Genomic DNA, 57,671 nt, shown 5'->3' on the forward strand with positions numbered 1-57,671 from the left:
GGAGGAAACGAGCGGAAACAAACGCAAATTAACGTAATTCTAAGGTTACTGTTTCTTACACTGGTAACTCTCCGGAATTAGGGGGTCAAACCGTTGTTGGCAAAATAGCGCCCTGTAGTTCCCCTACCTCCCCGCAGGCTGGCGCAATAGCATGACATATGAGGTAAGTTTCGTCTCACTCCAAGCCCCAAAATAAAATTCATCACTAAAATAATGAACCGGCAACAGCCTCTACCGCCTGCAGCCACTCGCCGTCCAGCAAGGCGGAAGCTACTTCCTCAATCTCGCGCGATGTTGAGCGATCCTGGATCACGGGTGGAACGGCAGCCCGCAATTTGTCATACAGTGCCCGGGTCGCCGGAGCAAGACCTTCCGCCCCGATAAATTCGGCAGCTTCAGCTGCACAGATGAGCTCGATGGCCAGCACTTTCGACACGTTCTCAATCACTTGAGCCGCATGGCGCGCTGCTGTCGTCCCCATCGACACATGGTCCTCTTGATTCGCCGAGGAAGGGATCGAGTCTACGCTCGACGGATGGGCAAGCACTTTATTTTCCGAAACCAGCGATGCGCTGACATACTGCGTAATCATCATGCCGGAGCCAACTCCAGGATTATGGCTCAGGAAAGCGGGCAATCCGCCGGACAACGCCGGATTCACCAGCCTCTCCGTCCTGCGCTCCGAGATGTTCGCAAGCTCGCTCATGCCGATTTTCAGAAAATCCATCGCAAACGCCATCGGCTGACCATGGAAATTACCACCGGAAATCACAAGCCCCTCATCTACGAATAACAGGGGATTATCTGTCGCTGAATTAATCTCTATGGCGATCTTATCCGCCGCATAACCAAGAACTTGGCGTGTCGCTCCATGAACCTGCGGCAAGCAGCGCAAGGAATAAGCGTCCTGCACACGAAGTTCACCCTGGCGCGTCGTCAGCTTGCTGCCCTGCAGAAGTGTGCGCAGGTTGCTCGCCACCCCAATCTGCTCCGGATAAGGGCGCACGCGCTGCACCTCATCGGCAAAAGCATCCGGGATGCCTCGCAAGCATTCCACGGTCATTGCCGCAATAACATCGGCGATCCGTGCAAGGCGTTCCGCTTGGACGAACGTCAGCGTACCAATGGAGGTCATGATCTGCGTGCCGTTGATTAAGGCAAGCCCTTCTTTGGCTTGAAGCGTAATCGGCTTCAGCCCTGCTTTGGCAAGTGCTAAGGCGCCCGGCAGGTGCTGCCCTTGATACATCGCCTCGCCCTCGCCCATCAGCACGAGTGCCAAATGAGACAGTGGCGCCAAGTCTCCGCTTGCGCCAAGCGAGCCCTGCTCCGGCACAATCGGATGTACGCCGCTATTGATGCAGTCAATCAGCAATTGCAGCGTTTCCAGCCGAATGCCGGAGTGCCCTTTGGCCAGCGCATTCGCTCGCAGCAGCATCAGCGCCCGCACCGTTCTCTCCGGCAGCGGTTTGCCCACCGCGCAGGCATGGCTGCGAATCAGATTGAGCTGCAGCTGTACAGCGTCCTGCGGGGAAATGCGCACATCGCTGAACTTCCCGAAGCCTGTCGTGACGCCATAAACCACTTGCCCTGTTGCGACCAGTTCCTCCACCATAGCGCGGCACTTCACTACTCGCTTCATGGCTTCATCCTCCAGCACCACCTGCATTCCCTCGCAAGCAACCGCCGCTACCAGAGCCGGCGTTAATTGCTCGCCATCTAATTTCACCGGCTTCATATCTCCACCGTCATCTTGTTGTTGCTTTTCTTTATATACCATTGCCATGTCTATTCAGACTCCTTTCTCGCTTTAACAAAAGAAAGGGACCGTACGGAAGATGTTCTCTTCCATACGGTCCCTTTTTAAAAAAGAGGGTTCTATGCGATTGTCCGGTATCATGCTCCAGCCGATGCCTCATCGCGATCACTCACTTTTTAGATTGTTTTGTTATACCTTCTCTCATTGTCACATGCGGGTTCGCAAACTGTCAATATGGCTTATTGCCCAATTGCGTTCATGCGCAAAAAAGCCCCACCCGCCGAAGCGAGTGAGGCTGCAATCTATTAACTTAAGCCAACCATTCTTTTACTTTGGAAGCAAAATTGTTCAACATTTCCTGCGAGCCGTATTGGCCGCTGAAATCCTCGATACCAAGGTAACCGTCGTAACCGACAGCTTTCAAATCTGCAAGCAGATGCTTCCAGTTCACGATACCCGCGTCAATCGGTGCCCACTCGCTTTTCCAAAGCTTAATGCCGTCTTGCGTTTCACCAGATGGTACCCATTGCGCATTTTTCACATGTACGTGAGCAAGATAAGGTCCTAACAATTCAAGACCCATGCGGTAGTTCTCGAAGCCTTCATGAACCATGTTGCCTGCATCATGCAGAACGCCGATGTGGTCTGGATTGAACTGGGAAACCAGGCGATGAGACAGCCCCGCGCTCGGTGTAATCGTATTATGGTGGATTTCAGCCAAAGCTTTGATACCATACTGTTGGGAAAACTCTTGCACATGGTGCAAATAATCAGTAGCTTTTGCAAACAAATCGTTATAGTTTACGCTTTTATCATAATTAGGAACGCCGCAACGGATGAAAGAGGCTCCTACTTTTTTCGCTGCTTTAAAAACATGCTCTGTCTCTTCCACATCGCAGTTATTTAAATAAGGAGTAACACTTAAATTCACTAGATTATTGTTAACAGCGATAAGTCGGAAACGTTCCAATTCTTCATCGGAAGCACTCGGATCCATCGTGCAAAGGTTGTTTCTCCAGAAAGACGGCTTCTCGTTTGCCACTTCCGCAGGAGTATCTTTAAAACGCCATTCAATCCCTTCAATACCGGCTGCTGAAGCTGCTTTAGCCAGTTCCTCAGGGGTTAAGTCAGGTGTTGCTACCGTAAAAATAGACAATTTCATATTGAATCCTCCTTAGAGTATCGATCATCATTGTGAAGTCAAAGAGCTTGTTTATTTATCTCTTCTTTATTTTGCAGTATAATAAAAACGTATTCATTGCATTAATTGGGCAAAAGTTTGCTAATATTGACTCCAGTTTAATAGAGGAGAACCTCGCATGCAGGATCTATACCAAAATCTTCATCACATGATCAATTTCCGGCATACTTTGACGAATGAGCCGCGTCCGATGGATTTTCATCAGCATCAGGATCAATATGAAATCTATTTTTTCCTAACCGGAGACGTTCACTATTTCATCGAAAAGCAGGTATATCACTTACAGTACGGCGACCTGTTGATCATGCACAGCAACGAGCTTCATCGGCCTAATTTTCAATCCAAAAAACAACGTTATGAAAACTGCGTGATCCATTTTAATCCTGCGCTGCTAGAGAACTTAAACTCTTCGCAGTTTGACTTGCTGCACTGCTTCAATAACCGCAAGTTCGGCGAACAAAACCGGATGCGTCTGAATCCGCAGCAAATTGACGACATCATGAAAATATACGAGCGCATGGAACTGTACACGCGACCTCAGGCATTGCCGGGATCTGATATTTTGTTTGTGGCTGCTTTTACCGAGCTGCTTGTGTTTATTAACCGGATATTCCTAAATCAGGGCAAACAGGAAGAGCAGGTCATGATCCCTGATAAACTGTCCTCCCTCTTTACGTATATTGACGAAAATCTGGATCAGGATCTATCGCTTGAAGTGTTGGAGCATGTTGTTTTTATGAATCGCTCCTATCTTTGCCGATTATTCAAAAAACATACGGGCAGCACCATTCACGAGCATATTTTATTTAAGCGCATTAACAAAGCGAAGCAGCTGCTCCGAGAGGGCTCTACCGTCACAGATACGTGCCAGTTGGCCGGCTTCAACGATTATTCCAACTTCATCCGCACCTTCAAAAAAGCGGTCGGCCTTCCCCCTCGCCAATACCAGGCGCAGCAGCGGCGGGTTTGATTGTTAGCCCCAGTTAATCACTGGGGCTGTTAGTTTGTGCTGTTTGAGCCCGCGCACGATCAATTCACCCACCCCCGCCACCACTTTTCGCATCAATTGGTTCCCCAAACAAGCAAACAAAAAAGCCCCCCAACCCTGCAATCATGCAGGATCTAGAGGACCTCTACTCACCTATTACTTCAAATTCTCCGGGTTCAGCTGCAAAAGCTCAGGCAGAACGAAAAGACCGTCCTTCCGAATCAGCACATCGTCAAACCAAATTTCGCCGCCGCCGTATTCCGGACGTTGGATGTTCACGATATCCCAGTGCAGCGACGACTTGTTGCCATTGTAAGCATCGTCGTAGCAGTTGCCTGGCGTGAAATGGAAGCTGCCGTCGATTTTCTCATCGAACAGCGTATCTTTCATCGGATGTTGGATGTACGGATTCACGCCGATAGCGAATTCTCCCACATAGCGGGCGCCTTCATCCATATCGAAAATCTCATTGATTCGATCCGTATCGTTAGCCGTCGCTTTAATGATTTTACCATTTTCAAACTCAAGCACGATGTTTTCGAAAATAAAGCCGTCATGCGGCGTCGGTGTATTGAAGGAAATGATCCCGTTCACCGAATCACGCACCGGCGCGGAGTAAACCTCGCCATCCGGAATGTTCAGCTCGCCGTCGCATTTTACGCCGCCAATGCCTTTGATCGAGAACGTCAGATCCGTTCCAGGACCGACCAAACGCACTTTATCCGTGCGATCCATCAGTTCTTTCAATGCATCCATCGCTTTCGACATTTTGCCGTAATCCATCGTACATACATTGAAGTAGAACTCTTCGAATGCATCCGTGCTCATGCTCGCAAGCTGCGCCATTGAAGATGTCGGGTAACGCAGAACGACCCATCTCGTATCTTTCACACGAACATCAAAATGAACTTGTTGATAATAAATAGAGTTATACAGCTTCATCCGGTCCGCCGGAATATCTGACAGCTCGTAAATATTAGCTCCGCCGCGCACACCTATGTAACCTTGCATTTGTTTCATTTGGAAAGCGTCCGCAGCCGCCCATGTCTGCATTTGAGCTTCTGTCCCGTTCATCACAAGCTGGCGGATCACCGCATGATCTCGCAAATTGACGTAAGGATTAGCGCCTGCTGCGTGAACTTTTTTCACTATTTCTTTAACAAGAGCGTTATCAATGCCGTAAGCTTCGATCAAAATATTTTCTCCAGGCTGTGCTTTAACGGAATAATTCACAAGCACATCTGCCAGTTTAGTCAGTCTTGGATCTAGCATCTTTATCTCTCCTCTTCTTCATCCACCGCAAAAGATGGTTCGTTGATTTGAAACCCGACCGTCGTTAAATAGAACCATTCACCGTACTCCTCTTGCTGAGCATCCAGCTCAAAGATCAACGCGCGGAACTTTGTCAGCCACTCCGCAAATTTCTCTTTGCTCATCTTCACTTCCAACTGAGTGGACATCCGATGCCATAGCGCTCGGTCCGAAGAAGGAATTTGGAACGCTTCCTCCGGTGCGGCAATCGCCCGAAGCCTCGCACGTGCGAGAACATTAAGCGTCGTTTCACGGTAGTAGTTCTCTACTTCGGAAACATAGGGGAGCAGCGCTTCGCTAGGCACAAAGCCACGCGCGACGGCGCGGTAAAATTTTTGTACGATACCGTTTTTGAGTTCTGTTCGCACAACTGAAATCAAACTATGCTTTTCCAGCTCATTCAAATGATAATGTACCTTTGCACGCGCCATTCCTAACAGTTTAGCCAATTGTTGGCCGGTGTACGCTTTTTCGATAAGATAAAGCAGCACCTTGGCGCGCAGTGGATCACTTATCGTTTTTAATTGTTCTAACTCTTCAATAATATAAACCGGTTGCAGCTTCATCTGGATTCGACCTCCCTCTAATGTACCAATTTTGCCGTGTAAACAAGCGTTTCTTGGTCAACTCTTAATCTCTCACGAGATTAATTAAACGACGGTCAAATCTTTTTAACCGTATCATAATGCGAAAAGGAAATCATGTCAATTGCCGTTTCTGCAATGTTCATGGATCATCCTCCTCACTTACATAATTCAACGCGTTAACGAGTTCCCGTAGTTAAGCTTTATTCTCTATGGTAGCAAAAAGGGACGTTTCTGTCACCAAGAAAGGTGGAAACGTCCCATAAATATTTAACTGTAGATCCGGCTTCCCGCTTCACGGAATTCTTTGGACTTTTCCTGCATCCCGCTGCTCACAGCGGCCTCATCATCTAGCCCCTGAGCATGTGCATATTGACGGATATCCTGCGTAATTCGCATGGAGCAGAACTTCGGTCCGCACATGGAGCAAAAGTGTGCTGTTTTCGCGCCTTCTGCCGGCAGCGTCTCATCGTGATACTCGATCGCGCGTTCCGGATCAAGCGATAGATTGAATTGGTCGCGCCAGCGGAACTCAAAGCGCGCCTTCGACAGCGCATTGTCGCGAATTTGCGCGCCCGGATGCCCTTTAGCGAGATCGGCGGCATGCGCAGCGATCTTGTACGTGACGACTCCGACACGGACGTCCTCCTTGTTCGGGAGGCCGAGATGCTCCTTCGGCGTCACATAGCACAGCATCGCCGTGCCGAACCAGCCGATCATCGCCGCGCCAATGGCGGAGGTGATGTGGTCGTAGCCCGGCGCAATGTCCGTCGTCAGCGGCCCCAGCGTGTAGAACGGCGCTTCATCGCATACTTCCAGCTGACGGTCCATGTTTTCCTTGATCATGTGCATCGGCACGTGACCCGGCCCTTCAATCATCACTTGGACGTCATGGCGCCAAGCGATTTTGGTCAATTCGCCGAGCGTCTCCAATTCGGCGAATTGCGCCTCGTCGTTCGCATCGGCGATCGACCCAGGGCGCAGCCCGTCGCCGAGGGAGAAGGCGACATCGTAGGTTTTCATGATTTCGCAAATTTCTTCAAAATGCGTATAAAGGAAGTTCTCCTTGTGATGCGCCAAGCACCAAGCGGCCATAATCGATCCACCGCGGGAAACGATGCCCGTGACGCGTTTAGCGGTCATTGGAATATAGCGGAGCAGCACGCCGGCATGAATCGTGAAATAGCTAACCCCTTGTTCTGCTTGCTCAATCAGTGTATCCCGATATACTTCCCAAGAGAGGTCCTCGGCTTTACCGTTCACCTTTTCAAGCGCTTGATACAGAGGCACCGTACCAACCGGAACCGGCGAATTGCGAATGATCCATTCTCGCGTTGTATGTATGTTTTTGCCCGTCGATAAGTCCATGATCGTATCTGCGCCCCAACGGGTAGCCCACGTCATTTTTTCAACCTCTTCCTCAATGGAAGAAGCGACAGCGGAATTTCCGATGTTGGCATTGATTTTCACCAGGAAGTTACGACCGATGATCATGGGCTCGCTTTCCGGATGATTAATATTAGAAGGAATAATAGCTCTGCCTAGGGCGACTTCTTTCCGCACAAACTCGCTATCTAGATTCTCGCGAATCGCAATGTACTCCATTTCGGGTGTTACGATGCCTTTACGGGCATAGTGCATCTGCGTTACGTTACAGCCCGGTTTAGCGCGAAGCGGTCTTCGATTTAATGCTGGGAATACTTCCGCTGCCCCTCTTGCATCCGGTGAGGAAAGTCCGTTATCCTCCGGCTTTACTTCGCGTCCTTCATACGCTTCAACGTCCCCGCGCTCCTCAATCCATGACAGCCGATTGGCTGGCAGTCCTTGCCGGATATCCGTTTGCTTCTCAGTATCTGTATAAATGCCGCTGGTGTCATACACATGTATGGGCTCGTTCGCTACTTCTTCCCCCTGAATATTCGTGGAAGTTCCGAGGGAGATTTCCCTCACCGGCACCTGAATATCCGCTCTGGAGCCTTGCACGTACACCTTTTTGCTACCTGGAAAAGTAGATACTTGAACGTCTTTCACTGGACTTACGTTATTGCTTGTTGTCATGTTATTTCCCTCCTTTTTTTAGTTGAAGTACATTAATTTCGGCATGCTTAAAAAGCGGGCTAGCGCAGCATTGATCCAATGCGGTCTAGCCCAGCCAAAATAAACTAGCTCCGCATCGATAACATACGGACTAACTCAGCCGCTGCTTCGCGCGGTGAGCGCGCCCCGGCGATCGCGCTCACAACCGCAACGCCATCCGCACCAGCGCGGATGACGGGCGCGGCATTCCCGGCATCGATACCGCCGATGCCGACCAAAGGCAGCCGGATGCCGCCTTCGCGCATCCGGGCAATCATGGCGGGCCCCCCGACCTCACGCGCATCAAGCTTCGTGCGCGTGGCGTATTGGGGGCCTACGCCCAGGTAGTCGGCGCCTTCGGCCAGCGCCGACTGCGCCTCTGCCAGATCGTGGGCCGACACGCCCACGATCATATGCTTCAGCCGCTGCCGCACGGCGGCGGCTGGGGCGTCCTCTTGGCCGATGTGAATGCCATCGGCCTCCAGCTCTAGAGCGAGCCTTTCATCGTCGTTGACGATGAAAGGGATCGCATGCTGCGCGCACAAGCGGCGCAGCCGTGCGCCCAGCTCGAGCAGCGCCTGCCCCTGCAGGGCGCCGGCGCCTTTCTCGCGGAGCTGAAACATCGTGATGCCGCCGGCAATCGCCGCCTCCAGCACCGCATAAGGGTCAACCCCGCCGCAGTTCGGGGTGCCCATCACCAAATACAAGCGCAGCGCTTTGCGCAATTGCTCGCTATTCATCGCGTCCCTCCGGCATAGGCATCATTGTTCACGATGATTACGTCGGATGACGCCGCGCCCGCCCTGACTCCCCGTTGGTACGCCCAATGGTTCGTGGGACCATGGCCGCTTCCAATGTACAGCGGTTCAGCGATGGCAGCATGAATGAAATTTTTGGCCAGGCGTAAAGCTTCATTAGCAGACAATCCCTGAGCAAGTCCCGACGCAATAGCCGCAGCAAACGTGCATCCGGTACCATGCGTGTGCGGTGTATGTAAACGGCGGGAAGAGAACTCCGTGAACGTCTTCCCGTCATAAAGCAGGTCCGTTGCGTAAACCGTATCCGCTTCATGGCCTCCTTTGATCATCACATGCTGGCAGCCGTACTCGTGGATTCGTTTCGCAGCTTGCTGACGCGACGCGCTATCCGTGATGACGATCCCGCTAAGCGCTTCCGCTTCGGGGATGTTCGGCGTGACTACATCAGCCAGCGGCAGTAGATGGTGGAGCATGGCATCAATCGCTTCTTGCTGAAGCAAGGATGCGCCGCCCTTAGCGATCATCACGGGATCGACGACGATCCGTTCCCAGTTGTAGCTCCGAATAGCTGCGGCTACGATTTGGATAATTTCGGAGGAGAACAACATTCCCGTTTTGAGCGCATCCGGACGCAAATCCGCCCCGATGGAGGCGAGCTGCTGTTCCACGGCCTGAGCGCTCATCGGAAATACACCTTGAACGCCAAGCGTGTTCTGAGCAGTTACGGCTGTAATTACCGACATCCCGTAAACGCCCAACTCTTGGAACGTCTTCAGATCGGCCTGAATCCCCGCTCCCCCTCCGCTATCCGAACCCGCAATCGTCAGCGCTTTATTAATTGACATCTCGCTCTCTCCCCCTTTCGATAGTAAGAACATGTATGGACCCAGACTAACGGACTCAGGCACATCTTAAACCCGACTAAAGCCCTCCATCGGGCTGCTCGCCGAAGCATAACGCTTCTTCGGAATTCGGCCTGCCTCGAAGCCGGCACGTCCCGCCTCGATGGCGAGCTTCATGGCGTGAGCCATTTTGACCGGATCCTTGGCGCCCGAAACCGCTGTGTTCAGCAATACACCGTCCGCCCCCATCTCCATCGCCAGCGCAGCGTCCGAAGGAGCGCCAATGCCGGCATCGACGATGACTGGCACCGTTGCCTGCTCAATGATGAAGCTCAGATTGAGCGGATTGATAATGCCCTGCCCTGTGCCAATCGGTGATGCTCCCGGCATAATGGCATGCACCCCGAGCGCTTGCAGACGTTTAGCCAAAAGCACATCATCCGACGTATACGGCAGTACAATGAAGCCCTCTTCCAACAGCATTTCTGATGCTTTTAATGTTTCAACCGGGTCAGGCAGCAGGGTCATCTCATCTCCGATGACTTCCACTTTAATCATGTCGCAAAGCCCGGATGCCTTTGCTAATTTGGCAATGCGCACCGCTTCTTCCGCTGTTTTGGCACCTGCCGTGTTCGGCAGCAGCGTGAAATTCGACACGTCCAGCATAGATAAGAAATTCGGCTGGCTTGCCTCAAAAATGTTCATCCGCCGCACCGCAAACGTTAAAATCTGCGATTCGCTCACATCAACAGCCTGCTTCTGAATTTCAAAATTCGGGAATTTACCTGTGCCTAGCAATAATCTTGAGCGAAACTCGTATGGACCGATTTTTAACATGGTTAATTATCCCCCTCCAACAAAATGAACAATCTCGATTTTATGTCCTTCAGACAGCTCCGTTTTCACGTGGTCATCTTTTTGTAAAATGTTTTGATTATGCTCGACGACGAGCATCTTCTCCTGCAGCTCAAAATGCGCGAGCAGATCTTCAATCGTCCGGATCGTATCCGGAACATCGACGCTTTGGCCGTTAATGTGCAGCTTCAATGCTGTGCAGCTCCTCTCCTTTTAGTCGCCCGCTTTCCGCCCGCTTAGACGCTCCCGACAGATCGGGGCTAAAAGAATCCAAATCCGGCTGCAAGCTGCCCGCGTCCTCGCCCGACACTAGCTGAGCGATCACCTTACCCGTGATCGGGCTGAGCAAAATCCCATTGCGATAATGACCACAGGCCGCAAATAATCCCTCAAACAACGGCACTTTACCGATGTATGGCATTCCGTCGGGCGTCTGCGGTCGCAGCCCAGACCAAGTTTTCTCCCATTCCGCTTCGCCGATGGCAGGCATCAATTGCTTCGCCCTGGCCATCAGATCTGTGAGTCCGGCCAGCGACACCTTGCGGTCGTAGCTGTTCGGCACGACCGTCGCGCCGACGAGCAGCCGGCCTCCCGCTTTGGGGACGATATAGCACCCCGGCGTGAACAGGGTCTTCTGCAGTTCCCGCTTCTCTGTGAGAACCGAGAAGCATTCTCCCTTCACGGGATAAACCGGCAGGTCGATCCCGCTGCCAGCCATGAGTTGGCCGCTCCATGTTCCCGCCGCTACAACCACGCGGTCGCTGTACAGCGGTCCCTCGCTCGTCATCACGCCGATGATGCGGTTGCGCTCCGTCAGCAGCCCCTGCACTTGGGCGAATTCCTGCAGCTTCGCCCCCAGCACCCGCGCTGCCTGCGCAAACGCCGCCGCCAGCATCGGCGCCTCGACCTGCCCATCCTCGGGCAGGTACAAAGCTCCGCGCGTTGCTTCGCTCAGCGCGGGTTCGAGCTCTGCGGCTGCAGCTGCGCTCAGCCATTCCGCTCTTTCGCCCGCTGCGCGTTGGAGCTTCTCTCTCGCGCGCAGCTCCTGTTCTTGAGCGTCGCTGAGCGCGACGTTCAGCAGCCCCTCACGGACGAGACCGATGTCGATGCCCGTGAGGCTTTTCAGTTCCTCGCTCAGCTCGGGGAACATCGCCCTGCTTTGCCGCGCCCATTGGAACAGCGGCCCTGTGTCCTCCATCTCGGACTGCGCTCCGAGCATGCCGGCTGCGGCAGCCGAGGCCTCCGTCCCAAGCCTGCTGCGCTCCAGCAGCGTGACGGACTGGCCTCGCTTTGCCAAGTGATAGGCGATAGAGGCGCCTATCACGCCTCCGCCAATGATGATAACGTCACTCGTATGCTTCATATCTCACACCTCTGGTTTCTTCTAGCTGCAATTCACGGATATAAGCTTTTACCGTTTCCACAGGGTCTGCCGCCTCCCAAATGCCGCTCATGACCGCTATGCCGGAAGCTCCCGCTTCCAGAACGGACCTTACTTTCTCAGGTGTCATGCCGCCGATTGCGATCACAGGAATCGTGACCTGATCTGCCACTCTCCGTAGTTGTGCAAGACCCCTCGGCGGTGCGCCAGCCTTCGAATTCGTTGCAAAAATATGGCCAAACAGCACGTAATCCGCCCCCTCCCGCTCACGCTTTACGGCTTCCTCTACGCTATGTACGGATACTCCCGTACGATGCACGCCTTGGTAGCTCTCCCTTATTATTGAGAGCACCGGAGAGCTTTCCGGGAGGTGCAAACCACCTAACCCGGAAGCAGCAGCCATCCAAGGAAAGCCGTTAATGCAAAGGCTTTGCGCAGGTACCCCTTGTTCCAGCAAATACTGTACGCCTAAAAAAATTTCATCCATTGGCTTCGTTTTTTCCCGAATATGTATGGCCGTGACGTAGGGGTAAATCCGGTTCGCAATTTCCGCCAGATCTTTCCATGCCAGCTTGCCATTCGATATGACATGCAGTTCCTTCCCGGACATTTGAAGTCCGCCTCCTTACCTTGATCCGTTGTATCGTTACGCATGGCAACACTCAGCGCCAAGACGCAAAAAAACCACTTTTCCAAAGAAAAGTGGTTGTAGGTTCCCCGCATCATAAACATGCATAAATGAGGCGCCAAAGTCCGGTTTCCACTTTCCTCCGCTGGTATGACCCAGTTCAGGTTCAAAGGGTTCAGATTGCTCTGTCTCAGCCTTTCGGCGCCCCTAGGGATACATTCGTATTCATTTGTTAATTATCATAGCACGGTATCCAGCGGTTGGAAACAGAAAATTTTCCACCCCATCTTATCCTAGTCACCCGGCCATATTGCTCTTATAATAGGGAGAATGCAAACCTCGGCCCATATTATCTAATCTCAGGAAGGATGAACACCTCCAGATGCTGCCTCAATTGAACCGTCAATTAGAAAAAATTTTACCGCTCATCACACCTATCAGCGTACTCATCGGTGTTTTGCTCGGCAGTCATTTATCCGGCTTTTCCTTTTTATCGCCTTGGCTGTTTGCCTTTATGACCTTTTCAGGCAGCATTAGCTCCAGCTTCAAAGAATTTGTCAAAGTTGTCGTTCAGCCACTCCCGTTCATCGCTACGCTGCTGATTTTACATGTTGGCATGCCGCTGGTTGCACTTGGGCTCGGGCACGCTGTTTATCGTCATGAACCGTTAACGATCACGGGCCTCATTCTTGCTGCAGCCATTCCAACCGGGATAACCAGTTTCGTGTGGGTCGCCATTTATCGCGGAAATATCGTGCTCACGCTCTCGATTATTCTCATGGACACTGTTCTTTCGCCCTTTGTTGTCCCATACACCCTATCTGCGTTGGTCGGAACGAAAGTGCAAATGGATTCCCTTGCCATGATGAAAGGTCTGTTCTTCATGATTGTCGTGCCCTCATTACTCGGCATGCTGCTCAATCAATGGACACAAGGCAAAATTAAGGAGCAATGGAGCGGCCGTCTAGGTCCTTTTTCGAAAATATGTATGGGCATCGTTGTCGCTATCAACAGCTCTGTGATCGCCCCATACTTACGTGATATTAATGCCAAGCTGCTTGGTTTGGCTGGTTTTGTATTAGCCCTTGCTTCGCTAGGCTACATCCTGGGGTGGGTCGTCGCGAAGCTGATGAAGTGGGAACAAGATGTGGTTGTAGCCCTTACTTTTAACAGCGGCATGCGGAATATTAGCGCCGGCGCCGTGCTCGCTGTGGCGTACTTCCCGCCTCCGGTGGCGATTCCTGTTGTGCTGGGGATGCTGTTCCAACAGTCACTAGCGTCCTTATTTGGATTTCTTTTGAACAGAAAATACGCACTGAAAAGCGATACGCCTAATCTAACTGTGAATCGTGCCAAACACGTTTAATCTGGGAGCTGCCTGAGCAGCTTCTTTTTTTCAAATATGGGAGTTAAAGGAACTTTTCGCTTGTACTCCAGTCTAATATTATGGAGGTGAGCGCATGCCATTGCTTAAAGACAGTAATAATTTCCGGGAAATACAGGATATACACCGTCAAATTTGGGATAGCCTTCAAGATCACGATGAAACTTATGCGAAATCCGTTCTACATCAATGTTTACAATCACTTGATAACAAACCTGCTTCCTTTCTAACAATACTAAGCGGTTATCTCAAAAGTCCTCTGATCTGGTTTTCTGTTTTAACAGGAATATTGATTGTCCCCCTTCTCGGCTACTTATTACTTTGGATATTAGTGCTTGCAGAGTAGTCCTATTCACTAAGGAAGCAATAGTTTACCTAAATTAAGCTGCTGTATTTGATCTTCAGTCAAATCTCTCGTCTTATTCTTAGCGGTTACACCATTCAGTGTAATTCCATACTTATTCTTTAAATATGCATGGATATCTTGCATCTCATTTTGTGTTAATTTACTTAAATCCCGCTCTCTTTTTAAGTTCCCGAGTAGTATCCCTATGACTTCAGCAGCTAGAGAGGTGTTGGCTTGAATGCGCGCACTGCCATAGGCGACAGCAGAGGCGCCTACGTTTTTACCTGCTAGAATGACATTTGAAAACCCTTTGGGAATAAAGGACCGTAATGGCATGCCATATTTGTCCGGGTCTCCGCTATGTTGACCCCAAGTGTGACTTGCTGTTCCCTGAAGATCAATGGGGTATCCTCCGATACTTACGTTATCCCAGAACATTTTCCCTCCCATAAGGTCCGATGCCTGCAAAACATACTCCGTTTGAAACCGATTATAGTCACGAATGTATAAGTAATCCGGATAGCCATTAATTTCAGCGTTTTCCCAGCCAACCAATTGTTCACGAAGATGTGGCAAGATACGAATCGTTTCCGCCTTTCCTCTCTCTAATGCCGCACGTATGCTTTCCTTGTCGGGGGGGAATGCCGCACCGACATTTCCAAAGCCCCACGTAAATTTATCTGTAACCGTAGTCGTTGAACCATATTTATCTTCTATTTCTTTTTTGGTTAACCGATTCGTTTCCCTCTGGAACTTCTCCCAATCAACACGGCGAAATTTCATCATGATCGAAGATGCCATGTACTCTTGTGCTCCGCCAAATACAGTTTCAATACCTGGCATACGTTCCAGTTCAAGGCCATCTACTAAAGCATTGAAATCCGTATTTTCTACCCAATAGTTAGCACTGATGGTCTTTTCATATCCATCTTTTGTCCGGTAGGTTATCGACTTAATTTGCTGAGTGGCTGTAACTGCATCCTTTACCCTATTCATGCTAGTAATTGAAATGCCAGATTCCAGTGGTATCCCCTTTATCAGTGAGTTGAAATACTGTTCAAATTCATTCGCTTTTCTTATCTCACCTTTTTTATAGCGATTAAAAAGCTCTTTTACTCTTCCTTGAAGCAAGGAATGATTTTGATCATCGAACGGTTCATCCAGAAACTGCATCTGTCCTTGGATGAGCTGTCCTCCTGGTTTTTCTCTGGGATCTAGAATAGTCACCGCTAACCCTTCATCTACAGCAGCCCTAGCCAGATAAATTCCTTCTAATTCCGATCCTATCACAACGACATGTGTCTGGCTGGAATTGTCCTTTTCTTTTTCCGCTTGAATTTTCTCTTTATCACAAGCCGCTAAAAATAATAGACAAGTAACAAGTAAACCGAATTCTAAGACCTGTTTTTTTCTCATTCCTTCCTCCCATTACAAATTATGGATAATCAATTAATTGACGATGTCCCCGTTTTAAAGTTCAATCTCGTTTCACTCAGCCATTTTTAAGCTAACTTTTATCTCGGTTTCAGCTTCCCTTCTCTTTTTCTTCATAATTGCGTCGTACAATGAGGTGGAAGTTCAAGGATAGGAGTGATACATAGACATATGAAAATGAAACAAATAGCCGGCTTATGCGTCCTTATTCCTGCTTTGCTCAGCGGTTGCGGAAATCAAACCTCTTCCCAACCTGCAGCGGCAAGCACGGCGCAGCCACAAGCGCAGAACGCACAAGCGACAGCAGATGCTAAGCAAGGTCAGAATCGTCCAGCCATGAGTCAGGCACAAAGACAACTGTTCAGTACATTCCAGACGCTTCTCATGATGGACAAGGCTGAAGGACTTGCAATCACTAAGGAGCAGGCTCAAGTCATGCTGCCTGTTGCCCAGGATATCGAGACCAAAGCTGAGCTCAGTGACGAGAACAAGACCAAGCTGCTCGAAAAACTGACAGACGCGCAAAAGAAATTTATCGATGACTCGGCAGCAAAAATGGCCGATCGTGCTAACGGCGGCGGGAATGGCGGAGGAGGTAACGGCGGAAATTTTGGCGGGCAAAAAGGCGCGAAACCGAACGCCTCACCTTCAGCCTCAGCTTCACCAGATGCAGCTGGTACTAGCGGCACGGACGCCGGGAAACAGCCTAACGCCAATGGAGGAGCAGCCCGCGGAGGCAACGCAGACGGCAAAAATGGCGGCACAGGCGGCAACCGTCCTGCTGGCGGGCAGATGAGAGATCCGGGCAAGCAGCTCGTGGAGCTGTTGCAGGAGAGAGTAAAATAAAGCAGCAGTGCTGCTTTAGAGGAACTACAGGCCACTATTTATCCAAACGGCGGCCTTTTGACAGGAATGTGGGAACTATGGTCCGCTATTTCGCCAGTTTGGGTTGAATGTGCGGTCCAAGGGGCAAATAAGGCCCTGTAGTTCCGCTTAAAAAAGGAAATGCGTCGATTTCCCACAAATAGCGGACACTAGTTCCCTTAAGGGCTGGTGCGTACCAAGGAGAAACGACTTCGTCGTCCTTTTAGGACGAGCGCGTTTATCAAGGTAGATGCGAAGCAAAAGTATAAAACTTATACTTTCTTATCTACTGAAAAAGGGCTTCCCATTCGTAGGTTTATCTACGTTTGAGACAGCCCTTTTCGGCGTTTGTACATTTACCTTTTACCTAAGCTAGCCTCGCAATGCCTGAACAACCTGCTCTGCACTGGCTTCACCGCTGGCCACCAGCTCCACATGCTCGGCAAACATATCGCACATATAAACGAATAAGCTCAAAATCTCCAATACTTCCTCGCTATTAAAAGAACGCGCAGCTGAAATGCTGTAAACATATCGGTAATGCAGCTCGTTATGCTCATTGATGCCAAAATGGCCGATAGGCAATCGCGTATTGATCTCTAGCAAAACAGAGGCAACCTCATCGCGTTTTCCTTCTTCGAGGTGAAATGGAAGTGTACTGTAAATTTGCAGCAGCTGGATAGAAGTGATCTCCTCGTCGTTCAAAGGCAAAAAGCTAAAATGCAGAAAGCGTTCCCGCTCTTTTTTATCCTCCTGAAAACCAGCCATCAGCACATGAAGCGGAATCGCTTCTGATTTTTCCAACAAATTCGTGGCAAGGCCTGTCTCATCCAAAATATCTTTCAAAAGCCCTAACTGCGCCAAATGGCGCGCGTGTACAAGGTCTGGCAGCATGTATCTTCACCCTTCTATTCTCTTTGTCCCATTGCTTCAATTAGTTTGCTTCTTAGTTTATCCCGATCATCTTTAAACTTCTCAAGAGCAGGCAAACTTACACCCGCTGCTTCGACATAGCTTTTTACTTGAGAGTACCGTGCAAGAACGGCTGGATCTGGCGTTGCCGGCGCTGGTACGGCTGCGGTTGGTGCCGCTGCGCTTGGCGTTGCCGGTGCTGGTGCGGCTGTTGTTGGCGCGGTTGCCGCTGCAGGGGCCGGTGCGGCTGTTGTCGGTGCCATCGCGGTTGCTGCCGGAACTGGTGCTGGTGCCGCTGGCGCTGGTGCTGGTGCAACTGTTGGCGTCGCTGCTGCCGGTGTTAACCCAGGAAGACTCTGGATCATATGGATAATCAGATCCGCATCCTTTGCACGTCGTTCCTGTTTCTTCTCGGTTGATTTATCCGCATTGAAGACCGCCTTCGTTATTCCCCAAGCTCCGGCTTTCGCAGCTCGGTCACGTCCAGCTTGTTTCAACGATCGGACGACAGGCATCGCAGCACCGACGCCAGAGGCAACGATTTTGAGCGGTGTGCCGACCTGAGCACCTACACCTGTCAGCGTAGCGATGTCTCCTGCGATTTTGGTTAACTCGATACCAATTTGCAGACCTCCGCGGTTCGTGCGCTTCACGTTAATATTTTTCATTTCTTTGGCGAGTTCATACTGCGCAATTTCTTCGAGTTCCGTCTCTGCTTGTGCGTCGCCCTGCGCTTTTCTGGCTTCGAGCACCTGCTTATGAATCTTCAGCTTCTCTTTGTCCACGCCGGCATTCCGGAACCATCTTTTAGCCGTTACAAAAGATTTCCCCGCATTCTTGCCCTTAAAGTCACGTTTCAGCGCAGTCATCGCCGAGCGGTTTAAACCTGCTTTGATGACGTCAACCGTTTTGATGGCAATTTTTACACCGCTCACGGCGATGCTGACACCCGGAATAACGCTAGTCAAACTTGCTGTGCTTGTCTCCATAATTTCCATAATGCCTTTGGCGACTTTGAGCCCTGATTGGGCAGCCTGAATCGCATTGCTTATCACATCGATGACACCTTTGGCTGTTTCGCCCTTATCGAGCCCGCCATTCTCCGAATGCTTGCTATACATATCATAGATGGATTTAACAGCCATAATGGTGCTTTTCACAGCAGAAATCGCTTCTGCTACAGTACCGGTGTAATCACTTACTGACGAGGAAGCGCCGACACCGTCGGTATTACCGGTGGATTTGGCAGCTTTATCGACCAAGCCGGCGGAGCCGCTGACCATTTTACCGCTGGATTCGATCATGGATGAACCAGTGGCTGCATAGTTCCAACGTTTATTATGGTCGGTACGGTCACCGTCCTCAGAGATGGAGAGGGTCTCTCTAATCGCGCTCAAAATTTGAAAAGGACCGCCGATCAAATCCGCTGTGGCGGCAACCGCGCCATGCGATGCCGATTGCTGCGCCAGACTGGCATCTTTGGTCGTGTCGTAGGCATCTTTGAAATCGTCTGACTTATTGCCGAAGCTTTCACTAAAAGCGGAAATGATACCTGCCCCGGTATCGGCCCCCTCTTTGAGCGAGTCAGACGCTGGTGCTGCAGTCGGGGCCACCACAGGCACTGGCGCAGCCTGTGCTGGTGCTGTCTGCGACGGGGCCGCTGTCGGCACTGGCACCGTAGACGGTGGGGCGACCGCCTGCTGCTGTGGATTCCGTTGAATCATTTGAATCGCGTAAGTTTGGGTCGCGCGATTCCCGGCAGTTCGCTGCATCTGCATAAAGAAGTCTCTAGCCAGAGGAGACGTCTGAGGCGAAGCCATACCGCTTGTCTTTACTTTTTGTGATTGCGCAGCCTTCTGTTGTGAAAGACCTGCTGATTTGGATTGGTGCTGGTTACCTTGTGCCATCAGACGTGACTCCTTTATGCAATTTGTTCCTGTATGCGAAAAAGCAACAGGTGACTTGAGGTTACCTGCTGCCCATAATCGGGTACGCCTATTTGCCGCCTCGCTGTTGAATGACATGCGTTAATTCGTGCCCGAGCAGCTCCTGCCCTTGACGAGAATCCGGGTTATATCGGCCTTCACGGAAAAAGATATCATTCCCTGTCGCAAAGGCTTCCGCACCTAGGGAAGCGTTAAGCTTCGACGACTCTGAATCATTATGGATATTTACTTGACTGAAATCCGCTTTAAAAGCTGACTCCATCTTTGCTTGAATTTGAGCGTCCATTTTGGACCCGCTGCCTTGCTTGGATTTAATCTGCGATTCAATCGACGCCCCTGCCTCAAACGCTCCGTCGTCGGACGCCTTCATCTGCAGCTCTTCCTCTTCAGACTCTCCACCCTCGCTTCGCTGTATCGTCTCCGATGAAGGCTTCATCTGCAGCTCTTCCTCCTCAGACTCTCCACCCTCGCTTCGCTGTATCGTCTCCGATGAAGGCTTCATCTGCAGCTCTTCCTCCTCAGACTCTCCGCCCTCGCTTCGCTGTATCGTCTCCGATGAAGGCTTCATCTGCAGCTCTTCCTCCTCAGACTCTCCGCCCTCGCTTCGCTGTATCGTCTCCGACAAAGGCTTCATCTGCAGCTCTTCCTCCTCAGACTCTCCGCCCTCACTTCGTTGTATCGTCTCCGATGAAGGCTTCATCTGCAGCTCTTCCTCTTCAGACTCTCCGCCCTCGCTTCGCTGAACATCAGCAGCTGATGCCCCGCTATTTTCAGAAGCTGCAATATGATCCGCTACTTCTGCTCCGACTCGGTCCGCCTCTTGTTCATAGGCATCTCCAGCGGGTCCAACTGTCAGCTTCGTCTGTACCGACAGCATGCTGCCTACCGCTTTGTTGCCAATGGTCCGCTGTATATTCATAAGATCTGCTCCAGCAGACTGTTCGTGGGCATTGCTCTTGGTGCGATGGTGTTGATGCAGGGAAGTATCTGGCTGCCTGTTGATACGCGATTGGTGCATTGGCATATGAACCCTCCTAGAATGGTAGTACTGAGCAAAAATGCCGTCTATTGACGGATTGCGCCCCATCATTTTCCGTGTCTGAGCGCACGATGTCATCTAATTTCACTATATCATACCTGTGTATCTTTGAGGTTACATTTGAATGGTTTTCGATCTACAATAAGTACGGCAATATCGTCTGATTGGATAGCTCCGTCAGCGAATCGGTCTACGTCCCGGGCGATGTGATCCAGCATTTGCATTTGCTGAGCGGACAGCTCCTTTTTCAACAACTCGTGAAGGCGCAGGAAACCGTACTGCTCCTGCTGCCGATTCTCTGCTTCCGTAATGCCGTCCGTAAACAAAATAATACGGTCACCCAAACCAAGATTTACTTCATTATCGGAGTAAAGCATGTCATCCATGACGCCAAGCGGAAGTCCCTTTCTCCCCTTCAACTGTTCCACGTCCCCGCTCTCACGCACTACATATGGAGGACAATGGCCGCCGTCACTGTACAGCAGCTTCCCCGTGCCTACTTCGAGCACACCGCAGAAAATCGTCGCAAACATCGTCGAATCGTCTTTATACAGCTCCTGATTCACGGCGGTAAGCAGCTCTCCGGGCGACATCCCAGGCGACATTTTACCTTTGAGCAAGGTCATCGTAACGGCCATGAATAGCGCCGCAGGAATCCCTTTATCCGAAACATCCCCTAAAACAAAGAACAGCTTGTCTTCACCGATGCGAAAATAATCATAGAAATCCCCGCCTACTTCGCGAGCCGGACGTATATACGCCTGTGTCTCAGCAGCAGCTGCAATCCCATCGGTATCACTGTAACCCGCTGCCGAAGCGCTGGTCATCTGCAAGCCATGACGTGGCAGGAAGCCCATTTGAATGTCTGTTGCGATGCGCAGCTCACTTTCCATCCGCTCCTTGGCAGCCGTCGTTTTCTCCAGCGCATCGTAGAGCATGGCATTTTCCAAGGACGCAGCGATCGGAGAGGCAATAGACTCCAGCAGCTGTAAATCACGGTCGGTGAAATGCGCGAAATCCCGCTTGTTCAGCACCTGCAGGACGCCAATGATCTTACCTTTGCTTGCGAGCGGCACGCAAAGCATGCTGCGCGTTGGATACTCGACTCGCTTGGCAACCTTGGACGACCAGCGCTCGTCCTGCGCCGCATCGTCAATTTTGACCGATCGGCCGGTCTGTGCGACCCAGCCAGCGATGCCTTCGCCAATTTTGAGGCGAATTTCGCGGACTTCATCGCCTTTCTCGCCGAGCGCAAGGTCAAAAAACAGCTCGCCCTTTTCCTCATCGACCAAAATAACGGAAGACGCTTCCGCATTCATGATGCGCGAAGAGGTCTCCATGATTTTGATCAACAAATCCTGCTTCTGAATCGTCGAATTCACTTCCAAGCTGACATCGAACAGCTGCATCGTCCGCTGAAGCTCCAGCTCAGCCGTTTTGCGCCTTCGCTCGCTGAGCTGCCATACGATACCGATCACCAAACAGACAAGAAGAAGAACACCTGCGACGATATTCATCAAGTACGCCTCCTCAACTCTTCACCCTTCCTCAAAGTCCCGTTCGCAGCGTTAAGAAATGGCATGGATCGCATCCGCTTCCTTCTCATAGATCGAAAAAATCGAACTAAACCCCGACATATCAAACACTTCTTTGACATGCTCGTTCATGCGCGCGAGCGCCAGCTTGCCTTGAATGACCTTGATCATTTTGGCTGCGGAAAGCAAGCTTCTAAGTCCTGCGGAGCTGACATAATCAAGTCCTTGCAGATCAAAAACAAACTTGCCCTTCCCCTGCTCGACCAGCTTCGCGAAAGCCGCTTCCAAGCTAGCGGATGTATTTGCATCCAGTCTGCCGTTCAAGCTTAGCAGTACGATATCACCCTGAATTTGCTCATGGATATTCATGAGATTCCCTCCTCTTGAATCCGCCTTTTGGTCATCATCAGCACATTTTCTTCATTTAAACGCTCATAGCGGATATCATCCATCACTTGTTTCACGAAGTGAATGCCCAGACCGCCGATTCCACGCTCGTCCACGCTAAGATCAACGCGCGGGCTTGCCCTCAACAGCGGATTAAAGGGAATTCCGCGATCTGTCATACAAAGCTCCCAGCCATCCGCCGAAGCCCCGATATCAATGCGGATGGCATGCAGGCCGCGCTCGTCCGGGGGATATCCGTAGAGAATGATATTTGTTGCAAGCTCGTCGCAGACCAGATTCAGTTGGAATAACGTTTGTTCATCCATGTCCATCGATTGTGACAAGCCTTTTAAGAATGCCCCAAGCCGCTCCAGCTCCTTCAGATCGTTGCTTAACACGATGGTCTCTAATGACACGGCATTCCCACCCTCTCTGCTCGTACACCTATCCAGCTTAAGCCATTTTCAGTAGCATGTTTTCCAACAAACGGACGCGAGCACTCGAGGCATGCAGCAGCCCGATGCCGATCTCCGGGTACAGTCTCACTAGGCGGGAAAGGCTTTCTCCTTGCAGCACAAGCACACGCACTTCATCGAATATGGCCTGTGCTGTAATCGAGGAAGGCGATCCGTCTAAAGCGGTCGTTTCTCCCAACGCCTGCTTAGGTCCAAGAACGCCGATTGTTCCCGTCTCGCCGACACCGGTCTCATTGCTTAACTCAACATTGCCCTCGATGATTAAATACATCGCTGAATTACTTTGCCCGCGACGCAGCAAATACGTCAGGTCTTCGTGTACTTCTTCCGTTGCAATGCCGGCGATTAAGCCTAGTTCGTCCACCGACAGATCAGCGAATAAGGAAACCTGCTTCAGGAAAATAACTTTATCGAGCATGGTCAAAAACTTGCGTTCTTCTCTCATTTCATCACGCTCCAATGAACTTCGTGCGTAAACGGCAATCTCTTTCAGCCAATCGTCTGACCACGCTGCAGCCTCTTGCAAAAGTACGAGCGGCTCCGTTACCGCCGTTTCGCTGCGGGACGTCCCTTGCTTCAACAGCTCCAGCAGCGCTGAAGCTAACTTGCGGTCGCCGAGCCCCTCAGCAAGCACTTCAAGCGCATTATCGCGAACTTCTTCGCTCTCGTCCTTGGTAGCTTCACGGAGTGTCGCGACAACCCGTTCGTCGACGAACTTGGCCATGACGGCCCAGGCGCCGCCGACCAGCGCATTGTGCAGCTCTGCGCACCGCTGGTTTGCCAGCTCGGCTAGCCCGTCCATGCCTAGCTGCAGCAGTGCCGCCGGCAACGCCCGTTCATGCGTAGAAGCAAGCATACGGCTTACACAGCGATCAACGAGTTGTGTTCTTATTTCATTTTCATCCAACAGTTCTGCAAGGGCAGTAACCGCTGCGTTCCAAATAAAAGGATTCGCATGATTCACGCTGCCCGACAGGGCTGGCAGAGCTTTATCGCCCATATCTACCAAAGCTTGAAGAATCGCTTTGCGCAGCTCTTGATCCGCTAGCGGCACCATGCTCAAGAGAACCGGAATCGCCTCAACTTGGCAAAGCTTACCGAGACACGCTGCAGCGGCAACTTTGACCGCTGGCCGGTGATCATCGAGCAGCGTCAGCACCCAAGCGGAATACGAGCTCAGCTTCAGATCCGCTACGGTATGGCAGCCATATACCGCCCATTCCCCGCCGTTATCCAGCATTTTGATAATCGCCTCGTCACAGGCCTGATAGCTCTCTTCACTTTCGAGCGCGTAAAGCGCCTTAACCCCTTCATGCACAACTTTCGGGTGGTTATCCAGCAGCTTGACGCGAATAAAAAAGTGCGACTGGCTTCGCAGATGCGTGGCCCTTGAAATGAGTTTAACGCTTTCTGCGCGCACCTCCGGATCCTCATCCTCCAGGAACGATGCGACCTGTACGAGATCCTGAATCGTAGCGCTTTGAAGATTCATCGCCCGCAGCACGGCAATGCGGATTCGTGAGCTCTCTTCTCCGATCATCCCGATCAAGTGCGGCAGGAACGCGGAGTCCTTCGCTTTGCCGATCACTTCGAGCGCCAGCTCCCGCACATAATCGTTCGGATGCTTCAAGTAGTCAAGCATGGCGGATAGCGCTTTGGAACTGCGGATACCCCCGATAAAGGACTCCGCTATGTCCGATAGATCGGCACGCAGTGATTGTACGCTTTTGACCAGCTCACGGATGTACAAATGTCTTCCGTACCATGCGACAATGACGAGGATCGCAGCTAGACCCACGCCTAGCCAAGCCAGAGGCGACAGCTGAATCAGACCGAAAGAGTGAAGCAGCGACAGCAAGGAGCCGATTAAAATACCGCCGGAGGCAGCTACGCCCTGAGCAAAATAACGATAGCCATCCCGTTTTGAGATCGGCATCATTTTGAAAAAGAGCTGATAACACGGCTCCGCTATGTAATAAAGCAAAATATAAAAAACGGCATAGGAACCCGAAACCATCGCCAATCCAATCGACTGATTGATAAATAACGCGGTAAGCCAGAAGCCGCCGAAAAATAAGATCGTAATCGCCAGCAGCATATTGCTTGCGCCTAGCCAGTTCATTAAGCGTGTAGACACCGTTTGCAGCAACAAACAGAATGTAAATTGAATAGCCGTAATTAAACCGTAAAAAGAGGTTAAATCCCCCTCCTGCGGAAACCTAGCTTCCGTCGCAGTAAAGTACTGGTACTCGATCATAAAATACACGGCCGGCATCAGCGTCATTAACGCAATAGCGCACAGCAAGAACGGGCTGCGCAGCATCTGCTTCGCGTAGTAGCCCGCAGGCAGCTGATCTTCTCCCTCAGCGTTGCCCGGTCCGTTCTGATTTTTCAGTCGCAGATCTTCTTTTAACGTTAGCGGAGCCAAATAACGCGCCAGCGCCTTACGAAAAAAGATGAAGCCGAACACCATCAGCACAGGAGCAAGCGCGTAAACAGCTTCCGTACCGAGCAGCTTGCCGATTTGGTGAGCGATTAAACCGGCGGTAATCCCCCCTGTTGTCGTTGAAGCGATGAACACCGGCATTAGTCTTTTGGCTTGCTGAGTAGGACATAAATCAAATGCCGTGCTCCATAAGAGCAGCGTCAGCTGCCTTACAACAAAGTTCGAGGAAAGGAACAGAATGGGATAATAGTAGCGGAAATCAACGCCGCCCAGCTTGAAGCCCAGCAGCACCGCACCGTTCAACACCAGTAAGCCGATCATGATCAGATAGAGCGTCGTCATCATTTTAGCCTTCGGCATTCGGTTGGCGAGCTTCGCCAGCAGCCAGCCCTCCAGAGGCATGATGGCCGCTTCGACAATATAGATATAGGGCAAATACTGCACGCCGAATCTTTGGTTAAAAAGAGCCATGAACGCTGTATAGTTCAAAGACTCGGCAATCCCGCTAAAATAAAAGATCGGCAGCATCATCCACAACTTTCGGATATCCTCCGAACGCAGTCCCATCCATCTCGTTAAGCTTCCTTGCATATCATCAGGTCCAATCTATCGGTTCATTTGTCTCAGAGAAGCGTTTTGTAGAAAGCTAATCTGGCTTCGCCTTCATAATAGTAATTCGGATAAGTGCCGATGATTTCAAAGCCGTTCGCCCGGAACATGTTTTGAATGGGCTGATATTCAGGCAAGTCACATGTATACGTTAAAATATAGCGCCCACCCGCCTCTCTGGAAAACGTCTCCAGAGCTTGGAACAAAATTTTCGCGAGGCCATGCCTCCGGTACTCACGGTGTACGGCTAAGTAATCCCATAAAAATCCGCCGGATTGATGCTCATTCTCTTTGCAGCTCGTTACGGCAATAATGTTTCCAGCTTCATTCTCGATGAACCAATGCCGATGATTGCGCTGCGTCAAGCTAAGCAGGGGAGCATTGCGAAAATGCTCTAATTCCCCAGGTGTATGCCGCTGATCATCAAAAGATGATGCGGATAAATAAAATTCGGTAATCCGGCTTGCGTCTTCCTCATTCGTTAGCTGGTGCACTTGCATGTCAGGTTCTCCTCTTTCATCACGAAACAGATAATGTCCCATTCCACTCTGCTGTCGTACCGTTCTGGAAATATTCATCGCAAATATAGAAATAAAGCTGTGCCGCCTTATCCTGGCGATTTTGCTTAATGACCATCAAGAAAGCTTCCCGGGCATCATAAAAACGGCCTACCTGGTAGTAAGTGACAGCTTGCTCGAATAAAACCTTGGTCTTCTCTTTCAGCGCCCGAATCGTATCCGGATCGCCCTGATAGACGTCGAACAGGCGAAGCGGCTCCTTCACCCCTTCTACCTGAATCAATCCCAGGTTGCGGTATTGGAAGCCAGACGGCTGCTGAAGCGATTGCACCACATGATTGGTAATGAGAATCGACGCGCCAAGCGGCTCCGTCATTTTCTCAAGCACCGCCGCCACATTCACTCCGTCGGAGATCACATTGCCCTCCAAGCGCTGCTCCTCGCCGATGATTCCGAGTCGAAGCGGCCCTTTATGCAGACCGATGCCGAAATCGAGCGGAGAATAGCCGACTTTTGCCCGATGCGAATTGTAAAGTTCCAGCTCCTTGCGCATTTCAATACACGCCTGCAGCGCTTCATCCGCCTGATTCGGGAAAAGGGCCATGAAGCCTGCGCCCAAGTACTTGTTCATGAGACCTTGATGCTTGCGGACATAAGGGCCGAATCGGCTAAGAAACGAATTGACGAAGTTGAAGTTCTCTTCCGGCGTAAGCCTTTTGGACAGGAGATAAAAGCCCCGGATATTAAAAATCAAAATCGACATGTTTTTCTCCACCTGATCGCCTAGCTGAACCTCCAGAATGCTTTCCTTGTTCAGGAATCGCAAAAACTGCTGAGGAACGAAACGATAGTAGGACTGACTAAAGTTCTCTACCTTAGTAATATAATCCCGGATGCGCGCTGCCATCGTATTGACGCTGTCGCCCAGATCTGACACCTCATCCCGCGTGTTGATCGTTACGACCGTATCCCAATTGCCCTTGGCAATCTCACCGACGCTGTTGCGCAGCTTTCGAATCGAAGAAAGCAATACATACGTCATCAAAACGAGCACAAGCAGCAAACCGACAGAAATGAGCGCAATATTGCGGATAATCGATTTCAAGACGATTTGACGATGTTTGAGGATGCCGTCCAGATTTTTACTTGTTTCAAATACACCGACAATTTTACCCGCCGAGTTAAAAATAGGTGCAATGGCATAGCGCCATTCGCCGGAGAAGTCCTGCCACTGTCCTGTAGCCGGCTTGCCTTCCAGCACAACCTGCTGGTTCTCTGGCGTTTGTTGAAACGGATTGAACATATGCATGCCGTCATCATCTTCCAGAATCCGATAAATAATGCCATTCTCATATTTATAAACGGCTTTGTAAAAGCCTTGATTATCATCCCGTGCGTTATTTTCGAAAACAGACTGAATCTTTTTGCGGAAAGTTTGATAGATCGCTCCGTTGTAATCCAGCGGTGATGTCAGGCTCTCCAGCTTATCGCCGTCCACCAGATTTTGACCGTTCTTAGCCAGCAAAACAAGTTCGCTGAACGTTTCTTCTTCCATTTTCTTCGAGAAGCTCTCGTAAATCACCGTCGACAACAGAATCATGGAAACCGCGATGACCGGCACCAAAATGAGAATCTGCTTCATCATCAAAGGAAGCCGGCGTTGCAGCAGGTTGAAGAAGAAAAGTTTGATCGCATAAAGCACAAGCAACAACGCCGCCACGGCGACCGACCAAAGAATAAACGCACTCATTCTAGCCGGCTTGCTGTACAAGGCTTCTACCATGGACGGAGTAATCGTCCCGTCAGGCAGACGGCGATTGATCTGCGCCGGTTCTACGATAATCAGACTGCCGTCCTCCGCAATCGAGCTCGACGTGGCATCAAAGGCAAGCTCTACGCCGCTGGCCGCAGCCTTTTCCTCCGTCACAAGGCCTTCGATCGTGTAAGGCTGCTTGGGATCGAGCCGGGAAATCATCTTGTTGTTAAAATCGATGAAAATCAGGCGCCCCTGATTGTCCAAGTGCATGCTCTCCGGGAAATTGCGCCTTGTGCGGTCCAGTCCCTCAAGCGGATAAACAAGCTCGGAATGCCCATCGCCGAAAGCGCGGTAAATTTCTCCGCTGCGCGTCGAATAGTAGATGTCTCCTGGCTTAAAGCCGTCCGCTTCGGAGACATATTTATTTTGCGGGAGCTTTATCGTGAATATGGACTTAGGCTCGGATTGCTCATCTAGGCCAGTCGGAGATTGATAAAGGGTTAACTGCTGTACTTCATCATTGAAAAAGTAAACCTTCCCATCGTGAACCTGGACGTTTCGCAAAGATCCCAGTCTGTACCGCTGATCTCCCGCGTCATTGTATTCCTGCGAAAACAAACTGCGATCGAACTGACCTTCCGGCGTATAACGAACAATCTGCTCAGATTTAACGGAAATGCCATACGGATCAAGCAGCGTACGAATCGTGTAGAGATATCCTGAATCGTCGACAGCCATATCGTTAAAACGGTACACTTCCCCGTTCTTCCCAGTCTCACTCGTAATAGAGTATTGCAGAACACCGACCCCATTCAGTTTGTGAATGGTTTTCTTCGCGTTATCAATAACAAATAAATTGTTATGCCCATCAGAGATCGCCTTCGATAAACCGTCGAAAGGCATGCTCTTGTGAAAAGGCCATAGTGTGAAGCTCTCCCGGTATGACCCGAGGTAAGTTCCAGCAGCACCCAGAAGCAGCAGTACGAGCAGCAATGCCGCAATCGATTTCTTCATCGCTCTTAATCTCCTCTTAATTTGAAATCTGAATGATTTGTGCCGATGCGTTCCAATCCACCAGCAGGCCTAGGGATTCCGCTATGAACCTTAACGGCACATAGGTTCTTCCTTCCAGCAAATAAGCGGGGCCATCGATTTGCACAGGCTCGCCATCAACATAAGCTTTGTCATCATGGATGCGGTTCGTGATGGTCCTGTACTCCGTGCTGACCGTTACCGTGAGACTGTCTTGGTCCCAATCCACAGCGGCACCGAACGATTCCGATACGGATCTTATAGGTAAATATGCCTGCCCGTTTATTATAACAGGCGGTGCATCGAATTTGATGAAAATGTTGGGAGAAAGCACGCTTTCTGCCGGAATCGGTTGAATCGCGACGGGTGTGCCGCTACCCACCTCGGTTATATGCGACAAAGTCGCTGAAACTTCGGCCAGTGCCTGCTGCTCATCCGGGCCGTACTTGGCCTTCTCCAGCTGCTGCAGGTCCTTCAGCAGCTTCTTCACCTGCTGTTCAAGCTGCTGCTGCACGCCTACATCTTGCGGCAGTGCTGCCGAAAGTGTCTGCACGGCGTCCAGCTGCGCGAACAGCAGGTCCTTCTTCGCCGTCGCCATCGCCTCGGCGACGGCCTCGACCGAGCGGGTCAGCGTCGCGACCCGCTCCGTGTCCCCCTGCGCCTGCGCCTGCGCCAGCTTCAGCGCAGCCTCAAGCTTCTGCTTCGCGTCTTCGAGCGAAGCCTGCCCCTCGGATGCGCCCGTCTGCGCATCCGCAAGCTGCGCCTGCGTCGCCAGGAGCTGCTGCAGCGCCGCTGCTGCAGCTTCCGGCTCGCCGGCGGCGAGAGCTTGCTCCAGCTTTGTCTGCTGGAGCTCAGCCTTCCCGGCCAGCGCATCTTCGCTGGCCGCGCCATTCCCAGGCGCTGTGCCGCCTGGGGGTTCTTCACCGCCCGGTTCGCCCGGCGGTGTCTCGGTTTCCTCAGACAGCGCTGCGATCAGCGCGTCCGGGTTGTTCACCAACTCCATCTGCTTAAGAGCTGCTTGGCTGTCGCCCTTCTGCAGCGCCTCCAGCATCCCGAGCTGGGCCTGCGCATCCTTGATCTCGACCGCCAGATCAGCGATCTCGCTCAGCTTCAAATCCGTAACGGCCGTTTCTTTGGCCGCTTCCAGCTTCACAATGTCTTTCTTCAGCGTGTCAATCTGCTGCTGCAGCTGCTCAGGCGTTTGCAAAGAAGCAATCGCACCCGGCTTCGTTATTTCGACGGTGACTTTCAGAGCCGCTTCGTCTTCCTTCGAAAGCGCAGCAGAACTCGTCTTATCAGCTAAAACGCTTGGGTCTACGACATTGTCCATGCCGTACCAGACCGCACCAGGCTCATCCGCTTTATAAAAAATTCCCTGTCCTGATGCCGACATCGTCGCAGAGGCCGCATTGTAGGCTTCCGGCGTCAGTGCATCCAACTGCACCTTGTAGGAACCAATAATTACCGTGCCTAGTCCTTTCTCCTCGTCAGCACCTGGGCCGCTCTCACTGCCGGCCCCGCTTGCACCGTTGCTTCCTTCACCGGCTGCTCCACTGCCTGCGGTTCCGTCTCCTGCTGAGCTTCCGCCAGTTGTTGCGCCATCGCCACTATCAACGACTTGCGCTGCCAACTGCCCGGCAGTTCCTTTGCCCTCCAGCAGCAGCTCGCTTATCGGTTTCCCTTTTGCGTACAGCACAACCTTCAGGCTGTCGATTTGACTGAATTTAAGCGTTAAATTCCGCACCGCTTTATTGACTTTGACCCGTTTGCCGACCGGAACGCCGTCTTTGGTAAATACCGCATATTCCGTTGCGCCGAGCTTCTTGTTCACCGTCACGCTAAAATCACTGAGCAGCGGACCTACAGCCGGCTTCAGCTTCCAAGTGCCCGCAGGCGCTTTCGGATTTTGTGCTTTGACGGCAGCGAGTCCGTCATCCAAATTCCGATATGGCAGGATGCCTTTCTTCAGCGTTTTTTCAACAGCCCCGCCTGTATCGATATCCAGCTTGCCCAGTGCCGTTTCATAACTCATTTGCGCAGAAAGGATTTGCTCGTCCGCCTTGCTCACCGCTTCCTTATACGGTGCAAGCTCTTCGGTTTTCATCAAGCTGAGCTTCACTTTCTGGGTCGCACTGCCCAATGCGCTTACTGCGCTATCTTTATCGCGCAAAGCCTGCGCGTAGCTTTCTTCCGCACCTTTTGCCTCCATATAGGACGCCCTCACGGCAGCAATAACCGCCGCTCTGCTCTCCTTCTCTTGAAGCGCAGCCTTGTTCTGTTCCATGGTGGCAATCGGCAGCGCATCGCGTAAATCGTCCAAGTAACGCAGCCCGTCAAACTCCCCTTGAAGCAGCGATTTTGGAATAGGAATAAAGCCAAGTAAAAGGAAATATCCTTCCCACTCCTTTTTCACCTGAGAAAGAGTCGTCTCATAACTGGCCAGGAACATCTCCATGTCTATATCCTTGGCCTTATACAACCCATCCATGACCTTCATCCGGCTGCTTCCAAATTTGGAACTGTACAAATCGCGCGTCGTGCTTAGTTTATGATCGGCCAACCGCCGATCTTCCGTATCCTTGAGCAGGCTAAGCGTCGACTTCAGCGCGCTATTGATGTAGCTTGGCAGCTGCTTCTGATCGAGATTCGCATAATCCGGTTCGAACGAAAGCTGGACCTTATTTTCCATATCCAAATGAAGCAGATTGCCGAGTGCCAGACGACTCGATTTGGCTGTCAATTGGGCCTGTTTGTAGTCGGATGCGGCCTTCTCCAACGCCTTATCCGCCTTATCCTGCTCGGCGCTGTCCGCAAGCCCGAATTTCCGCTTCTTTGCCACCGTGTCCACATCCGTCTTGGCTTCTTCCCACTTCTTGCGTGCATTCTCCTCCGTTGTTCCAGCCTGATAAGCCGCCAGATACGCTTTCTGTACATCGAAACGAACCGTATTCATCGATTGACGCAGCGTTTCCTGGGCAATATAGAGCTGTTTGTTGGCCTCCGGCACCTTCAACCGGGTCGTCAAGTCTTGACTCAAATTGCGGGGCTTGGCAAAAAGTCCGGATGCCTTCGCCTCCTCGCTTTTAACCGCATGCTGGGCCTGCTCCAGCTCCAGCTTTTTTTTCGAAATATCCGTTTTGGCGTCCCGCAGTACGGAACTTATTTTCACCCCTTGATCCATCGCTTCTTTCATGGTCAAAGCCTTTACTGACGCAGCTTCCGCCGCCGGCCCTATCGCCATAACCGGAGCTGTTGACAGCAGCATCGCAAGTCCCAGCTTTACTGCTTTTAACCTTGCCACAATGAATCCCTCCGCTCGCTTGCAACTCTTCTTTTATAGTACAATATCTCCCTCACTCTCGCATCCATCTTTTGGAGAAACTTAGCGAATAGAATCGAAACTAGTAATTGATTGATGGTTACCAGCTTTTCTAGTAGTATAAAAGTAATGGAAACAGACCGGAACGATCCAAATTCCACCCCGTTAGCGCTGAAAAACAGTCTTAAGCTCATCAAGATGATCCAATCTCTCAAGTTCCTCCCACTTAACATTGAAAAACAATTCTTACATAGCTGATATATATAAGGAGAGAAAACCATGGGAAACCTCGTTTGCGGCGGTGCGATGCTTCAGTGCTCCTTCGGTGCCGCTCCCAGTTCGTTAATGGTGCTGCCGGCCAATATGGTTATGACCGCAATGCCCATCGCGAACATCATGGATAATAAGCCGATGGTGAATATTTTACCGTTTGGGATGTGCAATTCGATGGCCAATCCTACGGTTGCAGCTGCGACCGCGGCGGCGTTCGGCGCGCTGACTCCCATGCCCTGCATTCCGGTAACAGCAGCGCCATGGGCGTCAGGATCGCCAACTGTGCTCGTCGCGAACATGCCTGCTCTGAACAACTCCTCCAAGTGCATGTGCAATTGGGGCGGCGTCATTCAAATTCAGCAGCCTGGACAAATGACCATTCAAGTGCCCTAATACCTTGTTTCAAAAATCGATCATCCTTCTAGGAGTGAAATCATTTGGAGATTCAGCCGGTCAAAACCCTTGAAAAAGTGCTAAAACCTGTCGTCGCACCTTTCATCGGCCATGTCATGAAAGCCATCCAAACCGTTGGAAGGCTGCCTAAACTTGCGATCATCAAGCTTCAACAGATGCTAAGGGTCATGCTGCAAACGCGTGAAACCTCATTAAAAAATTATGTGTTGATCGGCTCGTATTACGTCTCCAAACGGCTGCTTCTCTTCATTACCTTGCTGATTCTCGTTTTGATCTTTTTTATCTTTATTAAGCCGCCGGCAATTATAAATAAATGGCTGCACCGGGTGCCAGTCCTTCAGGAAAACACGCCGAAGCTGACTGGATTTTCCGGAAACGGCAAAGTGGTTGGCGCTGAAAAAGATGCCCGCTACGTGGGCGATTTAGTTGACGGTCTCTATGCGGGGAAAGGCAAGCTGTATCACAAGAACGGCAATCTGGCTTATGAAGGCGACTTCGAGAAGGGGCAGAAATCAGGCGCAGGTTCTCTCTATGACGAGCATGGCACGCTGCTGTATAAGGGCGCTTTTGCCGGAGATGCTTACAACGGGGCGGGCACTTTGTACGATACCAACCAAAAAGTGCTGTATATCGGCGAATTTCAAAACGGCAAGTACGGCGGGGCCGGGAAATTATTTGCCCCAAGCGGCGACCTGCTCTACGAAGGTGCGTTTAACGGCGGCTTATACAACGGGGCGGGCAAGCTGTTCTCTTCAGGCGGCATCGCCCGATATGAAGGGGAATTTGCAGCCGGACAATATAGCGGGGCAGGCAAGCTTTATGATACAAAAGGCCTTCTTACATATGAAGGCGGCTTCCTGAACGGCAGCTACTCCGGCGAAGGCACTGAGTTTTATGCCAGCGGCCTGATGAAATATAAAGGCCAGTTCCTTGCAGGCACGTATGGCGGGGAGGGCACCGCCTTCGATGAGAAGGGCGTGCCCCGCTTCAAGGGCACGTATGTGAGCGGCGTCTTGAACGGCGCCGGAGAAGCTTATGACGAGTTGGGCAAACTCGTCTACAAGGGCGATTTCAAGACCGGCGTCTATGACGGCCTTGGCACGGTATTTGACGCAGACGGCGCGCCGCTGCTGCGGAGCTTTTTTGCAGGCGGCCAGGCCAGCCTGCAGGGCTTCCTCGGTTTGTCCAGCAAGAAAGTTGAAGACTTGCTGGGCAAACCGGCCGAGGTGACGCTGCAGGATGCCAGCGTCCTGCTTGCAGGCCAGGAGGCGTCGGTTGACGCCTCCGCGGGAGTTGATGCGGCGGCTGGAGAGGCCGCCGTGGGGGCTGCGGCCGGCCCGAAAGCTGCAGCAGCAACGCCAGTGGGCGTGAAGCTGCTGCTGAGCTATCCGGCCTACCAGCTGTCGCTGCTGGTAGAGCCGGCGAAGGGCAACCCGAAGGAGGCCGTCGTCACTTCGCTCAGCATTTGGGGCTCGAAGCCATTGGCGCTGCTGCAGCCAGCCATCGAGACCGTCAAAAAGCGCGGCGAGCCTAACGATGCCGGCTACGTCGTGATGGAGACCGATGTCGGCGCTGGGAATGGCACCTACACGAACAGCTACTACAAAGGCGATTACCTCTTCACCTTGACGCATTTCAACAAAACCAAAGAAGCCCACCTTCTGCAGGTGAGCTCTACCAAATAAAAACACCTTGAGACGCTCTTAGGAGCGTCTCAAGATGTTTTTATACTATATCAAAGTTCAAAGATTAATAATTTTAATGTATACCTTTATTACTAAGTTTATCAAATTTAAACTGTAATATATAGGCCCCTATATTGGAGTTTGTATTTCATACAATGAGTCTACCATAATGAAATTATTACTATAGTCCAACAGAATATTTCTATTATTTTTTGTAACCACTACTGTCTTATCAAATTCGTTCCACTTAATTGTATAATTCATTGACTCAAGGAATGGTCTGATCCTTACGAGACCAGCATCCTGTTCTCTACCAGTATTATTAGGCGCGATTATAATCACGCCTTTGTATAAATATACTACCGATAAAAATGATGCCCTCCATTTGTAGGTGAATGCCAATGTGGATAATTTCCAGGTGTATAATAATTGTTTGTGTAGTCGTGTTTTGCGTGTGCATAAGGGGTTCCCGGCAATGCATTTGCTACTTGCCAAGCATATGTGCTATTTCTATTGAAGGTATCTAGAGCTATCCAAGCTCTGCTTTGTGCTACTACTAAAGTAATAGGACTACCAACTGATATTCCACCACCAACCGTTTCACAACAACGCGATGCACTATAATGGTTTATGCCTTGTTGAAAATTCCATAGTACACTAGATGTTATTGCAATAGATCCGTTTACAGCATTTTGAATTTGTGTTCCGTGATACTGTCCCATATTCTGAGCAATGGCTGTCTGGTTATTGACATAATTATAAGCATAAATCCCCAACGCTGCTGTCCCTGCGCACAACAGAATGAAATCTCCTACAGGCAACGGTCCATCAGAAATCGCGGCAATCAAGCCTACTTGGACCAACCTCGAAGCTAACTGTGATTCCGTTAGATACACTCCAGTTCTTGCAAGAACAGTAACCGCTTCAGCACTTGAATTATTGAAGTTCCTCTCTTTATCATAAAATGGCTACCGGCCAGTAGATTTCCAAATTATAACTTAACTTCAATAAATTTTAAATATATGAAATGTATTTTTTTCCAAATAAGATATAATTTGATATATAATGAGTAGGAGATGGTGAAATTGAAGGAAGAAAAGTTTGAAGCTGATTGGGACGTTCATCAAAGAATTGAGAAGCTTGCAATTGATGCATTCAGAAGGGGACTAAGTCCAGAGGAAGTACAAGAATTAGTCTTGCAATCAAACGAATATATGGAGTGGAAATCAATTGAAAGATGCTTTGGAACTGAGTATCATCAACTTTTTTACTATAGGGATTTAGCTGGAGCCGTTGAGTTTGAAAAATATGAAGATAGAATTAAACATATTTCAAGATTAGTTGCAAATGGAGAAAAAATCGAAGAGGATAGCAGTTTCCTTGAGGAATACCAATACGATCGTCTATTTCATCAAATCGGTATAAAGATTACACCAGTTGAATTAGGTAAGGAAATCGGTAAACTTAGTGAATTATTAAACCTGACAGAGCCTCTCGGGATATTACAGTTTTTAGGTCTAATAACCAATAACCCAAGTTCTTTATTGTATCTTGGGTTAGATGAGGTATCCGTTTTAAAGAATAAAGAGAACGAAATTCAATTATATCTTGAGGGATTCACAAAGACCTACACACCAATAAAATAAATAAGAATCTAACTTACCATCTTCCCCTCGGGTTTAACACCTTATATCTGTAGGCAAGCTAACAACGTATAACTGCCAAAGCCATTATGAAAACAGAGCATTTTCATAGTAGTTTTGGCAGATCTTCACTTAGTATCAAGATATCAATCTAAATCTCCTGTTGTTTAATTCATCTCTATGTTATAGCCACATGCCTAAGGCAAAGCCAACTTCCCCATAATAGTTGGGCGCTCCGCTCCAGTCGCTGAAGGCAAATTGTTAGGCACGCCGTGAATCCAATCGTTGCCCAGCAGGGCAAACAGTATGGCTTCTTTGGCGTCGCCGGAAATGCCGAGCTCGTCAGAGGTAAGGATGGCTTGCTGAGGAAGCAGCTCCTGCAGCATGCTGAGCAGGGTATGATTGCGCGCGCCACCGCCGCTCACGATGACTTCCGCTATGGCACAGTGCGGGAAGACGAAATCCTGATAAGCGCGAGCAATGGAATACGCTGTGAATGCCGTCGCCGTAGCGACGATATCTTCATGCGCAAGTCCGCGGTCCAAAGCGGTTTTGAGCCATGCCGCGGTATAGGCTTTACCGAACAATTCGCGTCCCGTTGTCTTGGGAGGAAGCTGTGCGAAATACGGATGCGCCAGCATCTCTTCTAGCAGCTCTATGTGTACTTGCCCGCGCGCCGCCCATGCGCCATCAGCATCATAGGTAAGTTTGCCCTCGGAGAGCTCGTAAACCACTTGGTCCATGATCATATTCCCCGGACCTGTATCGAAAGCAATGAGATTGCTAGCATCGACATGGGTTGTTGCTGTGACGCTTGCCGATTCTTTGGCTGGGTTCGAGATTTCCTCCGTTCCTTGAGCTGGAATCGCCGTACAGTTGCCTATGCCGCCGATGTTTTGCAGGATGCGCCCTTTGGCCGCATCGCGGAACATAATGAAGTCCCCATAAGGCGCAAGAGGAGCGCCTTGGCCGCCGACCGCCATATCGGCGGTGCGGAAGTCGCCAACAACCGGTATGCCCGTCCGTTTAGCAATCACGGACAAATCGCCGATCTGCAGCGTCGACTTCGGCAGGTAAGGATCCGTCTCATCCGCCACCGGAATGTGCCACACGGTCTGCCCATGGGTGGAGATGAGATCAATATCCGCCATACCCATCCCTGCCGCAGCGGCCGTTTGCAGAACAGCGTCTGCGAACCGCTCGGCGATGGCAAAGTTCATGCCGCACAAAAGGGCGACATTCGAGTGATCGATGGAGCACAGTTGTTTCAGCTTTTCGCGCACTTCCTCCTCGTAGGAGAAGCTTTCGAAGTGCAGCAGTCGGACTTTGGCATCGACGCCGCAGCCATCGATGCGAACGATGGCGACGTCGATGCCGTCCAAGGAAGTACCGGACATGATACCCGCTACGGTCAGCGGGTTCTGGTTCAGAAGTGAACGGAGCATCACAGTCCGCCCTCCCATCTCCAGCCTGCCGGGTAACCGGAACCTAAGGTAACCGGCAACCGGCCCTTCATCTCCAGCTCGCCCAGCAAGCATTTGGCTGTGCTTTGCAGCGCCAGCGGACGGCTTTCGTAAGCGGCAATGAAAGTGGAAACCTCCGGCAGCTCCAGCAAATCGTATGGCACGCGCAGCGCGACAACGACGAGCGGCTTGCCTAGAGCCTGCAGGGCGCGCACGAGCTCGACCTGTGCAGTATGGAATCGGGCATTGTATGTCCCGATGACGATCTGCTCCGCTTCTTCAGCCGCTGCCAGCACCGATCCTGTCAGCCCGCCGACTTCCGCCAGCGGCAGCACGCGGTCGAGCACGTCGAGGCCACGCTCCGCAAGCGCTGCGCCCAAGCTTGCCGGTCCGGCGTATGCTTCGTCGACGCCGGAAGAAACCGCTGCGGCCACGGTGACCGCGAGCGTCTTCACGCGCTTCAGCGGCAGCAATCCCTGCTCGTCCTTGACGAGCGTGATGCTGGCTTCGCTGAGACGCTGGGCGACCGCGCAATGCTCCGCGGTCCCCACTTCAGCCTCCGAGCCCGTCTGCGGCACAAGCAACCCGCGGCGCTCCTTGAGCGCGAGCAGCCTTTGCACTGACGCGTCGATGCGTGCTTCGCTTATGCGGCCCTCATGCACGGCTTGCTCGATCGCGGCGATGGCGCCGATCTGGCGGTCAAGCCTGTGGCTGATGAGCACAAGATCAGCCCCGGCTTCGATCGCCATGACGCTTGCAGCGACGGTGCCGTAATGCTCTGCGATAGCATTCATCTCCATGCAATCGGTCATGATGACACCTTCGTAGCCCAGCTCCTCGCGCAGCAGTCCGCTTAATACGGATTTAGATAGTGTCGCAGGCAGCTTTTCCGCCTCAAACGCCGGGAAATAAATATGCGAAGACATAATCGCATCAACACCGTTTTCGATCGCTTTGACGAAAGGCACCAGCTCCAAAGCGCGAATCCGCTCTTGATCGTGAACAATCGTCGGCAAATCCAGATGTGAGTCAACGCTCGTATCGCCATGTCCCGGGAAATGTTTGGCCGTCGCAACGACGTTAGCATCCTGGAAGCCCTGCACCGAACGTCGTCCGAATTCAGCGACAAGCTCTGCCGACTCGCCAAAGGAGCGCACGCCGATAACCGGATTGTCCGGATTGTTGTTGACATCGAGCACAGGAGCAAAGTTCAGGTTGATCCCAAGCGCTCTTAGCTCTTTGCCGGAAATCAACGCTGCTTCATAAGCCGCGTCGCTTCCTCTTTCATCACTTAGAATCGCTCCAGCCGCTAAAGCCATCTGCCCAGGCATCAACGCGACGCCTTCCGTAATCCGGGCAACCATCCCTCCCTCTTGGTCAATGGAAACCCAAAGCGGTAATGTCCCTGAATCCTCTGCGATCTGCTGCAGCTGCTTGGAAAGCTCAGCCACCTGCTCGGTTTGCTCCACGTTACGCGCAAAATAAATAACGCCGCCTATATGATGCTCAGCGATAAGCGCCTTCAACTTATCCGTAGCTTCGATGCCTTCAAACCCGCAAAGAAGCATCTGTCCAATCTTCTCCTTAAGCGTCATGTCCTGAATCTGTTTCATTCTCTATCCCACTCCCTCATTAGAAAAAACCTCTATGCGAAACATTAACTCTTTATCTCTTGCTCTATCCTTGCTCTGTTCTTGCATTACTCTTGCTCTATCCCTAGTCCATTACGTTCTCTTCCACCTAATCCAATCGATTCAGCGCCATGAGAACCGCCCCGCTTGCTGCATCCTTTTTGGCGGTAATACACGTCAAATCGGGATATCTTTCGCCCAATCTCTTAACGAATGCGCTCCGCACATAGCTATTGTTGAGCAGCACGCTTCCGGCCATGGCAAGGCTTCCTTGCTGCAGAGACAGCTTTTCCACGACGGGAACGGCAATCTCGAACAGCGATTCAGCACTTTTGGCTGCAATAGCCAGCGCCGTTTCGTCACCTTGCGTACAAGCTTCAGACAGAATAGGCGCCAAGGCTGCGATGTCCTTTTTGTTCGTCTCTTTGTTATATACAAATCCGATGATCTGTTGAACCGTAGAGAGTTGAAGCTGCTCATAAACCATACCTGCAATAACGGTCCCCTCAATCCTTCCGTCCTGCGCCCGAACCAGAGCTGACAGCAGGTCGCGGCCGATACTGTAGCCACTGCCCTCATCATCGATAAGATGGCCGTAACCGCCGGCACGGTGAGTCACTCCGTCCTCATTTTTGCCATAACAAATTGACCCTGTACCCGCAATCAAAATAATGCCGTATTCGCTGTCATGCGCACCGCAAAGGGCCGTCTCCTGGTCGCCGGTAATGAACAGCTTCCCTTGATAGCCGCACTCCCTGACGTTCGCCTCTAAGCGCGCGGATACGGTAGGATTGCTTACCCCTGCTGCGCCGATGACGATTTGTCCGCAGTTCTCCAGTCCCCCGCAGACGCCTGCGATCTCTTCAAAAATATCCTGAAAACTGTGCCGGATACTATCCGCGTCTTGTCCATTATAGTTAATAGCGCCGGATGTAAAGGCGTGAACCACGAGACCATGCTCATCCGCTACTGTCACTGCCGTTTTGGTACCTCCGCCATCCAGCCCCGCTACGTATCTTTTCATAGGGTCACATCTCTTTTCTTTCTTTTTTCTATTTGTACAAATGATACTGCTCTTTCATCTGTGCAAAGGTACGGCTCTCTTCTCGGAATTGCTGAAGCAGCGCCGGAACATCTACGTTATCTTGACGATATACATTGTCCCCGCACAATAAATCCATGAAAGGCCGCGAACCTTCCCGGAAAGGCGGCAGGAAAGCAAACTGTTCATAATTGTTTTTTATGGTGTACAGGAGGGTGATCCCGGTCTCCAGCGGTTGAACGGCCTGAGTATCCAGCACATGAATCTGAACACCGCTGCAAGACTCTCCTTGATGCTTGGAAAAGCTAGGTTTAAAATAAACCGGCCGGAAAACAACACCAGGGAGTTTCTTCGCATTCATTTCATCCGTCAATTTCTGCCCATCGATGAACGGTGCCCCGATCGCTTCAAAAGGAATGGTCGTCCCTCGTCCTTCCGACAAGTTCGTGCCTTCAAAAATACACGTTCCAGGGTACAGCATGGCCGAATTAAACCTTGGCAGTCCTAGAGAAGGCATAATCCATTCGTGTCCGGTTTCCGGGAAAAGCATGTTCCGTTCCCAACCCTCACAACGAACCACATGCAGCTCGCAGTTCCACTTCATCTGGTCGTTTGCCATCATCGCAAGCTCCCCGACCGTCAGGCCGTAGCGCACAGCAAGCGGATAATTGCCTACAAAAGATTGATATTCCGGCTTTAGTATATTCCCTTCCACCTTCACTCCGCCCAGCGGGTTGATCCGGTCAAGAATTACAAAAGGCTTGCCTGCTTTCGCACAGTCTTCCAAAGCATAGAGCATTGTATAAATGAATGTATAATAGCGGGTACCCACATCCTGAATGTCATAGACAACCATATCAACCTCATCCAGCATGTCCTGGCTCAGACGCTTGGAATCTTTCCGGTATAAGCTATGCACCGGCACTTGCGTAATCGGGTCCAGATACGTTTCTACCAGTGCGCCTGCCGCTTGATCTCCCCGCACCCCATGTTCCGGAGAGAACAATGCCGTAAGATTGTAATTCTCATGCAAAATTTGAATGGTAGATACAAAATCCTTGTTCAATCCCGTTGGCGCCGTAATCAGCCCCAGTCGTTTCCCTTTGAATAGGTGGGCGTACTGCCCGATACAATCGATACCGTTAAGAATCATAGCTTTCCCCTCGTTCCTGTTTGATTGAAAAAGACCTCTACCCGAGCCTTATGTTTAGATAAGCGGCTGCGTGCAGAGGTCGGTTAATGTCTATAATTCAGTTTTGAGCACACGCATATTTTCTTCCGGAATCATGAACGTTTGTGCATATTCTTTTCTGGCTTCAAGGCCGCGGACTCTCATCAAATGCTTGTAGTATTCCAAATACTTGAACGACTTGCTGCCTGTTACGAACCAGTGTGTAGAGACCGCCTTCACCCATAGATCAAAAGCTTCTTCGTCGAAGTCGACATACACATAGGGACGATACTCGACCGCGTCCTCCCAGTTCTCGGCATAATACAGTCTCTGGGCAAAATGTGCCGGAAGCTCCCGCTCAAAAGTAGGCAATGCGGCAAAAAAGCGGGCATCGTTCACGATGCGGTGCGTGGTCATATGATCCTTGTGCATGCTGTTCTTCCAATGCGTAATGATCACGTTAGGTCGAACCTGACGAATGACATCGCATACACGGAAGCGCATCTCTTGGTTATCCTGCAGCTCGCCGTCGGGAATATCGTCAAAGACGAACGCTTCTCCGCCAAGCATCTCGGCAAATGTATTCGCCTCTTTTACTTTCTGTACGCGATATTTGGCCATATCTTGTCCTGCCGGAACGCCGCGTTCGCCTGCTGTCAGCGCTAGGGTCGCAATGCGATCCCCCTTCAAAAAGTGGCTTGCCAATACGCCTCCAGCTGTTAATTCGGCATCACCAACATGACCGCCGATGGCCAGAATCGTTAACTTTTGCTCGCTCATTTACACAAACTCCCTTCTCATGACAGAAAATTGTTTGACGGTTGTAAAGCCCGCTTTCTCGTAAATACGAATGGCCGGATTTGTACTCCCTGTATAGAGCGACATATATTCGGTCCCAATCGAACGAAAAGCTTCGCACAGCTTAAAGAATAGCAGGCTGCCCAGACCATGTCCCTCATGCTCAGGAAGCACGCCAATCCCCGCAAAGTAGCCGCGGCCGTTGTCCTGACGAATCACCGGACCTGCAAATCCGATGACGTTTCCTTTATATGCAGCAATGACCACCGGCACACCATCTGCCGTGCACTGCCCGATTTCCCTTTGCCACAAAAGATTATTAAAGCCATTAAGCATTTCCTTAACGCCGTTATGCTTTTCTTTATCGAACAATTCCACTGTGTAGCCTTCGGCTGCGGCCTTACGTTCCTTGGCTCTTACATCCTCCGGTACGTTGAAACCGTCCAGCTTCAAATACATAGCGCACTCTTTGGCACGTTCCACATACCCGGCTTGCCGTAAAAACGCATATAATTTACTTTCAATCGGTACACCTGGCGCATTGTTATGCTCATGCTTCGGAGTCCCGGGAATATACCACGGCAATAACATCGGATTAAAAAATAAAACATCGCCTTGCTTTTTTCCCAATTGCTGAAAGCGGCGCTCCAAAGCTTCCAGCATACCTTGATAGTTCTCATCCGTTTGGAATTCATCAGCTAACACGATACAAGTGATGTACCCAGCCACTTCCCCAAGCGGCAGATCGTCCCCTGTGCAACCGCAGGCAAATCCTTTAACCTCATTTTGTGCCAATAAAACAAAAGCATTTTGCTCATCAAAATAAGGGTTTGCCGTAAAAATACGCTCAAAAGCTTGTTCGGTAAGCTCCTTGTAGCCATCTTTCACGGCTTCCTCATTCCATAACGCAATAACAGACTGACGATATTGTTCATTCCAAGACACAATCATGCTGAAGTGATACCTCCCCCACGCTCGGCTTGTATTAGCCTTTTACCGCTCCAACCGTTACACCTTCTAAGAAGTACTTCTGTAAGCTGAAGAAAAGAATAAACATCGGCAGTGCAGAGATCGTAGCACCCGCCATCATCGGCGCGATAAACGTCGTATTGGCGAAGCGGAAGTTTTTGAGTCCAACTTGGATCGTCTGCATATCCATCGTATTGGTGACCAAAAGCGGCCAGAAGAACGTGTTCCAGCTGTCCATGAACGTTAGAATTGCCATAACCGCAAGTACGGTTTTAGACAAAGGCAGAATGATTCTCCAATAGATCGTGAACTGGCTGCACCCTTCGATTTTGGCGCTTTCCATAATCTCGTTCGGGATGCTGCTCATAAACTGTTTAGCCAGAAAAATATTATAGACAGTAACGATACCCGGCATAATTAAGGCGCTGTACGTGTTTTGCAAATTGAACACATTAACAACCAGAATATACAAAGGAACTTGCGTAACTTGGTAAGGGATCATCATAGAGACAAGCAGTACGGCAAACAGCACGCCTCTCCCTTTAAAACGAAGTTTAGAGAATGCATATCCTGCCATACTGGCGAAAATAACATTGGATACCATCACGGTAGTAGCTACGATCAGGGAATTCAAAATCCACCGATACGAATACTCGCTATAATCAAAGAAATATTTAAAGGAAGCGAATGTGAACTTGCTTGGTAAAATGGAGTAGTTCACCGCTCCTGCCTCAACCGGATCTGCGAAGGATGAAATGACCATGAAATAGATTGGAAATATCGTCGCCAAAGCAAAAAGTAGAAGGGCGATAAAAATGATTGAATTGCGAATGGTTTTTACTCTAGGTTTGCCTGCATGACTGCTGTATAAAGCCATTATTTATCCATCCCCTCTCTTAATAGTCGACATCTTTTCCTGCAAATTTGAACTGAATAACCGAAATCCCTGCGATAATAACAGCTAGAATCAGCGATTGTGCCGCGGCTTTACCGAATTCGAAATAAGTAAATGCATTATTGAAAATCAGTAGGCCAACCATCGTAGTCGCATTGTTCGGGCCACCGCCGGTCATCAGGTAAGCATTCTGGAACACTTGGAAAGAACCGATAACACCCGTTACCAGAAGGAATAACGTAGCTGGTTTTAAAGAAGGAACAACGATGTACCACAGCTTTTGGAAGAAGTTCGCTCCATCCATTTCCGCCGCTTCGTAGAACGTATCATCAATACCGAGCAGTCCTGCCAGGTAGATGATAATGCTTGTGCCGTGACTAGACAGCCAAGACATCAGAACCAAAGAGAACATAGCTGTTTTACTTGAACCCAACCAGTTCTGATTGCTGATTCCGAAGAAATGAATCAGTTGATTGAGAATCCCGCCCTCAAGTGGATCGAAGATCCAAAGCCAAACGACGGATAAAGCAACACCTGAAGCTACGACTGGCAAGTAATAAATACCTTTGAAGAATCCTTGCGTTTTCTTCCTCAGCGGAAGAATCAAGATCGCGATCACCATGGATAAGATCAAATTAACAGGCACGGTCAAAATCGTATAGACAACCGTGTTGCGCATTGCTTGCCAGAACAAAGGATCTTTTAATGAAGAAGCGTAATTGGCGAATCCAACATAAGTGGAACCAAGAGGCTTGTATTCCTGGAGACTGATGATAAACGCACTTACAACTGGGTATGCGGTGAACATCGCAAAAACAACCAAAGCGACGGCAATAAATGCATATCCCCAAACACCTTCTCCTTTGATTCCTCTTCTTTTCATCGGTTTAGCGATATTCGTTGCCATACTGTCAAACCCCCAAACCCGTTTCAGAAAACCCGGTTTAAAATAGTTCGGATAGCCGTGTAACCTGCTCCACGACTATCCGATGCTTATAACCTATGATTAATCTTTTACAATTCCGTCTGCGCCGAATGCAGCGATCGCAGCCGTTTTCACAGCTTCATACATGGCTTCAGGCGTAATTTCGCCAGCAATTAGACCTTGGAACTTAGGTACGATAACTTCTGTTTCCAGTTTGATCGCTTTAGCACCTAGTTCAGTCGGGATATCGGAACGAGCTGGCGTTGCATTTTTAAGCATGAAATCAACTGCTGCAACGTTCTCTGGGCTTCTCTCAACTTTCATGCTTTCAGCCGCTTTTTTAGCGCTTTGCGTGATATGAGCGGAGAACAGATCATTGTTTGTTGTTGCCGCATTTTTACCGCTAGCTAGGAAGTAAGCTGCTTTTACAACATTTGCTTTGTGCTCAGCAGTAGGCTCTTTTTTACCACGGAACGTCATGTAACCGTCAACGACAGCAGCGGAAGACATTTTTGCACCTTGGAACGTTGGAGCCGGCAATACTACATAATCAACTGGGATAGAGTCTTTTACAGCACTTGCGTCAGCTGCTTTCAGCTTCGCATTGTTTGTTTTAGCGGAATTTTCAAATACCGCAAGACCTTTACCTGTGATCATCGTTTGACCCGTCAAGAACATGTTCCAACGTTTACCAGCGTCGACAGAGCTAAGCTCTTTCGGCATGGAGCCGTCATCAATCAGCTGACGAAGGTCTTTGAGAAGACCTAGGTAGTTTTTGCTAGTGTACGCATATTTCAAATCTTTATTAAACGCGTTCGGCATGCCGGCATTTTTGGCCATGATTCCCAAATAATCTACCGCAGCAACGCCTTTCACTGCAAATACGAAGCCGTAGCGCGTTTTGCCGTTTTCAGTTACGACGCCTTTTTTGATCGCTTGACGGAATTCATCGTAAGTCCAGCCGTTTGTTTGTACTTTCTTCCAATCGATTCCTGCTTTTTCCAAGAATTCTTTATTTCCGCCCAGTGCGTGTACTTCCATATAAGCCGGGAAGCCGTAAAGACCTTTACCGTTTTTCATGTATTCAAGCGGAGCTTTATCGTAATCATTAATCATTTCAGGAGTTGCTGCATCCGTGATGTCCATGAGCAGACCTTGCTGAACATATTTAGGGATGCCGTCAGAGCCTCCGAACGCAATATCCGGCGGGCTGCCCGCATTCACTTGTGTATCCAATTTCTGCTTCATATCTTCCCAGCTAGCCGGTTCGATTTTCAGCGTCAGATTCGGATATAAGGCATTAAAGTCTTTCGACATTTGTTCGAAAGTCTTTTGGTAGTTCGGTGAAACCGGCGGCAGCAAAGCTGTAATGGTGTCTTTCGCCGTTGAAGCGCCAGCTGTAGCTGCAGGAGCAGAAGCTGCTGGTGAAGTTGTTTCTTTCGTACCGGAATTACCGCCACCACAAGCTGTTAAAGCCATAGTTAAAGCTACTACGGATGCTAATACGGGCATTTTTCTTTTCATCAAAAACAGACCTCCTAATAATTTCAGTTATTTACACAACTTGAAGAAAGGTACGTATGGCTCTTTTCAAACTGCCTTCACTTTGCTGCAACGCTTGTTCAGCGTCCGCGGCATTCATGCCTGTTTTGATCATCATAATGGCTAATTTGCAATTCATGGAAGCAGCTTCCAAATGCGAAATTGCAGTGGCATCGTCAACTTCCGTTGCCGCCTTAATGATACGTATGGAACGATCATACAATTTGATGTTGCTGGCCTTCATGTCAACCATTAGGTTATTATAAGTCTTCCCAAGTTTGACCATCGTACAAGTCGTAAGCATATTAAGAACCAGCTTCTGTGCTGTCCCCGCTTTTAATCGGGTGGATCCCATAATCACTTCCGGCCCAACGACAGGGGCGATACATACATCACTAACAGGTGCTAACTTCGAGCCTTTGTTATTCACAACGCCGATTGTCGCAGCACCGATTTCTTGCGCCTTTTTCAAAGCGGCAATAACGAATTGTGCGCTGCCGCTGGCTGTAATGCCAATAACCGCGTCCTTGTTCGTCACTCCGCACCGCTCAATGAGTGCGACCCCCTCCTCTGCGTTATCCTCAAAACCTTCAACTGCAAATCTTAGAGCCACATCGCCTCCAGCGATATGACCTTGCACCAGCGTGGCATCTACACCAAAAGTAGGAGGACATTCAGAAGCGTCGAGCACACCGAGTCTGCCAGAAGATCCGGCCCCTACGTAGAACATTCTACCGCCATTTTTCAATACATGATGCAAGATGTCAACCGCTTTCATAATTTGTGGTATTTCCGCTCCAACTGCCGCTGGAACAGTAGCATCTTGTTCATTCATCAAACGCAGCATTTGTTCTGTTGTACATTCGTCGATCATCAGTGTTTTCTCATTAATCTCTTCCGTAGTCAACCCCGATAGATACTCATCCATAAGTCATCCTCCTATCCTGTTTGTTTCTTTAAGTTTCTAAATTCATACTAGCGAAAAATTTCATAACGGTCAATAGTTTTTGAAATTTTATTTTATTTTACAAAAAACTTTTGAATTTTTATTTTAAATTACGACAAAAAAAGACAACGGCTTTATCATGCCTAGCCGTTGTCCTCTCTATTCATCTGCGATGCTTGCTGCTGGCAATAATATCATGTGTTTTAGACAAATATTTCTTGACCTTCTTATACTCTGCGCTTGCTACTCCAGCAAACAGAATATCAATCACGGTCAGCATCGCAATGCGCGATCCCATCGCGCCGCTGCGAATGGTAACCTCAGGCGTAGATATACTTAGCACGATATCCGCTTTTTCAGCTAACTCACTCTTATTGTATTTGGTAATGGCAATGACACAGGCACCGTTCTTTTTGACAATTTCCAGCGAATCCAGTATTTCCATCGTGCTGCCGGAATTTGAAATAAAGATGGCCACATCCGATTTATCAAGAAGTGTCGCGGCCGTAAGTTGGCTGTGCCCATCCGTGTACGTATGGCACATCTTGTTAATCCGTGAAAATTTCTGCTCCGCATCGATGCCGACCAGACCGGAAGCGCCGATCCCGAAGAAAACAATGCGGTTGCTCTCGCGCAGCACCTTAACGGCACGGGCGATTTCATTTTTATCAATCACGCTCAAAGTATCTTCAATTGATTTACTATTATTGCGGGAAATATTCGAGATAATAATCGATAAATCATCGCCAGGCTGAATGTCGGTATACTGATCCTTCTGCTCGTCATCCATAGAGCCAATTGAAGCAGAGATGCTGACGATGAAATTGCGGTAACCTTTGTACCCCATCGTTTTGCAGAACCGCAATACCGATGCGTCACTGGTTTTCGTCAGCTGAGCAAGACTCTTAATCGATAAATGGGGAATCTCTTCTAAATTCTCTAAGATATACTCTGCAACCAGTTTCTCTACGGGTGTAAGACTTTCTTTCATATCCCGAATTTTGATCAAAATATTATCGTTAATTGACATCGCTCTTCCCTACTCGCCTTATATTGTCTGAGCTAAAATTACTATCATCATACGAATATTTGTTTAAAATTACAAGATGATTCTCTCCTATCGTAACGGATTCCAAATTCCTAATCAAGAAATTTTATTTCAGGATTAAAATATTGTTGTAAAATTAAATTCCAGTATATATGACAGCGCGAAAACATCATCTACACAAACAGCAACAAAGCTCCTTCTCCCACCAAGAACGCCGATTCTTACGCCGTCCTCCGAAGCCGTTCACGCATAAAAAAAGGAGCATCGCCCGTATTAAAACGGACAAATGCTCCTGGTGACAATTGCGAGGACTACCCTCTACCCGCCGCCAAACCTGCGGTTACGGGCTTTTTACCCCGCCTTGGCAGCAGCTGCTGCTGCAGCCGCAGTCGTCCTAGCTAGCCGCATGGACGCTAAAGCGTAAACGATCAGCGCAGCCCAGATCAAGATGAAGCTGACGAACAGCACCGGCGAGAATTTCTCTTTAAACACGAATACGCTTAAAAACAGCGTGATAGTTGGCCCGATGTACTGGATGAAGCCAAGCATCGATAAAGGTAGCCGCGACGCCGCTTTGGCGAACCAAAGCAAGGGCAATGCGGTTGCTGCGCCTGACAATAGAAGCAGCACGAACGATAAAGGCGGCAGCGACCACGCCGCTTCGTGATGAGTCAGGTGCAAGTAGACGATATAAGCGATAGCTATGGGAAAGACGGTTGCCGTTTCCCCGGCCAATCCAATGGTAGCTTCGTAGGAAACCTTCTTCTTCACGAGGCTGTAGACGCCAAAGGAAGCCGCCAACGATAAGGATACCCACGGGAACCTGCCGTAGTCGATCGTGGCCACGAGAACGCCGGCACCTGCCAAGGCAATGGCCAGCCACTGGCCGAGGCTCGGTTTTTCACTCAAGAATAAAACCGCAAGCATAACATTAAACAGCGGCGTAATATAATAGCCGAGGCTCGTCTCCATAACATGGCCGTTATTGACAGCCCAAATGAAGATCAGCCAGTTGGAGGAGATCAGGATAGAGCTGGTGGCGATCACGAGCAGCGTTTTCCGATTCGTAAACATCCTCCGCAGCTCCTGTAATTTGCCACGCCCGGCCAATAAGAGAATAGCCATAAAAACAAATGACCAAATAACGCGGTGAGCCAAAATTTCTCCGGCAAGCAGCGTTTCAAAAGACTTCCAATAAACAGGCAGAAAGCCCCATGCGGTATAGGCCAAAATGGCGTACCAGAGCCCTTTTTTCATCGTTGAATCCTCATTTCAATGTCTAGTTACAGAACCTTATGAATCTAGCTGATTCATCCACAGGTCAATTTGCATTTTCCTATTGTAACATAGAGTGTCATTTCTGTCCGTATCTAGTTGAAGCCACATTTTCACAAAAAAATAAACTCCCGAATAAACGAGAGTTCAAAAAAGTGAACGTTGCGTTGCTAGGTTTGTATTACCCTTTAACGGAGCCCGCCGCAATCCCTTCCACGATACGGTTACTAAGCAGCATGAACGCCAGCAGAATCGGTAAAATGCTGATCATCAGGGTAGCACCGATAGCTCCCCAGTCAGTCGTGTATTGGCCGATGAAATTTTGCACCCCGACTGTCAGCGTTTTATATTTCTCCGAACTGATGAAGGTATTGACGAAAATGAACTCATTCCAGTTGTAGATCATGTTGATGATAACAGCCGTTGAGAGCACTGAGGCGGTCATCGGCAGCGTGATGCTGAAGAACATTCGATTCACCGAGCACCCGTCCATGACGGCCGCTTCTTCCACTTCACGCGGAAGCGTGTAATAGAAGCCGAGCATGATCATAATCGTAATCGGCAGATTGAAGGAGATGTACGAAAGGATGATCGACAAGGGATGGTTGGTCAGATGCGTTTTTGTAAAAAAGCTGAACAAAGGAATGAGCGTCGAGTGAACGGGGATCATCAGCCCCACCATGAACAGTCCGAGCACAAAAGATTGCAGCTTCCATTTCATCCGCGTCAAGGCGAAGGTTACTAAGCTTGCCAGCAATACCGTAACTATCACAGAAACCACTGTCATCCAAACACTGTTGAAAAAGTAGTTGTTGATATGGCCCTGCGTCCATACTTTCTCGTAATTTTCCCAACGGAGCCGCTCCGGAAACGCCATTGGCGCCAAGCTAAAAATTTCTTCGTTATTTTTTAAAGAAAACAGCAGCAGCCACAACAAAGGAACTACCTGAATCACAGCGACAATGGTCAAAATGGCATACAGCACGCCATACCCAATCCGCTCCGGCAGTCTGCTCGGCATAACCTGAGGCTGCGCTTGACGTTCTATCGTTTCGATATTCATCCTAATCGAAGCCCCTTTCGTTACGAATATTGGATATTGTCTTTGGAAGCCGTCGCTTTACGGATCAGCCACGTCACGACGAGACAAATCACAAGCAGGAAGAAGCCAATAGCGCTGGCATAGCCGAAATCGTAGCCTTTGAAAGCTTTGCGGTACATATACGAAGCCATAACTTCACTAGCGCCATTCGGCCCTCCGCCGGTCATAACATAGATCAGGTCGAAATATTTCAGCGACCCTACAACTGCAAGAACAACAGTAACTTTCATGACCTCGGCGATCAAAGGAACTCGAATGGAAAGCGCAATTCGCCAAGGGCTCGCTCCATCAATGCGCGCTGATTCAATCAGTGATGTTGGAACGTTTTTCAAGGCGGCATAGTAGATCAAAATATAGAATCCCGCGTACTGCCACAGAATCGGAATAAAGATTGCGTAGAGAACAATGGATGGATTCGAGAGCCATTCAGGTGTATGCTGGACCCCCAACGACATCAGGATATGATTCAGCATCCCGTTCGTCGGGTGGAAAATTTTCAACCATAGTTGTGCAATGGCTACTGAGGACAGCAGCATTGGAATTAGATACACTTTGCGGAAAAAATTCGCTCCGCGAAGGTTCGCAGAAAGTACTAACGCTACGAGCAGATAAACAAGCAGGCTCAGCGCCGAAAAGATCGCAAGCAGAAAGGAATGCTTGGCACTGTTCCAGAACAACTCATCACGAAGCAGTTCCGTGTAATTTTGCAAGCCGATAAAGCTCATTTTACCGACGCCGTCCCATTTCATTAATCCGTAATAGCCCGTCATGACGATTGGCATGTAGATAAGGGCCACAACCAGAAGCAACGAGGGAATGACGTACAAAGCGATCATGGATCTATTCGACATCACTTTATCCATAACTGACACTTCCCTTTCTTACCGATAAAGAAAAAGGACATACCGCGGTGTCGGGATATGTCCTTCCCACTCGTTTAGTTTTGGTTACTTGGCTTCTTTAGCCAAAGCTTCTTCATGCTTTTTCGCAAATTCTTCCGGTGATACGGCTTTGCCGAACAGCGCCTGAATCATGTTCAAGTGAACTTCAGCTGAGGCTGGTTTCATCTGTACGTCGGCAAACAATGTGATATTGCTGGCTTTATTCAGTTCATTCAATAAGTCTATATACATTTGCGGCAGCTTCACCTTGGATGTATCTACCTTCGTCGCTGGGATGACACCCGCTTCGGATATCGCGTGCTCGCCCCACTTTTGTACGAAGAAGGAGACGAATTTCTTGGATTCTTCTTTGACCTTCGAGTTGTTCGCAACGAACAAGCCTACGCCTGGTCCGCCGACCCAGCTATCTAAATTCCCTTTGCCGCCTTCGACGGTCGGGAATTTAAAGAAGCCGATTTGGTCTTTGAATGCTTGCGGAACATCCTTGTTCGTCGTATAGTTCGGCAGCTCCCATGTCCCCATCATATACATCGCAGCTTTGCTGTTCATGAATTCCGCTTTACCCTCATCGTTGGAAAGCCCGTTGAAGCCTTTGTTGAAGCCGTTCATGTCCACCAGCTGAGCCACTTCGGAAGCTGCGCGTACGAGGCCTGGATCGTTGAACGAGCCGGAGCGGTCGATCGCTTTTTTCAATGTTTCCGGTCCGCCGATGCGATCCGCCAGGTACATGTACCACAGGGATCCGGTCCAGCGGTCCTTATTGCCAAGCGCGATTGGCGCGACACCGTTTGTAGCGAGCGTTTTGACAACATTTTTGAACTCGTCATACGTTTTCGGCACCTGCAAATTATATTTCGCAAAAATCGCTTTATTGTAGTACACCGGTACGATGTTCAGCTCTACAGGAAGCCCGTAGGTTTTGCCGCCAAAGGCATAAGCGTTTGTCGTTCCGTTTACGAATTTGTCCTTCAGATCTCCTTGCAGCAGATCGTCAAGCGGTGCGAACATATCCCCCTTTACGTAAGGGTCCATGTAGCCTGCCGCCCATGTGAAGCCTACATCTGGTAGCGCGTTGGAAGTGGACAACACCTTCATTTTATTTTTATATTGCTCATTCTCAAGTACTTCTTGCTCAATTGTCACATTCGGATTTGCTGTTTGGTATTCTTTAATGATATCGTTTACAATTTTGTTTTGCGTTGCGGCGTTTCCTGTGGGCCAGAGGTGCATCATTTTGATCGTGACTTTCTTAGCCGGTTGCGCGCTCTCTGCGCCTGCTTTCGCTGTTTCTTTAGCTGGTTGCGGCGAGCTAGCACTCTCAGTAGAACTGGAGCACCCGGATAGAACCAAACCGAGACTAAGCATCGTCGTCATCGTCCATGTAAGCGTTTTTCTTGTCATGCGCTGTTTCCCCCTCAAGCATTATGTTTGCTACGAATCTTATTGTAGCGCTTTCATCACGGTGGCAGGGAGTAACAGCTATCGGGAAATATACCACAATTTTTAGGTTTCTATCTGCTCTTCGGCCTCGCTCGCCTGCTTGCGATATTGATTCGGGGAGACCCCTTCGTAATCTTTGAACAGCTTGATGAAATATTTCGACGTCTGGTATCCTACCTGCTCCGAGATGTCCGCGATGGTCAGCCTTGTCTGCAGCAGCAGCTCCTTCGCTTTCTGAATCCTGCTTCGTGTGACGTATTCACTGAAAGTAAAGCCCGTCTGTTCTTTGAAAAGCGCGCTGAAATAGCTCGGATTCAGATGAATATGCCCTGCCACCTCGCTCATGCCCAAAGGTTCCTGGAGATGCTCCTCCACGTAGAGCACGGCTTGCCTAACCGGGGGGCTATAGTTCATGGAGACCGTTTTGGCCTGCATGAGCCGGGAGTCAACCATTTTCTCCATCGTTTCCACGCGTCCGCGTTCTTCTTCAATCCTCAGCGCCTGCTCAACGGCTTCAAGGAGCTTGCTTTTTTTAATCGGCTTCAACAAATAGTTAACGACGCCCAGCTGTATGGCCGTTTGAGCATATTGAAAGTCAGGATGTCCCGAGATGACGATCACGACAGGCTTATGACCTGAACTGCGCGAGTCCTCCACCACCTGCAATCCGCTGATCTCCGGCATTCGAATATCCGTGATAAGCAGATGCACAGGGCGCGTATTCAGCACTTCCAGCGCCTCGGTTCCATTGCTGCTGCTTATGATATGATAGCGGCCAACCGACCAGGCTTCAAGCGTTTTGCGAATGCCTTCTCTCGTCAGCGGCTCATCGTCAACGATCAAAATTGTTTTGCTGGGTGGACTCATCGTTCTCCTCCTTATGAATCGGAATGTCAAAGCTGACGCTTGTCCCTTGCCGTGGAATGCTGTGGATCGACAAACCTCTGCTGCCCTCTGGGATGACCGGGTAATACAACTGAATACGGCGCTGCACATTGGATATGGCCATGCCCTTCCCCTTACCGGAAGGCGCGCCCCCGCGTTCCATCCCATCCTTCACGGCTTGAAGCGTTTGCTCGCTCATCCCCGGCCCGTCATCGCTTACTGTTATGCGAAGCTCTTCAGCTTTCAAGGGCGACGGCTCTACACGGATGGTAATTAAACCAGGGTCTGTTTTCCCTTCCAAACCGTGCAGGATCGCATTTTCCACTAACGGCTGGATCAGTAGTTTGGGAATGTGCACGTGATTATACATGTCATCTGTATCCATTTTCCATTCCAGACGCGAACCAAATCTAACACTCATAATGCTCAAATACCGCTTAATATGCTCCAATTCCTCACCCATCGTCACCCACTCGTCCTTATTCGGACTGCCAATGACATAGCGGAATAAGTCTGACATCGCGACAACAAGATCAGCGAGTTCTTCCTCATCTTTATCCTGTAAAGACCAGTACAGAGCCTCCAGCGTGTTGTATAAAAAATGCGGATCAATCTGGGCTTGGAGCGCTTGCAGCTCCGTTCGGCTTTGAATGATTTCTTTCTCATACACCAGTTTAATGAGTCCGTTGATATTGTCTACCATCTGATTGTAAGTCATATTCAAATCGTTCAGCTCTGTTGTATACGATTTCGTAAGGTTCGGAGTCAGCACGCCTTGGCGTGTATTTCGCATTGCTCGCATAAGCCTTAGAATCGGCCGTGTAATCATCATGGAGAGCAGGAAAGAAAGGATAATAAACAGCACCGAGCCAATCGCCCCGGATACGATAATCGCCCAGCGCAGAACGGAAATGCCGTCCGTAACATCGCTCACCGGATATAAAATCATTAAAGTCCACCCCGTTTGCTCGGAGGGCTGTTTAACGAGAATGTAGCGTTTCTGTTTGATCGTTACCGTCTGTGAGGAGGTATGCATAAGTTCACTTATATCTTCCGTGACCTCACCATCTGTTATTATCGGCCTTGCCGAGCTATCCGCCAGCACTAGTAATTCTTGATGGCTGCCCGTATCCGTCAATTGGTTCTGGAAATCAAAATAGCTGCGGTTGATACGTACAAGCAAATACCCACCGTTTGAGAACCAACGGTCAATTAAATTGATCCGGCGTATCGCCAGAACCGTTCCGGGATCCTTCGGATCGTCCCCGATCCAAACCAGTTTGCCTTTCTCCTTGTCGGCCTGCTCGATCCAATTGCGCTCCACCCGGTCGGTCAGCTTCTGCTCATCGAGTGGAAACAACCGAACAAAGTCGGTGGTATATAATTCAACATTGCTCACACCGCTATAGGCTTGGATATGATTGGCAATTTTCATTAAAGCCTGACGCTCGCTGAAGCTTACCGCATTGCCAAGCACATTCGAGAGGAACAACTGCTGAAGATAAGTGTCATTAACAGCCTGCAGGGTCAGCGTGTCAATTTGCGTAATGATCGCCTCGAGTCTGCCGTTCGCTTGGGAGGCGATTTGTTTCATCTGTGTTTCCGCCTTGGTGTTGAGGAGGGTGGATACCGAGTTGAACGTAATAATACCGGCGCAGATCAGCACGATGATCATGACGGAAATGAAGCCGGCCAGCATCTGATTGCGCAGCGTATTCCATTGAGCCAGCTTCTGCCACACGCGAGGTTCCTCTTTTCCATTCGTTTTGTGCACATCGTTCTTGCCAAATCATACTACAGACGTGTGAAAAAAGTATATACAAAACGGGCATAGCCAATGGTTACCTACTACCTTTAGCGAGACCGTACAAGTTCCACTGCCGTGGGATTAAAAGCGAATCGGCACTCGCCGTCAACCTCAGGCAGATGGGGTGTTTTAGCAGACACCTTAGATGCTCGCACCTTTCACCAACCAAAATCATGAAGATCGTCTAGGCAGTAAGCCTGACCGTGTTGGCTGTAATTCAACCGTTGGCCTTCTATGTTGTACTTTGTACAACATTATAGCCCCATTTCGGCTTCATCCCTTTCTATGTTGTACTTTGTACAACGGTTCGGGCCGAAAACTGCCCTTTTCCCGCCATTTGAGCTTAAATGATTGCACTTTGTGCAATGAAGCACTGGGTTTCATGGAATAAGCTGCCTTTATGTTGTACAAAGTGCAACGAAGACTAGCGGAGAGTGAGGGGGGGATTGTGTGGAACGTTACTTTGGCGTACTGAGGTAACTTCTAGCAGCTTGGTAACGTTGTTGTGCAGTGGGCACTTCGAGTAGATAGGTTACTTGCGGTGGAGGTCATTAGGAGCAGTTAGGTTACTTTGGCATGCAGTGATCACTTCAAGCAGATAGTTCCCTTAAGATCCTTACGCCGGCGGCCCCCCTTCGCTGAAAAGAAAAAAGCAGGTCGCCATAGGCACCTGCCTTCTTTTCTATTACTCCCCTACTCTTCATCTCGATAAAAAAAGTTGGGCAGCTTCACCTCATTGCTGTAATGCTGGTGAAAAATATGCGTCGTCGCCGGGGAAAGCGGCGGAATCAGCCACGTCCAGTCGCCTGTGACATCACGTTTCGCCTTCTCCTCTTTCTCTTCAAAACGCTTGAACTGCCGCGCCGCGGTATGATGATCCACAATCGCAACACCTTGCGATTGAAAGGAATGCAGCACAGCCACATTCAACTCAACGAGGGAGCGATCTTTCCATAAAGAAGCGTCGCGCTGCGTATCTAAGCCCAGCACAGAGGCTACGCGCGGCAGCATGTTATACCGCTCCTCATCGGCGAAATTCCGCGCTCCGATTTCTGTCCCCATATACCAACCGTTGAATGGTGCCGCCGGGTAATGAATGCCTCCAATTTCAAGGTACATATTCGAAACGATCGGCACCGCGTACCACTTGAGGCGCAAATCCGCGAATGCCGCGATATCCGGATGCGTAATGTCCACTTCCTTAACCAGTCCGTTAGGTATCTCAAACCATTGAGGCGCATTATTTCCCATCTGGAGCAGCAGCGGCAAGATATCGAAAGGTGTCCCCGCCCCCTGCCATCCGAGAGACTTGCACCGTGCCGTAATTTGTACGGAAGCCGGATCGCCCACAATGCCATCCTCTGTCTCATAGCCCGCATAACGAATCAGCTGCGCATTATGGATATAGGGCCCTGGAGACGCCTTCTGTGCA

49 protein-coding genes and 1 riboswitch (1 of these 50 running past the window's edge) are annotated in these 57,671 nt (G+C 50.0%); of the genes, 7 read left to right on the forward strand and 42 right to left on the reverse strand.

Features of this window, described 5'->3' with window-relative positions; all coding sequences use genetic code 11:
- Positions 1-205 precede the first annotated feature (205 nt).
- Positions 206-1,777, reverse strand: coding sequence for a histidine ammonia-lyase (gene hutH / locus J2Z65_RS26780; protein ID WP_167066063.1), 1,572 nt, complete (start codon positions 1,775-1,777; stop codon positions 206-208).
- A 289-nt stretch (positions 1,778-2,066) separates the two neighbouring features.
- Positions 2,067-2,918, reverse strand: coding sequence for a sugar phosphate isomerase/epimerase family protein (locus tag J2Z65_RS26785; protein ID WP_167065753.1), 852 nt, complete (start codon positions 2,916-2,918; stop codon positions 2,067-2,069).
- A gap of 157 nt (positions 2,919-3,075) precedes the next feature.
- On the opposite strand from J2Z65_RS26785, the gene J2Z65_RS26790 reads away from it, so the two are divergent.
- A complete protein-coding gene (locus tag J2Z65_RS26790) occupies positions 3,076-3,927 on the forward strand; it encodes an AraC family transcriptional regulator (protein ID WP_167065756.1) in 852 nt (283 codons plus the stop codon).
- A gap of 174 nt (positions 3,928-4,101) precedes the next feature.
- On the opposite strand, the gene J2Z65_RS26795 is transcribed toward J2Z65_RS26790, so the two are convergent.
- The 9 genes from J2Z65_RS26795 to J2Z65_RS26835 all read right to left on the reverse strand — a co-directional run bounded on the left by J2Z65_RS26795 (position 4,102) and on the right by J2Z65_RS26835 (position 12,362).
- The gene (locus J2Z65_RS26795; RefSeq protein WP_167065759.1) at positions 4,102-5,217 is read right to left on the reverse strand and encodes an aminopeptidase; all 1,116 of its coding nucleotides are present in this window, start codon (positions 5,215-5,217) and stop codon (positions 4,102-4,104) included.
- A gap of 2 nt (positions 5,218-5,219) precedes the next feature.
- The gene (locus J2Z65_RS26800) at positions 5,220-5,822 is read right to left on the reverse strand and encodes an ArsR/SmtB family transcription factor (RefSeq protein WP_167065762.1); all 603 of its coding nucleotides are present in this window, start codon (positions 5,820-5,822) and stop codon (positions 5,220-5,222) included.
- Positions 5,823-6,110: 288 nt separating this feature from the next.
- Positions 6,111-7,898 (reverse strand): phosphomethylpyrimidine synthase ThiC, encoded by a 1,788-nt coding sequence (gene thiC, locus J2Z65_RS26805; protein WP_167065764.1) that lies wholly within the window; start codon positions 7,896-7,898, stop codon positions 6,111-6,113.
- A gap of 104 nt (positions 7,899-8,002) precedes the next feature.
- Positions 8,003-8,656 (reverse strand): thiamine phosphate synthase, encoded by a 654-nt coding sequence (gene thiE / locus J2Z65_RS26810; RefSeq protein ID WP_167065767.1) that lies wholly within the window; start codon positions 8,654-8,656, stop codon positions 8,003-8,005.
- On the reverse strand, positions 8,653-9,519 hold the full coding sequence (gene thiD, locus J2Z65_RS26815) for a bifunctional hydroxymethylpyrimidine kinase/phosphomethylpyrimidine kinase (RefSeq protein WP_167065770.1): 867 nt from the start codon (positions 9,517-9,519) through the stop codon (positions 8,653-8,655). Before thiD ends, thiE begins: the two co-directional genes overlap by 4 nt.
- 66 nt (positions 9,520-9,585) lie before the next feature.
- Positions 9,586-10,353, reverse strand: a complete 768-nt coding sequence (locus J2Z65_RS26820) for a thiazole synthase (protein WP_167065773.1) — start codon at positions 10,351-10,353, stop codon at positions 9,586-9,588.
- 6 nt (positions 10,354-10,359) lie between these two features.
- Entirely contained in the window at positions 10,360-10,563 is a 204-nt protein-coding gene (gene thiS / locus J2Z65_RS26825; protein WP_167065776.1) for a sulfur carrier protein ThiS, read from the reverse strand.
- Positions 10,547-11,734, reverse strand: coding sequence for a glycine oxidase ThiO (gene thiO / locus J2Z65_RS26830; protein ID WP_167065779.1), 1,188 nt, complete (start codon positions 11,732-11,734; stop codon positions 10,547-10,549). The genes thiS and thiO overlap by 17 nt, the downstream gene beginning before the upstream one ends.
- A complete protein-coding gene (locus J2Z65_RS26835) occupies positions 11,718-12,362 on the reverse strand; it encodes a thiamine phosphate synthase (protein ID WP_167065782.1) in 645 nt (214 codons plus the stop codon). The genes thiO and J2Z65_RS26835 overlap by 17 nt, the downstream gene beginning before the upstream one ends.
- A 138-nt stretch (positions 12,363-12,500) precedes the next feature.
- Positions 12,501-12,599, reverse strand: a riboswitch (TPP riboswitch).
- A 163-nt stretch (positions 12,600-12,762) separates the two neighbouring features.
- On the opposite strand from J2Z65_RS26835, the gene J2Z65_RS26840 reads away from it, so the two are divergent.
- Together J2Z65_RS26840 and J2Z65_RS26845 are read left to right on the forward strand one after the other, a co-directional pair.
- Positions 12,763-13,746, forward strand: coding sequence for a bile acid:sodium symporter family protein (locus J2Z65_RS26840; protein WP_167065785.1), 984 nt, complete (start codon positions 12,763-12,765; stop codon positions 13,744-13,746).
- A 94-nt stretch (positions 13,747-13,840) separates the two neighbouring features.
- A complete protein-coding gene (locus J2Z65_RS26845) occupies positions 13,841-14,110 on the forward strand; it encodes a hypothetical protein (RefSeq protein ID WP_167065804.1) in 270 nt (89 codons plus the stop codon).
- Between the two features lie 9 nt (positions 14,111-14,119).
- Here J2Z65_RS26845 and J2Z65_RS26850 read toward each other — a convergent pair whose 3' ends face one another.
- A complete protein-coding gene (locus tag J2Z65_RS26850) occupies positions 14,120-15,526 on the reverse strand; it encodes an FAD-dependent oxidoreductase (RefSeq protein ID WP_167065807.1) in 1,407 nt (468 codons plus the stop codon).
- A 189-nt stretch (positions 15,527-15,715) separates the two neighbouring features.
- Here J2Z65_RS26850 and J2Z65_RS26855 point away from each other — a divergent pair, with 189 nt between their 5' ends.
- Positions 15,716-16,390, forward strand: coding sequence for a hypothetical protein (locus J2Z65_RS26855; protein WP_167065810.1), 675 nt, complete (start codon positions 15,716-15,718; stop codon positions 16,388-16,390).
- 390 nt (positions 16,391-16,780) lie between these two features.
- Here J2Z65_RS26855 and J2Z65_RS26860 read toward each other — a convergent pair whose 3' ends face one another.
- The 10 genes from J2Z65_RS26860 to J2Z65_RS35965 all read right to left on the reverse strand — a co-directional run bounded on the left by J2Z65_RS26860 (position 16,781) and on the right by J2Z65_RS35965 (position 32,365).
- Positions 16,781-17,302: a YbjN domain-containing protein gene (locus tag J2Z65_RS26860; protein ID WP_167065813.1), complete on the reverse strand. Its 522-nt coding sequence runs from the start codon at positions 17,300-17,302 to the stop codon at positions 16,781-16,783.
- A gap of 14 nt (positions 17,303-17,316) precedes the next feature.
- On the reverse strand, positions 17,317-19,227 hold the full coding sequence (locus J2Z65_RS26865) for a hypothetical protein (protein ID WP_193581107.1): 1,911 nt from the start codon (positions 19,225-19,227) through the stop codon (positions 17,317-17,319).
- Between the two features lie 88 nt (positions 19,228-19,315).
- Positions 19,316-20,290 carry an eCIS core domain-containing protein gene (locus J2Z65_RS26870; protein WP_209856180.1) on the reverse strand — a complete coding sequence of 325 codons (975 nt, stop codon included), beginning with the start codon at positions 20,288-20,290 and terminating at the stop codon, positions 19,316-19,318.
- A gap of 107 nt (positions 20,291-20,397) precedes the next feature.
- On the reverse strand, positions 20,398-21,822 hold the full coding sequence (locus J2Z65_RS26875) for a PP2C family protein-serine/threonine phosphatase (protein WP_167065819.1): 1,425 nt from the start codon (positions 21,820-21,822) through the stop codon (positions 20,398-20,400).
- Between the two features lie 51 nt (positions 21,823-21,873).
- Positions 21,874-22,209 carry an STAS domain-containing protein gene (locus J2Z65_RS26880; protein ID WP_167065822.1) on the reverse strand — a complete coding sequence of 112 codons (336 nt, stop codon included), beginning with the start codon at positions 22,207-22,209 and terminating at the stop codon, positions 21,874-21,876.
- Complete coding sequence (locus tag J2Z65_RS26885; protein WP_167065825.1) at positions 22,206-22,643, reverse strand: ATP-binding protein; 438 nt, start codon at positions 22,641-22,643, stop codon at positions 22,206-22,208. The genes J2Z65_RS26880 and J2Z65_RS26885 overlap by 4 nt, the downstream gene beginning before the upstream one ends.
- Positions 22,644-22,680: 37 nt before the next feature.
- On the reverse strand, positions 22,681-25,716 hold the full coding sequence (locus J2Z65_RS26890; RefSeq protein ID WP_167065828.1) for a HEAT repeat domain-containing protein: 3,036 nt from the start codon (positions 25,714-25,716) through the stop codon (positions 22,681-22,683).
- 56 nt (positions 25,717-25,772) lie between these two features.
- Positions 25,773-26,258, reverse strand: coding sequence for a GNAT family N-acetyltransferase (locus J2Z65_RS26895; protein WP_167065831.1), 486 nt, complete (start codon positions 26,256-26,258; stop codon positions 25,773-25,775).
- Positions 26,259-26,277: 19 nt separating this feature from the next.
- Complete coding sequence (locus J2Z65_RS26900; RefSeq protein ID WP_167065834.1) at positions 26,278-29,046, reverse strand: adenylate/guanylate cyclase domain-containing protein; 2,769 nt, start codon at positions 29,044-29,046, stop codon at positions 26,278-26,280.
- 16 nt (positions 29,047-29,062) lie between these two features.
- Entirely contained in the window at positions 29,063-32,365 is a 3,303-nt protein-coding gene (locus J2Z65_RS35965) for a stalk domain-containing protein (RefSeq protein WP_167065837.1), read from the reverse strand.
- Between the two features lie 297 nt (positions 32,366-32,662).
- On the opposite strand from J2Z65_RS35965, the gene J2Z65_RS26910 reads away from it, so the two are divergent.
- Positions 32,663-33,049, forward strand: a complete 387-nt coding sequence (locus J2Z65_RS26910; RefSeq protein WP_167065840.1) for a DUF4280 domain-containing protein — start codon at positions 32,663-32,665, stop codon at positions 33,047-33,049.
- 44 nt (positions 33,050-33,093) lie between these two features.
- The gene (locus J2Z65_RS26915; protein ID WP_167065843.1) at positions 33,094-34,755 is read left to right on the forward strand and encodes an MORN repeat-containing protein; all 1,662 of its coding nucleotides are present in this window, start codon (positions 33,094-33,096) and stop codon (positions 34,753-34,755) included.
- A gap of 129 nt (positions 34,756-34,884) precedes the next feature.
- Here J2Z65_RS26915 and J2Z65_RS36195 read toward each other — a convergent pair whose 3' ends face one another.
- Both J2Z65_RS36195 and J2Z65_RS26925 read right to left on the reverse strand, forming a co-directional pair.
- Positions 34,885-35,097 carry a stalk domain-containing protein gene (locus tag J2Z65_RS36195; protein ID WP_420850871.1) on the reverse strand — a complete coding sequence of 71 codons (213 nt, stop codon included), beginning with the start codon at positions 35,095-35,097 and terminating at the stop codon, positions 34,885-34,887.
- A 17-nt stretch (positions 35,098-35,114) separates the two neighbouring features.
- Positions 35,115-35,603: a hypothetical protein gene (locus J2Z65_RS26925; RefSeq protein ID WP_167065850.1), complete on the reverse strand. Its 489-nt coding sequence runs from the start codon at positions 35,601-35,603 to the stop codon at positions 35,115-35,117.
- 237 nt (positions 35,604-35,840) lie between these two features.
- On the opposite strand from J2Z65_RS26925, the gene J2Z65_RS26930 reads away from it, so the two are divergent.
- Positions 35,841-36,401, forward strand: a complete 561-nt coding sequence (locus tag J2Z65_RS26930) for a hypothetical protein (RefSeq protein ID WP_167065853.1) — start codon at positions 35,841-35,843, stop codon at positions 36,399-36,401.
- A 194-nt stretch (positions 36,402-36,595) separates the two neighbouring features.
- Here J2Z65_RS26930 and J2Z65_RS26935 read toward each other — a convergent pair whose 3' ends face one another.
- From J2Z65_RS26935 to J2Z65_RS27020, 18 genes are all read right to left on the reverse strand, one after another.
- Complete coding sequence (locus J2Z65_RS26935) at positions 36,596-37,843, reverse strand: anhydro-N-acetylmuramic acid kinase (protein ID WP_167065856.1); 1,248 nt, start codon at positions 37,841-37,843, stop codon at positions 36,596-36,598.
- On the reverse strand, positions 37,843-39,474 hold the full coding sequence (gene nagZ / locus J2Z65_RS26940; RefSeq protein ID WP_167065859.1) for a beta-N-acetylhexosaminidase: 1,632 nt from the start codon (positions 39,472-39,474) through the stop codon (positions 37,843-37,845). Before nagZ ends, J2Z65_RS26935 begins: the two co-directional genes overlap by 1 nt.
- 127 nt (positions 39,475-39,601) lie before the next feature.
- Positions 39,602-40,516: an N-acetylglucosamine kinase gene (locus tag J2Z65_RS26945; RefSeq protein WP_167065862.1), complete on the reverse strand. Its 915-nt coding sequence runs from the start codon at positions 40,514-40,516 to the stop codon at positions 39,602-39,604.
- Between the two features lie 28 nt (positions 40,517-40,544).
- A complete protein-coding gene (locus J2Z65_RS26950; protein WP_167065865.1) occupies positions 40,545-41,687 on the reverse strand; it encodes an exo-beta-N-acetylmuramidase NamZ family protein in 1,143 nt (380 codons plus the stop codon).
- Between the two features lie 90 nt (positions 41,688-41,777).
- On the reverse strand, positions 41,778-42,485 hold the full coding sequence (locus J2Z65_RS26955) for a PIG-L deacetylase family protein (RefSeq protein ID WP_167065868.1): 708 nt from the start codon (positions 42,483-42,485) through the stop codon (positions 41,778-41,780).
- The gene (locus tag J2Z65_RS26960) at positions 42,486-43,454 is read right to left on the reverse strand and encodes a GNAT family N-acetyltransferase (RefSeq protein WP_167065871.1); all 969 of its coding nucleotides are present in this window, start codon (positions 43,452-43,454) and stop codon (positions 42,486-42,488) included. It lies immediately after the preceding gene.
- Between the two features lie 34 nt (positions 43,455-43,488).
- Entirely contained in the window at positions 43,489-44,349 is an 861-nt protein-coding gene (locus tag J2Z65_RS26965; protein WP_167065873.1) for a carbohydrate ABC transporter permease, read from the reverse strand.
- 19 nt (positions 44,350-44,368) lie between these two features.
- Positions 44,369-45,274 (reverse strand): carbohydrate ABC transporter permease, encoded by a 906-nt coding sequence (locus tag J2Z65_RS26970; RefSeq protein WP_167065875.1) that lies wholly within the window; start codon positions 45,272-45,274, stop codon positions 44,369-44,371.
- A 99-nt stretch (positions 45,275-45,373) separates the two neighbouring features.
- Complete coding sequence (locus tag J2Z65_RS26975) at positions 45,374-46,816, reverse strand: ABC transporter substrate-binding protein (RefSeq protein ID WP_167066066.1); 1,443 nt, start codon at positions 46,814-46,816, stop codon at positions 45,374-45,376.
- Between the two features lie 31 nt (positions 46,817-46,847).
- On the reverse strand, positions 46,848-47,762 hold the full coding sequence (gene murQ / locus J2Z65_RS26980; protein WP_167065877.1) for an N-acetylmuramic acid 6-phosphate etherase: 915 nt from the start codon (positions 47,760-47,762) through the stop codon (positions 46,848-46,850).
- 181 nt (positions 47,763-47,943) lie between these two features.
- Positions 47,944-48,810 carry a MurR/RpiR family transcriptional regulator gene (locus tag J2Z65_RS26985; protein WP_167065879.1) on the reverse strand — a complete coding sequence of 289 codons (867 nt, stop codon included), beginning with the start codon at positions 48,808-48,810 and terminating at the stop codon, positions 47,944-47,946.
- A 369-nt stretch (positions 48,811-49,179) separates the two neighbouring features.
- Entirely contained in the window at positions 49,180-50,085 is a 906-nt protein-coding gene (rarD, locus tag J2Z65_RS26990; protein WP_167065881.1) for an EamA family transporter RarD, read from the reverse strand.
- Positions 50,086-50,284: 199 nt separating this feature from the next.
- Complete coding sequence (locus tag J2Z65_RS26995) at positions 50,285-51,124, reverse strand: carbohydrate ABC transporter permease (protein ID WP_240159984.1); 840 nt, start codon at positions 51,122-51,124, stop codon at positions 50,285-50,287.
- Between the two features lie 62 nt (positions 51,125-51,186).
- Positions 51,187-52,068 carry a carbohydrate ABC transporter permease gene (locus J2Z65_RS27000; RefSeq protein ID WP_167065885.1) on the reverse strand — a complete coding sequence of 294 codons (882 nt, stop codon included), beginning with the start codon at positions 52,066-52,068 and terminating at the stop codon, positions 51,187-51,189.
- Between the two features lie 84 nt (positions 52,069-52,152).
- Positions 52,153-53,508, reverse strand: coding sequence for an extracellular solute-binding protein (locus J2Z65_RS27005; protein ID WP_167065887.1), 1,356 nt, complete (start codon positions 53,506-53,508; stop codon positions 52,153-52,155).
- A gap of 102 nt (positions 53,509-53,610) precedes the next feature.
- Positions 53,611-54,414, reverse strand: coding sequence for a response regulator (locus tag J2Z65_RS27010; RefSeq protein ID WP_167065890.1), 804 nt, complete (start codon positions 54,412-54,414; stop codon positions 53,611-53,613).
- Positions 54,380-56,173 carry a sensor histidine kinase gene (locus J2Z65_RS27015; RefSeq protein ID WP_338111787.1) on the reverse strand — a complete coding sequence of 598 codons (1,794 nt, stop codon included), beginning with the start codon at positions 56,171-56,173 and terminating at the stop codon, positions 54,380-54,382. Before J2Z65_RS27015 ends, J2Z65_RS27010 begins: the two co-directional genes overlap by 35 nt.
- Before the next feature lie 759 nt (positions 56,174-56,932).
- Positions 56,933-57,671, reverse strand: the 3' portion of a protein-coding gene (locus tag J2Z65_RS27020; RefSeq protein ID WP_420850872.1) for a nitric oxide synthase oxygenase. The gene runs 374 nt beyond the window's last position; 739 of the gene's 1,113 nt are visible here — the last part of the coding sequence; its start codon lies off the right edge, out of view — the gene reads right to left on this strand; its stop codon occupies positions 56,933-56,935.

This window comes from Paenibacillus aceris, assembly GCF_017874035.1.
Lineage (GTDB): Bacteria > Bacillota > Bacilli > Paenibacillales > NBRC-103111 > Paenibacillus_E > Paenibacillus_E aceris.

Bases quoted from the DNA above. Each gene is read 5' to 3' on its own strand.
- hutH (WP_167066063.1), bottom strand. From the start codon at position 1,777: ATGGTATATAAAGAAAAGCAACAACAAGATGACGGTGGAGATATGAAG.
- J2Z65_RS26785 (WP_167065753.1), bottom strand. From the start codon at position 2,918: ATGAAATTGTCTATTTTTACGGTAGCAACACCTGACTTAACCCCTGAG.
- J2Z65_RS26790 (WP_167065756.1), top strand. From the start codon at position 3,076: ATGCAGGATCTATACCAAAATCTTCATCACATGATCAATTTCCGGCAT.
- J2Z65_RS26795 (WP_167065759.1), bottom strand. From the start codon at position 5,217: ATGCTAGATCCAAGACTGACTAAACTGGCAGATGTGCTTGTGAATTAT.
- J2Z65_RS26800 (WP_167065762.1), bottom strand. From the start codon at position 5,822: ATGAAGCTGCAACCGGTTTATATTATTGAAGAGTTAGAACAATTAAAA.
- thiC (WP_167065764.1), bottom strand. From the start codon at position 7,898: ATGACAACAAGCAATAACGTAAGTCCAGTGAAAGACGTTCAAGTATCT.
- thiE (WP_167065767.1), bottom strand. From the start codon at position 8,656: ATGAATAGCGAGCAATTGCGCAAAGCGCTGCGCTTGTATTTGGTGATG.
- thiD (WP_167065770.1), bottom strand. From the start codon at position 9,519: ATGTCAATTAATAAAGCGCTGACGATTGCGGGTTCGGATAGCGGAGGG.
- J2Z65_RS26820 (WP_167065773.1), bottom strand. From the start codon at position 10,353: ATGTTAAAAATCGGTCCATACGAGTTTCGCTCAAGATTATTGCTAGGC.
- thiO (WP_167065779.1), bottom strand. From the start codon at position 11,734: ATGAAGCATACGAGTGACGTTATCATCATTGGCGGAGGCGTGATAGGC.
- J2Z65_RS26835 (WP_167065782.1), bottom strand. From the start codon at position 12,362: ATGTCCGGGAAGGAACTGCATGTCATATCGAATGGCAAGCTGGCATGG.
- J2Z65_RS26840 (WP_167065785.1), top strand. From the start codon at position 12,763: ATGCTGCCTCAATTGAACCGTCAATTAGAAAAAATTTTACCGCTCATC.
- J2Z65_RS26845 (WP_167065804.1), top strand. From the start codon at position 13,841: ATGCCATTGCTTAAAGACAGTAATAATTTCCGGGAAATACAGGATATA.
- J2Z65_RS26850 (WP_167065807.1), bottom strand. From the start codon at position 15,526: ATGAGAAAAAAACAGGTCTTAGAATTCGGTTTACTTGTTACTTGTCTA.
- J2Z65_RS26855 (WP_167065810.1), top strand. From the start codon at position 15,716: ATGAAAATGAAACAAATAGCCGGCTTATGCGTCCTTATTCCTGCTTTG.
- J2Z65_RS26860 (WP_167065813.1), bottom strand. From the start codon at position 17,302: ATGCTGCCAGACCTTGTACACGCGCGCCATTTGGCGCAGTTAGGGCTT.
- J2Z65_RS26865 (WP_193581107.1), bottom strand. From the start codon at position 19,227: ATGGCACAAGGTAACCAGCACCAATCCAAATCAGCAGGTCTTTCACAA.
- J2Z65_RS26870 (WP_209856180.1), bottom strand. From the start codon at position 20,290: ATGCCAATGCACCAATCGCGTATCAACAGGCAGCCAGATACTTCCCTG.
- J2Z65_RS26875 (WP_167065819.1), bottom strand. From the start codon at position 21,822: ATGAATATCGTCGCAGGTGTTCTTCTTCTTGTCTGTTTGGTGATCGGT.
- J2Z65_RS26880 (WP_167065822.1), bottom strand. From the start codon at position 22,209: ATGAATATCCATGAGCAAATTCAGGGTGATATCGTACTGCTAAGCTTG.
- J2Z65_RS26890 (WP_167065828.1), bottom strand. From the start codon at position 25,716: ATGGGACTGCGTTCGGAGGATATCCGAAAGTTGTGGATGATGCTGCCG.
- J2Z65_RS26895 (WP_167065831.1), bottom strand. From the start codon at position 26,258: ATGCAAGTGCACCAGCTAACGAATGAGGAAGACGCAAGCCGGATTACC.
- J2Z65_RS26900 (WP_167065834.1), bottom strand. From the start codon at position 29,046: ATGAAGAAATCGATTGCGGCATTGCTGCTCGTACTGCTGCTTCTGGGT.
- J2Z65_RS26910 (WP_167065840.1), top strand. From the start codon at position 32,663: ATGGGAAACCTCGTTTGCGGCGGTGCGATGCTTCAGTGCTCCTTCGGT.
- J2Z65_RS26935 (WP_167065856.1), bottom strand. From the start codon at position 37,843: ATGCTCCGTTCACTTCTGAACCAGAACCCGCTGACCGTAGCGGGTATC.
- nagZ (WP_167065859.1), bottom strand. From the start codon at position 39,474: ATGAAACAGATTCAGGACATGACGCTTAAGGAGAAGATTGGACAGATG.
- J2Z65_RS26945 (WP_167065862.1), bottom strand. From the start codon at position 40,516: ATGAAAAGATACGTAGCGGGGCTGGATGGCGGAGGTACCAAAACGGCA.
- J2Z65_RS26950 (WP_167065865.1), bottom strand. From the start codon at position 41,687: ATGATTCTTAACGGTATCGATTGTATCGGGCAGTACGCCCACCTATTC.
- J2Z65_RS26955 (WP_167065868.1), bottom strand. From the start codon at position 42,485: ATGAGCGAGCAAAAGTTAACGATTCTGGCCATCGGCGGTCATGTTGGT.
- J2Z65_RS26960 (WP_167065871.1), bottom strand. From the start codon at position 43,454: ATGATTGTGTCTTGGAATGAACAATATCGTCAGTCTGTTATTGCGTTA.
- J2Z65_RS26965 (WP_167065873.1), bottom strand. From the start codon at position 44,349: ATGGCTTTATACAGCAGTCATGCAGGCAAACCTAGAGTAAAAACCATT.
- J2Z65_RS26970 (WP_167065875.1), bottom strand. From the start codon at position 45,274: ATGGCAACGAATATCGCTAAACCGATGAAAAGAAGAGGAATCAAAGGA.
- J2Z65_RS26975 (WP_167066066.1), bottom strand. From the start codon at position 46,816: ATGAAAAGAAAAATGCCCGTATTAGCATCCGTAGTAGCTTTAACTATG.
- murQ (WP_167065877.1), bottom strand. From the start codon at position 47,762: ATGGATGAGTATCTATCGGGGTTGACTACGGAAGAGATTAATGAGAAA.
- J2Z65_RS26985 (WP_167065879.1), bottom strand. From the start codon at position 48,810: ATGTCAATTAACGATAATATTTTGATCAAAATTCGGGATATGAAAGAA.
- rarD (WP_167065881.1), bottom strand. From the start codon at position 50,085: ATGAAAAAAGGGCTCTGGTACGCCATTTTGGCCTATACCGCATGGGGC.
- J2Z65_RS26995 (WP_240159984.1), bottom strand. From the start codon at position 51,124: ATGCCGAGCAGACTGCCGGAGCGGATTGGGTATGGCGTGCTGTATGCC.
- J2Z65_RS27000 (WP_167065885.1), bottom strand. From the start codon at position 52,068: ATGGATAAAGTGATGTCGAATAGATCCATGATCGCTTTGTACGTCATT.
- J2Z65_RS27005 (WP_167065887.1), bottom strand. From the start codon at position 53,508: ATGACAAGAAAAACGCTTACATGGACGATGACGACGATGCTTAGTCTC.
- J2Z65_RS27010 (WP_167065890.1), bottom strand. From the start codon at position 54,414: ATGAGTCCACCCAGCAAAACAATTTTGATCGTTGACGATGAGCCGCTG.